This window comes from Thermoactinospora rubra, from assembly GCF_002093975.1.
In the GTDB taxonomy this organism is placed as follows: domain Bacteria; phylum Actinomycetota; class Actinomycetes; order Streptosporangiales; family Streptosporangiaceae; genus Nonomuraea; species Nonomuraea rubra_A.
The window spans coordinates 55541-112237 of the sequence record NZ_KZ084325.1 but is presented as its reverse complement, the minus strand read 5'-3'; the positions used below and the strand labels follow the sequence as shown (position 1 = coordinate 112237).

The following is a 56697-nucleotide window of genomic DNA, read 5'->3' as shown; positions in this document are numbered from 1 at the left end:
TCCTCGCACGCCTGCAGCATGCTGCGCCGTACCGCGTCGAAGAACTCGGCGGCCAGCGCCAGCCGCCGCCCCGCGGACGTGCCGGAGCCCACGACCTCCACGCCCTCCTGGCACAGACCCACCCACAGGCCGACCGCCTCGGCCCGCGCCCGCCACATGCGCGCCCACATGTCCTCGTCGATGACGTACCGCTCGCGCCGCTCCCCGGGCAGGCGCTCGCGCCGCAGCATGCCCAGCTGCTCCAGGTAGCGCACCATCTTCGACACCGACGCCGGGCTCACGCCCAACCTTCCGACCAGGTCGGCGGCGGTCAGCCCACGCGCCTCGCTCAACAGGAGCGACACCAGGACCCGCGCCATCATCGACGTCGCACCCGTCTCGATCATCATCTCGGCGAACCGCCGCTCGAAATCCCGCACCGCCTCGTCCCTGCCGGGGCCGCCCCCGGGAGACCGCCGGGACGCCACCGGCCCGGCCCGCCGGGCACGCTCCCGGGAGGCGCGCTGCGCCTGCTCCGGCCGGTACGCCGACCGCCCGCCGTTGCGCCCCACCTCCCGGCTGACGGTCGACGTCGGCCGTTGCAACCGCCGGGCGATCTCGGCATAGCCCAGCCCCTCACGCAACCCCTCGGCGATCAACCCGCGCTCCTCGAAGGTGAGCCGCCCTCCCGGCATGCCACCGCTCCTTCCGCCCCGTCACCAGTGTGCGTCCACCGTCAGCTCATTGCAACACCCCGCGATGCATTCACCGTCAAAGCTGTTGCAACTACGTTTTCCATACGCCGTGATCTATTGCCGACCCACGAAACGCAACGTAGCTTTCTTGACGAAGAAACTCACGGCCCGCCGCGGGCAACCCCGCCCCGCGGCTGAAGGAGCATGCGACATGAGCGAAGCCATCCGCGCTGACGCTCTCACCAAAGCCTTCGGGCGCACCCAGGCGCTCAACGGGCTCGACCTCACCGTCCACACCGGCGAGGTCCACGGCTTTCTCGGCCCCAACGGCGCCGGCAAGACCACCACGATCCGGATCCTCCTCGGCCTGCTCAAGGCCGACTCCGGCACCGCACGCCTGCTCGGCGGCGACCCCTGGCGCGACGCCACCGACCTGCACCGCCGCCTCGCCTACGTCCCCGGCGACGTCACCCTGTGGCCCAACCTGTCCGGCGGAGAGGTCATCGACCTGCTCGGCCGCCTGCGCGGCGGCCTCGACCCCCGCCGCCGCGACGACCTGCTCACCCGCTTCGACCTCGACCCCCGCAAGAAAGGCCGCACCTACTCCAAAGGCAACCGGCAGAAAGTCGCCCTCGTCGCAGCCCTCGCCTCCGACGTCGACCTGCTGATCCTCGACGAACCCACCTCCGGCCTCGACCCCCTCATGGAAGAGGTCTTCCGCCAGGTCATCCAGGAAGAACGCGACCGCGGCCGCACCGTCCTGCTGTCCAGCCACATCCTGTCGGAAGTCGAAGCCCTCTGCGACAGGGTCACGATCATCCGCGCCGGCCGCACCGTCGAGACCGGCACCCTCACCGAACTGCGACACCTGTCCAGAACCAGCATCGAAGCCGAGCTCACCGGCCCCATCGACGGCCTGGCCACCCTCAAAGGCGTCCACGACCTGCACGCCCACAACGGCAAAGTCCGCTTCGACGTCGACGCCGACCAGCTCGCCCCCGTCCTGCGCCACCTCGGCGAAGCGGGCGTGCGCAACCTCATCAGCCAGCCACCCACCCTCGAACAGCTGTTCCTGCGCCACTACGAGGCCACCCGATGACCGGCGCCCTCAAACTCCTGCTCCTCATCCTGCGCAGAGACCGCCTCCTCGCACCCCTGTGGATCATCCCCCTCGCCCTGCTGCCCGCCGGATACGCCGCCTCCATCAACGAGCTCTACCCCACCGCCGCGGCCCGCCAGTCCTACGCCGACGCCAGCGCCGCCATGGGCGGCCTGACCGCCCTCTACGGCCCCGTCTACGGCTCCGGCCTGGGCGAACTGACCGCCTGGCGCGCCGGATTCATCCCCGTCATCATCGCCCTCCTCACCATCCTCACCGTCATCCGCCACACCAGAACCGAAGAGGAAGCAGGCAGACGCGAGCTCATCGGCGCCACCGTCGTCGGCCGGCACGCCGGACTGGCCGCCGCCCTGCTCGCCGCCATCACCACCACCACCGCCTGCGGCGCGCTCACCACCCTCGTCATGATCGGCCAGAACCTGCCCGCCACCGGCTCCCTCGCCCTCGGCGCCCAGTTCGCGGCCACCGGATGGATCTTCGCCGCCGTCGGCGGCGTCGCCGCACAACTCACCCAAAGCGCCGGCACCGCCAGAGGCATCGCCATCGCCGCCCTCGGCGCCGCCTACCTGCTACGAGTCGCCGGCGAACTCGGCACCGAAGCCCTGACCTGGGCCTCACCCCTCGGCTGGATCACCATGACCCGCCCCTACGCCGACAACCGATGGTGGACCATCACCCTGGCCGCCGCCCTCACCGCAGCCCTCACCGCCCTCGCCGTCCACCTGTCCGCACGGCGCGACGTCGGCGCCGGCCTGCTACCCGACCGCCTCGGCCCCGCCACCGCCGCCCCCACCCTGCGCAGCCCCCTGGCCCTCGCCTGGCGGCTGCACCGAGCCCTCCTCACCGCCTGGATCGCCGGCTTCGCCGCGATCGGCGCCGTCCTCGGCGGCATCGCCGACGGCATGAGCCGGCTCACCGGCGACAACCAGCAACTCCACGACATGATGGCCCGCATCGGCGGCACCGACGCCATCGCCGACGCCTACTTCGCCAGCATGGCCACCCTCCTCGGCCTGGCCGCCGCCGGCTACGCCGTCCAGGCCACCCTCCGCCTACGCGCCGAGGAAACCGGCCTGCGAGCCGAACCCGTCCTCACCGCCTCCGTCAGCCGCACCCGCTGGGCCGCCGGCCACCTGGCCTTCTCCCTCCTCGGCACCGCCGCCGTCCTCACCACCGGCGGCGCGGCCACAGGACTGGCCCACGGGCTCACCACCGGCGACCTCGCCCACCAACTCGGCCGCGTCACCGGCGCCGCACTGGTCCAGCTACCCGCCGCCTGGGTACTGGCCGCCGTCACCGTCGCCCTGACCGGCCTGCTACCCCGGCTGGCCGCCGCGGCCTGGGGCGTACTCGCCCTGTGCCTGGTGATCAACCTGGTCGGCGCCCTCGCCCAGCTGGACGAGCGCGTCATGGACATCTCCCCGTTCACCCACCTGCCCAAGGTGCCCGCCGCACCCGTCACCACCGCCCCGCTGCTGTGGCTCACGGCCCTCGCCGCCGTCCTGACCGCCACCGGCCTGTACGGCCTGCGCCGCCGCGACATCCCCGTCACCTGACGACCAGGCTCCTGCGGCGGCTCCTGCGGCGTGGACCTCCCGCGCTGCAGGAGCAGCCACCCGGCCCCGCCGTCTCGGCCCGCCGTCTCGGACCGCCGCCCAGCCCCAGCACTCCGCCGCGCATCCCACTCATGCGTAACCGGTCAGTACTTCGGGCCGACGTGGGCGTCAAGCGCCTCCACGGCCGAACGCTTGGCAATCGAGATGGTGTTGTGGCGGGAGTAGCGCCAGGCGACGCCGAGCATGTCGAGCGCCTCACCGCAGAGCTGGAGGATGTCGGCGGACTCGTTCTTGAAGAGATAGCGGGGGTACTCGTACCAGCGGTCCTCCCCGTTGACCCGATGACGGATCCGGTTCATGCCACGGTAGCCGTCGGAGTGCATCAGTCCTCGGACGAGCGCTCCTGGATGCGCCTTGACGAGGCTACGCTGCCAAGGCTCCAGGACGATCTTCCGCTCGTGCTTCTTGTGAGGCCCGTGCTGGGGGAACAGATGCGGCCAGTGTTTCGAGAAGGAGTTGACCTCGCTGTAGCCCTGTCGCTGCAGGACGCGGACCTTGTTGGTGGGCCTGATGGCTTGCATGGCGGCGACGCACTCCGCCCGGATCCCAGGCCAGGCGTCGGCACACGCGATGCGGAGCGACCAGACGTCCTTGCGAGGATCGCCGACCCGGCTGATGCAGCCGTCACCGAGATACAGCCCGAGCAGGTACGTGTAGGTGTGCCCCGGGGACGGCAGCGAGGGCGACAGACAGCACCGAGGGCAGACTCCTGTCATGGGGGAGTCGCGGTCCTCATGGTCACGCCAATCGCGGACCGTCGAGCGGTTTACGCCGAGCTGGCGGCTGACCTCGGTGATGCTCAAGCCGGAGCGGAGGAGGCGGAGGGCGTGCTGACGATACGTGAAGTCATACACGCGGAGAGTGTCGCACGCGGCTCCGACAAAACGAGACCGCTCAAGTGCCCCGAGTGGGATTCGAACCCACACTACATGCATTTTGAGTGCATCGACTCTGCCGGTTGGTCTATCGGGGCTTTTGTCCGATAAATCTTAGCCGTGCCCGTGCTACGCAGGATCGGCTTGGGGGCTCCGGCCTCGCTCTAATGTAGCGGACCTCGGTACCCTTCTGCTCGTGAGTACGCAGCGGCGAGTGGTGATCGCGGAAGACGAGGCGCTGATTCGTCTCGATCTCAAGGAGATGCTTCAGGAGGACGGTTACGTCGTGGTCGGTGAGGCGGCCGATGGCGAGACCGCTGTCAAGCTTGCCACTGAGCTGCGGCCTGATCTGGTCATCTTGGATGTGAAGATGCCGATTTTGGATGGTATCTCGGCGGCGGAGCGCATCGTGGCGGATCGGGTCGCGCCGTGTCTGATTCTGACCGCGTTCTCTCAGCGTGATCTTGTGGAGCGGGCGCGGGATGCGGGGGCGATGGCGTATTTGGTGAAGCCGTTCACGAAGGCGGATCTGGTGCCGGCGATCGAGATGGCGGTGAGCCGGCATGAGGAGATGGTGGCGCTGGCCAGGGAGGTGTCGAGTCTTTCTGGGCAGTTGGAGACGAGGAAGCTGGTGGAGCGGGCCAAGGGTTTGTTGATGTCCAGGCATGGGTGGTCGGAGCCGCAGGCGTTTCGGTGGATTCAGAAGGCGTCGATGGATCGGCGGTTGAGCATGCGTGAGGTGGCGCAGTTGGTGATCGATGACGCGCAGCGGCAGCACGGTTAGGTTACGGATCGGGCTCTGGGGTGTAACGGGGGTTGGGGCGGGGTGTTGGGGGCGGCTGGGCCGTATCGGAGCTGAAGTTGTGATGGCGCTGGTGGGGCGGCCTGGGGGTGGTGTGGGCGGCGTCACGAGTGCGTATCCGATTTTCGCATGATCTTGGTTGTCGGTGGGTGCGGGTCATGCTGGCGGGTGGATGTCTCGAGGGATGGAGGCGACACCTTATGACCCGATTGACCCGATCGACTCGAACGACCCGATCGACTCGTCTGCTGGCGGTGGCGGTGGCCGCGGGTCTTGCCGCGGTGGCGTGCGGCGGTGGGGGCGGCGGTGGGGGCGGCGGTGGGGGCGGCGCTGGGGAGGGTGCCGGTGGCCGGGGTGCGGCCACGCAGGGTCCGTCCGGGCCGGCCTCGTCGGCGGCGGTCGCCGTGAAGGGGGACGGCACGCTGACGATCGGCTCGTTGCTGCCGCAGTCGGGGAGTCTGGCGTTTTTGGGGCCGCCGATGTTCGCGGCCGTCGATCTGGCGGTCGGGGAGATCAACGCGGCGGGGGGCGTGCTGGGCAAGCCGGTGGGGAAGATCCACACGGATTCCGGTGACACGACGACGAACATCGCCTCGCAGGCGGTGGACAAGTTGCTGGCGCAGAGGGCCGATGTGGTCGTCGGTGCGGCGTCCTCGTCGGTGTCGGAGTCGGTGCTGGACAAGATCACGGGGGCGGGGGTGTTGCATTTCTCGCCGGCCAACACCTCCGACAAGTTCAGCACGATCAAGGACAACGGGTTGTATTTCCGTACGTCGCCGCCGGATCGGTTGCAGGGGCGGGTGCTGGGTGATGTGGTGTTGTCGGACGGCAACGAGACCGTGGCGATCATGGCGATGCAGGATTCGTACGGCACGGGCCTGGCCGACAACGTGGGTAAGACGGTGCAGGCCGGCGGCGGCGAGGTGGTCGTGCGGGTGGACTACGACCCGAAGGCGGCGGACTTCTCGGCGGATGTGGCCGAGGTGAAGGCGGCCGGCCCGCAGGCGATCGTGCTGATCGGGTTCGAGGAGACGGCGAAGGTGATCCAGGAGCTGGTCAAGCAGGGGCTGACCAGCGACCGGCACAAGTGGTACATGGTGGATGGGAATCTGTCCAACACGAACTACGTGAGGATGCCGAAGGGCACGCTGAAGGGCGTCAAGGGCACGTTGCCGGGGGCGGCCTCGCCGGAGGCCTTCCGCGGGAAGCTGCTGAAGGTGAACGCGGGGTTGAAGGACTTCAACTACGCGCCTGAGTCCTATGACGCGGTGAACCTGATCGCGCTGGCCGCCGAGGCCGCCGAGTCCGATGCGGGTCCCGATATCGCGGCCAAGCTGGTTGAGGTGAGCAAGGGTGGCGAGAAGTGCACGGACTTCAAGAGCTGCGTGGAGCTGCTGAGGGCGGGCAAGGACGTCGACTACGAGGGTGTCAGCGGGCAGGTCGACTTCGACGAGGTGGGCGATCCGACGGTGGCGACGATCGGGATCTACCAGTACGGCGAGGACAACACCTACGGCAGCCGGGCGATCGAGTATCGCAGGGGCACGATCTCAGGCTAGGCCGCAGGTGCGGCGGGCGTAGTCGACCATGAGCCGCTGGGCCTGCTGGTCGGGCGAGACGATGACGACCCGTTCCTGGTCTTGGCCGAGTGAGGCGCGGACCGGGAACAGGTGGGCTTTCTTGGCTTCGGCGAAGGCGTGGGGGTCGCAGCGGCCGGGGGTGACGACGACGGGGATCTCCAGTGATTTGGCGGTGCCGTCGAGGGTGGCCATGGGGCGGCGCCGTCCGGAGGCGGGGTTGATGATGTAGTGGGTGGTGCCGTCGATGGACTGCAGGGTGAGTGGGGTGGTGCCGGAGCGGCGGGTGACGGTGAGCGTGCCGTGCAGTTGTTTGCCTTGTTCGCGCCATTGGGGGGCGAAGGCGATGTCGGCGGCCTGCTTGATGAGGAAGGCGGAGCATTCGTCGCGCAGCAGGCGGGTCAGCAGCGGGTCGGGGTGGGGGAGGGGGAAGGCGACCTGGCGCAGGGGTTCGTCGCCGACGCGCAGGTGGGCGACGACGGTGGCGGGTTTGAGGGGTGGCACGCCGGCCGGGTCGCAGTTGGCTTGGCCGTATGGGATGGGCAGGTCGGTGCGGTTGGTGCGGGGAATGACGGCTTCGGTCTTTTGTGGCGGGAGGGTGGTGAATGATTCGGTGACGAGCTGGAGGTCGGAAAAGTAGACGGGGGTGTCGCCGGTATTGCGGACGGCGACCTGGAGGCGGTGGGCGGGTTCGTCGGAGCGCCATTGGGCGAGGGAGACCGACACGCCTGGTGGGGGTGGCGCGGCGGGCTCGGCGGGGGAGTTCTCGCGGGAGCAGGAGGTCAGCGCGAGTGCGATGGCCGGTGGCAGGAGGAGGTGGAGAACCCGCTTCACGTTAGGCACATTAGGGGCCGGGGGTCGGCGGGTAAGTTGAGGAGTGATTACGACTCGGCATCCAAGTGCCGACAGTTCTTTCAAGCATCTGGTTCGGCTCACCAGGAGTTTTGTACGTTTCCGTCATTCGATCGGGACGCGTCGGCGGTGCTGACCGAATCCCGGGCCTGGATGGATGGAGACACTTCATGATCCGCATTGCCCCTCTCGGGCGCGCGTTGGCCGTCGCGGCTGCGACGAGCCTCGCTCTCACGGCGTGTGGTGGTGGCGGCGACACCGCCAATCCGCCTGCGGCCACCAACACCGCCGCGCCCGCCACGTCGGCGGCTCCCGCCGCGAAGGGCGACGGGACGCTGACCATTGGCACTCTGCTTCCGCAGACGGGCTCGCTCGCCTTCCTTGGCCCGCCTGAGTTCGCCGGTGTGGACCTCGCGGTCAAGGAGATCAACGAGGCGGGCGGCGTGCTCGGCAAGCCGGTGGGGAAGATCCACACCGACTCGGGTGACACGACGACGAACATCGCCTCGCAGTCGGTGGACAAGCTGCTGGCGCAGAAGGCCGACGTGATCGTCGGCGCGGCGTCCTCGTCGGTGTCGGAGTCGGTGCTGGACAAGATCACGGGCGCCGGTGTGGTGCACTTCTCGCCGGCCAACACCTCCGACAAGTTCAGCACGATCAAGGACAACGGGCTGTACTTCCGCACCTCTCCGCCGGACGTGCTGCAGGGCCGGGTGCTGGGTGACCTGGTTCTGGCCGACGGCAACGAGCAGGTGGCCATCATGGCCATGCAGGACTCCTACGGCACGGGCCTGGCCGACCAGGTCCAGAAGACCGTCGAGGCCGGCGGCGGCCAGGTGGTCGCGCGGGTGGACTACGACCCGAAGGCCGCGGACTTCTCGGCGGATGTGGCCAAGGTGAAGGCCGCCAACCCGCAGGCCGTGGTGCAGATCGGGTTCGAGGAGACCGCGAAGGTCATCCAGGAGCTGGTCAAGCAGGGTCTGACCGCCGACAAGGTGAAGTGGTACCACGTCGACGGCAACCTGTCGAACACCAACTACGCCAAGATGCCCAAGGGCACGCTGAAGGGCGTCAAGGGCACGCTGCCGGGTGCGGCCTCGCCGGAGGCGTTCCAGAAGAAGCTGCTGGAGATCAACCCGGATCTGAAGGACTTCAGCTACGCGCCTGAGTCCTACGACGCCGCCAACCTGGTGGCGCTGGCCGCCGAGGCCGCCAAGTCCGACGCGGGCACCGACATCGCGGCCAAGCTGATCGAGGTCAGCAAGGACGGCGAGAAGTGCACGGACTTCAAGAGCTGCGTGGAGCTGCTGAAGGCCGGCAAGGACATCAACTACGAGGGTGTCAGCGGCCCGGTGGAGTTCAACGAGGTGGGTGACCCGTCGGTGGCGACGATCGGCATCTACGAGTACAACGAGAACAACACCTACGGTCCCAAGGCGCTGGAGTACCGCACCGGCAACATCGCCGGCTGAGGTTTCCCCGGCCTGACGATACGGTAAGGGCCCGGTCCGTTCGTGGACCGGGCCCTTCGCCGTGTTCGCGGGGTTCGCGGGGGTTGGTCAGGTGCAGGCCTGTTGCAGTCGGCCGGTGGCGGCGCGGTACTGCTTGAGCAGCCGGACCTGCCGGTCGTGCGGCACGTCGCCTTTGGACAGGGCGGACGCGGCCTGCCTGACCTGGGTGGCGGGTTCGCGAGCCTGGGCGGGCAGGCGGTCGGCGAACTCGGCGGTGATGCCGTTGACCTCGGCGATGCGGCTGATGACGGCGTCTTCGAAGTTCTGGCGTTCTTCCTGGCCGGGTGGGACCAGCATGAGTTCGGCGTAGCCGATGGCGGATGCGACGCGCGCGCAGGGGGAGTCGGAGGTGTTGCCGCCGGTGCTGTATTTGGGCTGGTCCTTGGGCTGGTCTGCCTGGCAGCCCGTCAGGGCGAGGGGGACGGCGAGTGCTAAGGCCGCAAGAGTTCTCACAGATGCCAATGAAAGGGGGTGTACGGCCTGGCCGTACACCCCCTTTGCCGAAAATATGTCAGGCTCGGGCGAGCGTGCCGAGGTAGAGCTCGATGACCTTGGGGTCGTTGGCGAGCTGGCGGCCGGTGCCGGAGTAGGCGTTGCGGCCCTGGTCGAGCACGTAGCCGCGGTGGCAGATCTGCAGGCAGCGCCTGGCGTTCTGCTCCACCATGATGACGGTGACGCCGGCCTGGTTGATCTGCTGGGCCTGGATGAAGACCAGGTCCTGCAGCTTGGGTGACAGGCCGGCCGAGGGCTCGTCCAGCAGCAGCACCGTCGGTTCGGTCATCAGCGCCCTGGCCATGGCGACCATCTGGCGTTCGCCGCCCGACAGGGAGCCGGCGCGCTGCTTGCGCCGTTCCTTGAGGGCGGGGAACAGTTCGGCGACGAACTCGAAGCGTTCCTTGAACTTGCCGGGCACCTGGTAGGCGCCCATCTCGAGGTTCTCCTCGATGGTCAGGCTGGGGAAGACGTTGTTGGTCTGCGGCACGTAGCCGACGCCGCGGGAGACCAGCTCGTGCGCCTTCATGTTGGTGATGTCCTCGCCCTTGAGGGTGACCTTGCCGCTGCGCACGGTCACCAGGCCGAACATGGCCTTCAGCAGGGTGGACTTGCCGGCGCCGTTGGGGCCGATGATGCCGATCAGCTCGCCCTCGCGGGCGTACAGGTCGGAGCCGTTGAGGATGTTGACGCCGGGGACGTAGCCGGCGATGAGCTCGTCGCAGCGCAGGATGGCGTCCTTGGCGCCCTCCAGGTGGGCCGAGCGGTCGACGACGGCGGCCTTGGACTCGGGGGCGATGCTCATTTGGCGGTCTCCTCCTCGGCCTCGGCTTCCAGGGCGGCCTCCGCCTCGTGGAGCTGTGCCTGCAGTTCCTCCTCCGACAGGGGCGCGTCGTGGTGGGCGCCGAGGTAGGCGTCGATGACGCGCTCGTCGGACATGATGGCGTCGGGCGGCCCCTCGGCGATGATCGCGCCCTGGGCCATGACGATCACCCAGTCGCTGATGTCGCGGACCATGTCCATGTCGTGCTCGACGAACAGCACGGTCATGCCCTGCTCGCGCAGGTCTTTGACGTGGCCCAGCAGGGACTGGGTGAGGGCGGGGTTGACGCCAGCCATCGGCTCGTCGAGCATGACCAGCTCGGGCTTGACCATGAGGGCCCGGGCCATCTCCAGGAGCTTGCGCTGGCCGCCGGACAGCGAGCCGGCGAAGTCCTCGCGCTTGGCGTCGAGCTTGAAGCGCTCCAGCAGTTCCTCGGCGCGGGCGGTGATCTCGTCCTCCTGGCCGCGCCACAGGTTGGGCACCAGGGCGCGGAAGAAGCTCTCGCCCTTCTGCCCCTGGGCGCCCAGGCGCATGTTCTCCATCACCGTGAGCTTGGACAGCGCCTTGGTGAGCTGGAAGGTGCGGACCATGCCGGCGCGTGCCACCTTGTGGGCGGGCAGGCCGTTCATCTTGCGGCCGTTGAAGGTCCACTCGCCGGAGTCGGCGTGGTCGAAGCCGGTGAGCTGGTTGAAGAAGGTGGTCTTGCCGGCGCCGTTGGGGCCGATGAGCGCGGTGATGGAGCCGCGCTGGATCTCCACGTGCTCGACGTTGACGGCGGTCAGGCCGCCGAAGCGGCGCACGACGTTGTCGGCGATGAGGATCGGGTCGGGTTTGGGCACGCCGGGCTCGCGCGGCAGGTCCTTGAAAGCGGCCAGCGCGGCGGCCTTCTTCGGGCTGGTGGTCATCGTGTCATCGCGCATCGATGGCGATCTCCCTCTTGTCACCGAAGATGCCCTGCGGCCGGTAGACCAGCAACAGGATGAAGCCTAGACCAACCAGGGCGTAGCGGATGGGGCCCACCTGGATGCTGGTCATGAAGGGGATGTACCCGTTGGCGACGAGTTCGGCCAGCAGGTTGCCGATGAAGACGAACAGCACCCAGAAGATCATCGCGCCGACGACGGGGCCGAACACGCGGGCGGCGCCGCCGAGGATGACGATGGTGTAGGCGAAGAAGGTCATCTCGGTGCCGAAGACGTCGGGCTGGACCGAGCCGTTGTACAGGCCGTAGAAGAAGCCGCCGAAGCAGCCGATGACGCCGCCCAGGACCAGGGACTGCATCTTGTAGGCGAAGACGTTCTTGCCGAGGCTGCGCACGGCGTCCTCGTCCTCGCGGATCGCCTTGAGCACGCGGCCCCAGGGGCTCTTCATGAGCAGGTAGACCACCAGGCAGCTGAGCAGGACGACGCTCCAGCCGACGGTCAGCAGCCACATGGTGCGCTCGTTGAAGCCGAACGGGCCGATGCCGTAGTGCCCCGGCGGGTAGGGGTTCATGGCGTAGAAGTCGGCGTTGAAGCCGCGCCGGCCGTCGGAGCCGCCGAAGATGTCCTTGAAGTACACCGAGCGGAAGATGAGCCGGATGATCTCGGCGGCGGCGATGGTCACGATGGCCAGGTAGTCGGCGCGCAGCCGCAGCGTGGGGGCGCCGAGGACGAGCGCGAGCAGTACGGCTCCCGCCAGGCCGACGGCGATGCCGACCCAGAACGGCGCGTTGAACACGGTGATCATGACGGCCAGGCCGTAGCCGGCGACGGCCATGAAGGCCGCCTGGCCGAAGTTGAGCAGGCCCGTGTAGCCGAAGTGGATGTTGACGCCGATGGCGGCCAGGCCGTACACGACGGCTTCCCAGCCGATGGCGGCGTGGACGGTGGTGGTGAGAATGGTCAGCCAGTCCATGAGTTACCCCCGTCAGCCGATCCGCTCGCGGCGGCCGAGGATGCCCTGCGGCCGGAAGAGAAGCACGATGATGAGGACGGCCAGCGCGCCGACCGACTTCAGCTCCGGCGGCACCCACAGCGTGGACACCTGGATGAACACGCCCACCACCAGGGAGCCGACCAGGGCGCCGAAGGCGGTGCCCAGGCCGCCGAGCGTGACGCCGGCGAAGACCAGCAGCAGGATGTCCTGGCCCATGGTGAACTTCAGGAACTGCGACAGGCCGAGCATGACGCCGGCGAGCGCGGCGATGGCGCCGCCGACGGTCCAGATGATGCGGATGACCCGGTCGACGTTGATGCCGGAGGAGGCGGCCAGCGCCGGGTTGTCGGCCACGGCGCGGGCGGCCTTGCCGGTGCGGGTCTTCAGCAGCGCGAGGCCGACGATGATCAGGACGGCCAGCTCGATGCCCATGGCCCAGAAGTTCTTCGGGGCGGCGGTGATCGGGCCGACGGTGATGCCCGCCTGGGCGTTGTACTCGGTGAAGGACTCGGTCTGCGGGCCGAAGAAGAACTGGATGAGGTTGCGCAGCAGGATGGCGACACCGATCGAGATGATCATCATGGCGATGACGCCGGTGCCCCGCTTGCGCAGCTTGCCCCAGAACAGCCGGTCCTGGAGGTAGCCGAACGCGCCGCAGACGATGACCGCCAGGATGGCGGCCGGGATGAGCGGCATGCCGGCCAGGCCGAAGATGCCGGTGTTGAAGAACCAGGCCACGACGGCGCCGAGGGTGACCAGCTCGCCGTGGGCGAAGTTGGTCAGGCCGGTGGTGCCGTAGATCAGCGACAGGCCGAGGGCCGCGAGCGCGATGATGAGGCCCAGGTTGAAGCCCTCGAAGGTGAGCTGGGCCGCTCTGCGCCAGAACTGCCCGCCGTCGGAGGAGTCGGCGGGCTGCTGGCCGGCTGCCGCCTTGGGTTCGAGCGCGAACAGCACGGTCGACACGTTGCCTTCGTAGACCGTCGGGGTGCGGACGGGGTTGCCGCCGCGGATCTGGGCGTTGGGGGGAAGCGTCTTGACGTCCAGCGTGACCTTGTATTTTCCGGCCTTGGGGACGGGAACCTCCCATTGGCCCTTGGCATCTGTGGTGACCTCTTTGACGGGTTGTCCGTCCTCGGTGGTCACGACGATCTTCACGCCGTTCACTGGCTGGCCTTGGAGTCGGAGTGTGCCTCTGAGTCCTTCGCCGTCGGCCGCGGCGCCGGCCGGACTGGCGAGGAGGAAGATGAGGCCACCCAGGAAGGCCGTGAACGCGATCACGGCTCTGCGCAATGGTGCTCCCTTGTAGGTCATAGGAGGGAGTGGGCCCTCCGTCTCGACACGCAGGCATCGCAGGCACGACTGGGATGCTGTGGCGGGAGCCTATTCCGGCCGCGCCCGTTTCCGAACCGTTCGTCACCAATTAGTGATGGTGGTGTAGCGCTGATGTGAGCAAAAAGTTTGCTGGTCAGGGGCTAAATGGGGGTTCGCGCGTGGCGTTGACGGGCCGATGCCGGGGCGAAAGGGGCTGGATGCGCCGGTTGTGGTAAGGGGGCTCGAATACGCAGGTCAGTCCGCCGACGAGCCCGGGGAGGGGCCTTTGGGACCGTGTACGGCTTCCCCGGCCCTACACGTTATCTACTCGGCCTCCCCCGCGGGCTCTGCTTCGATCCACCGTAGCGACCTACGGGGGTGATGTGCAAAGGGTGACCGAAACTCGCCGGAGGTTCATCTGTCGCGCAACATGCAGGTGATACGCGAGGTGCAGACCTTTCTTCCCTGTTCGTCGGATATCTCGACCTGGTAGGTCGCCAGCGTGCGCCCGCCGTGCAGCCGGGTGCCCACGCCCGTCACGTAGCCGGAGGTGGCCGAGCGGTGGTGGGTGGCGTTGATCTCGATGCCGACGGCGATGCGGCCGGGCCCGGCGTGGATGGCCGCCCCGATCGAGCCGATCGTCTCGGCCAGCACCGCCGAGGCGCCGCCGTGCAGCAGGCCGTACGGCTGGGTGTTGCCTTCGACCGGCATGCGGGCGACCACGCGCTCGGCACTGGCCTCCAGGAACTCGATGCCCATGCGCGCGGCGAGCGTGCCCTCGCTCATCGCGTTGACCATGGCGGCGTCCATCAGCGTCAAGGGGAGCCCTCCACTCTCTCGAGCTCAGGTTTTCTGTCGCAGTTGGAGACTAGGCTGCGGGTGTGCCGAAGAGTGAAGCGACCCCCAATCGGCCCTGTCTGCTGTTGCTGGACGGGCATTCCCTGGCGTATCGGGCGTTCTATGCGCTGAAGGAAGCCAACCTGATGACGACCGACGGGCAGCCGACGGCCGCCGTCTACGGCTTCACCTCGATGCTGACCAACATGCTGCGCGATGAGCAGCCGACCCACGTGGCGGTCTGCTTCGACCGGTCCGAGCCCACGTTCCGGCACGAGACCTACGGCGACTACAAGGCCAACAGGTCCTCGGCGCCCGACGAGTTCCGCGACCAGATGCGCCTGATCTTCGAGCTGCTCGACGCCATGAAGATCCCGTATCTGTCGGTGCCCGGGTATGAGGCCGACGACATCATCGCCACGCTCGCCACCCGCGCGGCGGCGCAGGACATGAACGTGCTCATCGTGACCGGCGACCGCGACGTGCTCCAGCTGGTCGACGAGCGGGTGACGGTGCTGATGACCCGCCGCGGCATCAGCGAGATGACCCGTTTCACGCCCGAGGCCGTCTATGAGAAGTACGAGCTGACCCCGCAGCAGTATCCCGACTTCGCCGCGCTGCGCGGAGACCCCAGCGACAACCTCCTGAGCATCCCGGGCGTGGGCGAGAAGACCGCCGCCAAGTGGATACGCGACTTCGGCACCCTGGAGGAGCTGGTCAACCGGGTCGACGAGGTCAAGGGCAAGGTCGGCGACAAGCTGCGCGAGCACCTGGACCAGGTGCTGATGAACCGCCGCCTCACCCAGCTGCTGCGCGACGTGCCGATCGACGTCCGCGTCGAGGACCTCACGCAGGGCCGGTGGGAGCGCGAGGAGATCGACAAGCTCTTCGACACCCTCCAGATCCGCGGCGAGCTGCGCGAGCGCGTCTTCAAGGTGCTCGGCTCGGGGGAGGCCGGCCCCGACCACGGTTTCGAGGTCCAGACCGTGCTGCTGGGCCCCGACGAGGTGGCCGGCTGGCTGTCGGCGCTGCCCGGGGGCCGCGCCGGGCTGGCCTTCCGCGGCGCGTACGGCAGCGGCACCGGCCGCATCGACGCCATCGCGATCGCCTCGCCCGACGGCACGGCCGCCCACATCGACCCGACCAGGCTCACCGAGGCCGACTTCGCGGCCCTGTCGGCCTGGCTGGCCTCCGAGGCCCCCAAGGCCGTGCACGACGCCAAGGGGCCGCTGCTGGCCCTGTGGGCGATGGGCATGGACCTGCGGGGCCTGTCGTGCGACACGGCGCTGGCGGCCTACCTGGCCATGCCCGGCCAGCGCACCTTCGAGCTGGAGGAGCTGGCCCGCCGCTACGTCAACCGCGACCTGCGCGCCGAGCAGGCCGAGACCGCCCAGCCCGCGCTGTTCGGCGACGACGAGGACGCCCCGGCCAAGGACCTGGCCCTGCGCGCGGCCGCGGTGCGCGAGCTGGCCGACGCCCTGGAGGGGTTCCTGGCCAAGCGGGGCGGCGCCCAGCTGCTGGAGGAGGTCGAGCTGCCGCTGCTGCGGGTGCTGGCGGAGATGGAGCGGGCCGGCATCGCGGTCGACCGCGAGCACCTGTCGGCCATGGAGGCGCAGTTCGCCGCCGGGGTCAAGCAGGCCGTGGAGGAGGCCCACCGCGTCGTCGGCGAGCAGTTCAACCTGGGCTCCCCCAAGCAGCTGCAGGAGATCCTGTTCAACAAGCTCAACCTGCCCAAGACCAAGCGCACCAAGACCGGCTACAGCACCGACGCCGAGCAGCTGGCGTGGCTGGCCACCCAGACCGACCACGAGCTGCCCGTCATCATGCTGCGCCACCGCGACCAGCAAAAGCTCATGGTCACCGTCACCGGGCTGCTGGCCGAGGTGGCCCCCGACGGCCGCATCCACACCACCTTCAACCAGATCATCGCCGCCACCGGCCGGCTGTCGTCGGAGAAGCCCAACCTGCAGAACATCCCCATCCGCACCGCCGAGGGCCGCCGCATCCGGCAGGGCTTCGTGGTCGGCGAGGGCTACGAGACGCTGCTGACGGCCGACTACAGCCAGATCGAGCTGCGCATCATGGCCCACCTGTCGGGCGACGAGTCGCTCATCGCCGCCTTCGAGTCCGGCCACGACTTCCACGCCGCCACCGCCTCGCGCGTGTTCGACCTGCCGCCCGAGCAGGTCGACGGGGAGCTGCGGGCGCGCATCAAGGCGATGAACTACGGCCTGGCCTACGGGCTGTCGGACTTCGGGCTGTCCAGCCAGCTCAACATCCCGGTGGCGGAGGCGCGGGCGCTGAAGGAGGAGTACTTCCAGGAGTTCGGCGGCGTGCGCGACTTCCTCCACGCGATCGTCGCCCAGGCCCGCGCCGACGGCTACACCGAGACCATCATGGGCCGCCGCCGCTACCTGCCCGACCTGACCAGCGACAACCGGCAGCGGCGCGAGATGGCCGAGCGCATGGCGCTCAACGCGCCCATCCAGGGCTCGGCGGCCGACATCATCAAGGTGGCCATGCTGAACGTGCGGCAGGCGCTGCGCGAGGAGGGGCTGCGCTCGCGCATGCTGCTCCAGGTGCACGACGAGCTGGTCTTCGAGGTGGCGCCGGGCGAGCTGGAGACGCTGCGGCAGCTCGTGTGCGACCAGATGGCCGCCGCCTACCCGCTGCGGGTGCCGCTGGAGGTGTCGGTGGGCGTGGGCCGCACCTGGGAGGACGCCGGGCACTGACGGCCGGTCCGGCATAAGGGGTACGGCGGGCGCCGTACCCCTTTCGCACGCGCCGTCCGGTGCGGCGCGGGCCAGCGATCCGGACAGGTAACGAAATATTTGGACAAACACGGCGAAATCTGCACTTGACGTGCTGTGCCGCCATCGCGTGTCTGGTCGGGCTTCGCCGGGGCATTCCACTACGCTGAAGATTTGCTGATAATTGTCCTCGGGCTGGGAGTTCTGTGCGCAGTACGGCGTCGCTCGTCCGCTTGATCGGCATCGCCAACGCGATCGTGGTCGTCCTGGCTCTGGGAATCCTGCAGCTCATGCCGTCCGCTGACGCGCAGGCCCCGGCGCGCCACAGGGCCGCCCGGCCCTCGCCCGTCCAGCCGAGCGCCCAGCCCTCGACCGTCTCCCGGCCGCCGCCCGGCGTGGTGGCCACGCCCGAGTTCGCCAGGCAGGTCAAGGCCAACGAGGCGGGCCTGGTGCCGGTGCTGATGTACCACCGGATCGTCAAGAGGCGCTGGGCGTCGATCGACCGCACACCCGACCAGGTCCGCAGGGAGCTGGAGTGGCTGGCCCGCCGGGGATACGTGCCGATCACCGCCCGCGAGTTCGCCACCGGCGACATCCGCGTGCCGGCCGGCAAGTTCCCGGTGGTGCTCACCTTCGACGACGGCCACGAGTCGCACTTCGCGCTGGACGCCGCCGGCCGGCCGGTCAAGGACACCGCGGTGGAGATCATCCTGAGCGTGGCGGCCAAGTACCCCTCCTTCCGGCCGGTGGCCACGTTCTGGATCAACAAGCGGCCCTTCGGCCTGGACGACCCCGCCCAGCAGGCCAGGGCGGTGCAGTGGCTGGTCCAGCACGGCTTCGAGGTGGCCAACCACACCTGGGGCCACCCCAACCTGCGGGCCTTGCCGGTCAAGCGGGTGCGCGAGCAGATCGCCAGGCTGGAGCGGCTGCTGGCCGAGCTGGGCGCGCCGCCGTCGAAGACGATGGCCCTGCCGTTCGGGATGATGCCGCACAAGAAGAAGGCCGCGGGCAAGGGCTCCTGGGGCGGCACGTCCTACGACTTCGCCGGGGTCTTCCTCGCCGGGGCCGAGCCGTCGGTTTCGCCCTTCGCGAAGTCCTTCGACCCCGGAGCGATCCAGCGGATCCAAAGCAACGGCAAGAAGGGCGAGTGCCGCCGGTGGTGCTCGCAGTACTGGCTCGAATGGCTCGACAAACACCCAGGCCAGCGCTATGTCTCCGACGGAGACCCGGAACGGATCTCCCTGCCGCGCGGACTTCGGGGTAGTATTCAGCCCAGCCACGGGCCCCGGATCGTCGCCTACTGAGGGGTCCCGCCGGGCGTGCCGAAGGGGCCCGGCCGGGCACTTGGATTGACCCCGTGCCCCAGGTCTCATATGCTGATCGCTGCGCTGTGGGCTCGCGCGCGCCTCAGACGGAGCGGGCTCGCGCTCGATCTGGTCGAATCGGCTTCATCGACAAAGGGCCTGCAACGCGTCCGCCACATCGACATCTGTCCGCGTTCGGAGCAATTCCACACATGACGAGCAGCACCGAGGCCACCTCGACCACCCCGCAGGTAGCGGTCAACGACATCGGTTCCGAGGAGGCCTTCCTCGCCGCGATCGACGAGACCATCAAGTACTTCAACGACGGCGACATCGTCGAGGGCACCGTCGTCAAGGTCGATCGAGACGAGGTCTTGCTCGACATCGGCTACAAGACCGAGGGCGTCATCCCCTCCCGTGAGCTGTCCATCAAGCACGACGTCGACCCGGCCGAGGTCGTCGAGGTCGGCGAGCACGTCGAGGCTCTGGTCCTCCAGAAGGAGGACAAGGAAGGCCGGCTGATCCTGTCCAAGAAGCGCGCGCAGTACGAGCGCGCCTGGGGCACGATCGAGAAGATCAAGGACGAAGACGGCATCGTCACCGGCACCGTCATCGAGGTCGTCAAGGGTGGTCTCATCCTCGACATCGGCCTGCGGGGCTTCCTGCCGGCGTCCCTGGTCGAGATGCGCCGCGTCCGCGACCTGCAGCCGTATGTCGGCCGGGAGCTCGAGGCCAAGATCATCGAGCTCGACAAGAACCGCAACAACGTGGTCTTGTCCCGCCGCGCCTGGCTCGAGCAGACCCAGTCCGAAGTCCGTCAGACCTTCCTCAACACCCTGCAGAAGGGTCAGGTCCGCAAGGGCGTCGTCTCCTCGATCGTCAACTTCGGCGCCTTCGTCGACCTCGGCGGCGTCGACGGCCTGGTCCACGTCTCGGAGCTGTCCTGGAAGCACATCGACCACCCCTCCGAGGTCGTCGAGGTCGGCCAGGAGGTCACCGTCGAGGTCCTCGACGTCGACATGGAGCGCGAGCGCGTCTCCCTGTCGCTCAAGGCCACCCAGGAAGACCCGTGGCAGCAGTTCGCCCGCACCCACCAGATCGGCCAGGTCGTGCCGGGCCGCGTCACCAAGCTGGTGCCGTTCGGCGCGTTCGTCCGGGTCGAGGAGGGCATCGAGGGCCTGGTCCACATCTCCGAGCTGGCCGAGCGCCACGTCGAGATCCCCGAGCAGGTCGTCCAGGTCGGCGACGAGATCTTCGTGAAGATCATCGACATCGACCTCGACCGCCGTCGCATCAGCCTGTCGCTCAAGCAGGCCAACGAGGGCGCGGGCGCCGAGGTCGAGTTCGACCCGACCCTGTACGGCATGGCCGCGACCTACGACGAGCACGGCAACTACATCTACCCCGAGGGCTTCGACCCGGAGACCGGGGAGTGGCTGGAGGGCTTCGAGAAGCAGCGCGAGGAGTGGGAGCGGCAGTACGCCGAGGCCCAGCAGCGCTTCGAGGCCCACAAGCGGCAGATCGAGGAGGCCCGCAAGGCCGAGGCCGAGGCCGGGGAGGCGCCGTCGTCCTACAGCGGCGAGACGCAGCAGCCCGCCCAGACCGGCACCGGCGGCGCGCTGGCCTCCGACGAGGCCCTCGCCGCCCTGCGCGAGAAGCTCGCCGGCGGCCAGAGCTGACCTGCCGGTAAGCCGAGCCGCCCGGCTCGCGCCGGCCGCAGGCCGGTCACGCGGCATCGAGGCCCCGCACCCGCACAGGTGCGGGGCCTCGTCGCGTCACCGCACGGCGCGGGATTGAGTACCCCCTTACTCATGCGCTGTCTCCTCGCCACCCCTAGCGTCAGGCGCGGGTGGAGAGGAGACAGCGCATGCGGCTTGCGTCAGCGCCCCGGATCCCGGCGGCCGTGACAGCGCTCAAGCCAGCGCTCAAGACGGTGCTCATAACAGCGCTCATCGCGGTGCCCGGCCTCGCCGGGCCGGTCGCCGCGCAGGCCGACCCGCCGCCGGCGCTGACGATCACCCCCGACAGCGGCCCGGCGGGCACCGAGGTCACCTTGACGTCGGCGCTGACCTGCCCGGCCGACGACGGGCCCGGAGCGTCCCCGTCCGGCGGGCCGTACGGGATCGCCTGGCTCGGCGGGCCCATCGACGACACCGCGCGGAAGACGGCGGACGACGGCCTGTCCACCACCGCCGTGATCCCGCAGGCGACGCCGGGCGAGTACGAGATCTGGGCCCAGTGCCTCTACTCCGGCGCGCGAACCGCCACCGCGACCTACACCGTCGAAGAACCGCAGGCGCCGTCGATCCTGCAGGCCTCCCTCCAGCCCGCCTCGGCCCGCCCGGGACGCACCGTCGCCCTCACCGTCACCGGCCTGTTCTGCGAAGGCGCCCCCGGCGGTGCCTACCAGCTGTCCTGGGGCGACGCCCACGAGTCCGAGCCGCTCAACGCCTCGCAAAGCGACTTCACCGCCGACGTCACCGTGCCCGACGACCTCCCCCTGGGCCCGCTGACGGTCACGCTGAGCTGCTACGAGGACGTCACCGTCAACGACGACATGCCGTTCGAGGTGCTCCCGGCAGCCACGGCGGGCCCGAGGCGGCCGCCCCGGAGGACGACGCCCCCGCCGTCGGCGCCCGCCGAGACTCCGACCGGCGACACCGGCGACACCGCCGCCCTCGTGGACCCGGGGGACTCCGCAGGCTCCGAGGAGGGCCTGACGGTGACGCTCACCGGCCTCACGCCGCTGCTCGGCCTGGCGGCGCTCGGGGCCCTGGCCGTCCTGCTGGCCAAAAGACGCTCCCCGTCCCGGCAGCGCCCCTCGGGCGGCCTGCGGTACGTGCTCCACCCCGATCCAGGCCGGCAGACCGTCCGAGAGAGGCGCCGATGAGCCAGACCCTCGCCACCAGCCCGGCCACCGCCGCCGACCTGCTGCTGTACGGCGGAGCGGCGACGGCGGCCGCCCACCTCCAGCAGGCCCTCCTGGACGGCGGCGTGCTGGCCGGGGCCGTCCCGCAGAGCATGACCGGCGACGGCTTCGCCGGCCAGATAGCGCAGGCCGCCATGGACCTGCTCGGCACGGTCAGCCTCGGCGACGTCCTCGTGGGCGCGTGGCACTCTCATCGCGAGCTCCGCGAGGCCGGGCAGCGCACGCACCCCACCGGCCGGGAGATCGTCACCCTCCTCCCGCACGACGTCGCCTCCGAGCACGCCCCCTCGGTGGAGGCGCTGCTGAACGGCCGCCGCTTCCTGCGGGTGGAGTGCGCCGTGAAGCTGTTCGTCGGCGTCGGCACGGTGCAGGCCGAGGTGGCCGACGGCCGGCTCGTCAGCGTGGGCGCCGGGCAGGGCCTGGCCGGGGTGACCTACGGCCTGCGCTCGATCGAGATCAACGGGACGGTGACGCGGCTCCACCACGTGGAGGTGACCAGCCAGTACCAGACGGACGTGCACTGGCCCATGCGGACCTTCGACCCGGGCTTCGTCCTCCACCGCGAGGCCGCCGGCGAGTCGGCGAGGGGCGCGGCCAGCTAGGGTTGCCGCGTGCCGCACATCGAACGCGCCCGCCCCGGTGACGCCGGGGAGATCCTCACGCTGACCCGCGCCGCCTACGTCACCGAGGCCCAGCTGTACGGCGACCCGTTCATCCCGCCCCTGGTGGAGTCGGTCGACCAGGTCCGCGCCGCCATCGAGACGGGCACCGTGCTCAAGGCGGTCGAGGGGCACCGGATCGTGGGCGCGGTGCGCGGCAAGCTGTCGGGCACCACCTGCCTGGTGGGCCGGCTCGTCGTCGCGCCCGACGTCCAGGGACGCGGCGTCGGCACGGCCCTGCTCGCCGCCCTCCACGAGAGCCTGCCGCAGGCCGAGGCGTTCGACCTGTTCACCGGCCACCTGTCGGAGGGCAACCTGCGGCTGTACCGCAGGCTCGGCTACGTGGAGACCCACCGCGAACGCATGGACGACCACCTGACCATGATCCACATGAGGCGTCAGAACGGCGCCTCCAGCGGCACCTGACGCACCGCCGGCAGGTAGGGGTCCAGCTCGCCCACCTCGAAGCGGCACATGCCCACGGCGTGCCAGAACTGCCCGGCGACCTCGCCCTCGTGCTTGTAGCGGCCGTCGGGGGCCAGCGCCGCCCACCCCTCCGGCAGGCCGAGCAGCGTGCACCGGACGGCGGGCGTCCCGCCCACGGTCCACAGCATGACCGTGCCGTCGTCGGCCGAGGTCGCCAGCAGGTCGCCGGAGGGGGAGAAGGCGACCGAGGAGACCCGGCGGGAGTGGCCGGCGAGGGTGTGCAGCAGCCTGCCGCTGGACAGGTCCCACAGGCGCACGTCCAGGTCGTCGCCGCCGGTGGCCAGCACCGTGCCGGACGGGTCGAACGCGGCCGTCCACAGCCTCCCGGGGTGGCGCAAGACGTGCACGGGCTCGCCGTCCCGCCACACGATGGCCAGGCCGTCGTTGCCGGCGCTGGCCAGCAGCTCGCCGGAGAGGTCGAACAGCACCGCGTAGACGCGGTCGGTGTGCCGGTCCAGCGTCCGCAGCAGCTCGCCGGAGTCGACGTCCCAGATCCGCACGCGCCGGTCGTCGCAGCCGGTGGCGATGGCCGAGCCGTCCGGGCTGAACGCGATCGAGCGGACCCGGCCCCGGTGGTCGGCCAGGTTGGCGACCACGCCGCCGGTCGAGCGGTACCAGACCCGGACGCTGTCGTCGTCGTTGGCGGTGGCCAGGCGCCGGCCGTCGGGGCTGAACGCCTCGGCCCACACGTGCTCGGTCTCGGCGTTCAGCTCGCGCTCGTAGTCGCCGGTGGCGCCGTTCCACAGGTGCACGCCGCCGTCGTTGCTGGAGGTGGCCAGGGTGGTGCCGACGGGGGAGAAGACGGCTGAGATCAGCCGGTCGGCCAGGCCGTGGAACTCGCGCAGCCGCCGCCCGGTGACCGGGTCCCAGATGCGGACCACGCCGTCGTTGCCGCTGGTGGCCAGCATCGTGCCGTCGGCGCTGAAGCGGGCGGAGGTGATGCGGCGGCCGTGGCCGCGCAGCACCCGCTGGCAGCGGCCGGTGGCCGGGTCCCACAGCCGGGTGGTGCCGTCGTTGCTGCTGGTGGCCAGCTGGCCGCCGTCGGGCCGGAACGCGAACGGCCACACCGCGCCCCGGTGGCCGGCCAGGTCCCGCCGCTCGCCGCCGGTGTGCAGCTGGATGGCGCCCTCGGAGTCGCCGGAGGCCAGGCTCGTGCCCGAGGGGCTGAAGGCCACCTGGTAGACGGCGCCGCGGTGGGTGGCGGCCACGCCCAGCGCCTCGCCGGTGGCCGGGACCCACAGCCGTACCGCGCCGTCGGTGTCGCCGGTGGCCAGCAGGCTGCCGTCGGGGGAGAAGGTCAGGCAGTAGACGCGGCCGGTGTGGCCGGCCATGGTGTGCAGCAGCTCGCCGGTGGCGCGGTGCCAGATCCTGACGACGCCGTCGCGGTCGCCGGCGGCCAGCAGGTCGCCGTGGACGGCCACCCGGTAGACGGCGCCGCCGTGGTCGTCGATGACGCGCCGGCATTCGCCGCTGCCCAGGTCCCACAGGCGGATGCGGGCGGCGCCGTCGCCGGTGACGAGCAGCCCGCCGGAGAACGTCGCGGTGTAGACGGGCGCCTGGTGCCCGCCCAGCTCGCGCAGCACCGATCCGGAGCGGGTGTCCCAGACGCGCACGATCCCGTCGGCGCCGCCGGCCGCGACCATCGTGCCGTCGGGGCTGAACAGCACCGGCCACACCCCGTCGGGATGGCCCTGGAGCACGTGGCGGAGCTCGCCGCAGGCCGGGTCCCACAGCCGGACCGTGCCGTCGCCGCCGCCGGTGGCCAGCAGCCCGTCGCAGAACGCGACCGCGTAGACGCGGCCGCGGTGACCCTGCAGCGTGCGGATGGGCAGGCCGCTGTCGCCGTCGCACAGCACCACGCCGCCGTCCTCGCCGCCGATGGCCAGCAGCGCCCCGTCGCGGCTGTAGGCGACCGGCTGGGGCAGGCGGGCGGTCTGGAAGTGGTAGCCGTACGGCACGCCCAGCGCGGCGGGCGCGAGCTGGGTCTCGATCGGCTGGCCGGGCACCACCGCGGCGCCGCGCAGCGGCGGCAGCGTGCCGCGCACGTCGATCAGCGCGGCCCGGTTCCACGTGCTGCCCTCGAAGACCGCGTCGGACAGGTCGGCGCGGGCCAGCCGCGCCTTGGAGAAGTCCGCGCCGCGCAGGTCGGCGCCCGCCAGCCTGGCCTCGTCCAGCCGGGCGTCGACGAGCCTGGCGTCGCGCAGGATCGCCCGGGACAGGTCGGCGCCCACGAGCGTGGCGCCCGTCAGGTTCACGCCGGTGAGGTCGGCGTCCGACAGGTCGCGCCCCGACAGGTCCTCCCCGCGCAGGTCGGCGCCGCGCAGGTCGGCCTGGGCCGGGATGCGCAGCCGGGCGCTGATCTTGACGGCGTTCGCCCGGGCGACGGCGTCGGCCGAGGGGTCGCCCAGCACCGCGGCGACCCACGCGCGGACGGCCTGGGCGTCGGCCAGGTCGCACAGGAACTCCACGGTCAGCGGCGAGAGCGGGCGGCGGGCCAGGGCGGAGAGGTTGCCGCGGGCGATGTGCCGGGCGACCAGCCACTCCATCACCGACAGGTGGATGAAGCCGAACATGCCCTCCTCGGTGCGCACCAGCAGGCTGCCCGAGCCCACCGCGTAGGCGGCGTGGCCGCCGGTGAGCTGCCCGTCGGCCAGGTCGGTGAGGGTCTCGGCGATCTCGGTGAGCTCCTCCAGGCTGAGCAGCGACTCGCCGGTGTCCCACAGCCGCACGGCCAGGGCGGTCACGGCCCGCCACAGCTCCTCCAGGTCCAGCGCGCGGGCGGCGCCCGGCACGCGCGCCCGCTGCGCCTCGAAGGCCAGCCAGGAGCCGAGGATCTCCTCATACAGCAGCGCCGGGCTGATGGTGTGGCGGGTGGCGGCGACGGCGCGGAGCCGGTCGACGTCGAGGTCGGCGATGAAGCTGAGCATGCGCGGGTTCTGCGCCAGGTCCAGCAGGTCCTTGATGCCCTCCAGCAGCGCCATGCGCGCCCCGGCTTCTTGCTCGTCGCCGAAGCGGTTGCCGAGGTAGGCGCGGATCTGCCCGGGCGAGAAGTCCTCCAGGCCGAAGACGCGCCGCTGCGGCAGCACGCCGACCATCTCGCCGAGGGAGGTCAGCACCTGGCTGTGGGACTTGAAGTGCTGCGTACGGCTGGCCACGACGATCTTCGCCTTGTCCTGCGCGGCGGCCAGCAGCGTGGCCAGGTGGTCGGCGGCCCGGTCGTAGGTGACGCGGGTGACCAGCTCGTCGAAGCCGTCGAACAGCAGCACGATGCGGCCCTGCCGGAGCAGGTAGTGGAAGGCCTTGAGGTCGATGACCTCCTCGCCGTGGTTGGCCAGGTGGGCGGCCACCAGCCCGTCGACCGAGTGCGCCTTGTCCAGGGCGCGCAGCTCGATGAGGATCGGGATCAGGTGGGGCAGCTCGGCCGGGATGCGCCTGGCCAGCTCCCGCAGGGCGAAGGTCTTGCCCCGGCCGAAGTCGCCCAGCAGCAGCAGGAACCGGCCGTGGTCGGCGGCCAGCAGCCGCATCAGCTCGTCGGTCAGGCCCTCCTTGACCTCGTGGCCGGACCGGTCCAGCTCCCGGTAGCGCTGCGGCACGTACAGGCCGGGCGGGTAGCGGCGGTCGGAGTTGAGCCGCGCGGTCTGCTCGGCGACGTAGCCGGACAGGTCCAGCAGGCCCTGGAACTCGGTGAAGCTGCGCAGCCGCACCCCTCGGCGCATGAGGTCCTCGCGCAGCGACCGGGCCGGTGGCGGACCCTGGTAGACCAGCTCGGCGGGGATGTCGGCGGCACGGGCCTGCCGCAGGAAGGGGGTGACGCTCTCGGCCGTGGGCTCGCCCGCGAGCGCGCCGACCATGAGCTGCCGGACGAAGCCGTCCTCCGGATAGGTGATCACCAGGTGCGTGCCGTACCGCCTGATCTTGGCGCGTTCGTGCCTGGCCTCGCACACCTCGGTGATGCGGTCCAGCAGCAGTTCGGCGGGGGTCGGCTCGGGGCCGGGCAGCGGGGCCCGCGGCGCGGGCTCGGCGGGCTCGGGCGGCTGGGCCGCGAAGGTGGCGTCGGCGGCCCGCAGCCGGTGGGCGACGCGCCTGGGCTCGCCGTGGGGCGGCCAGACGGTCAGGCCGCGCGGCGTGATCTCCACGAGCTGGGCGCTTCCGGCGCGCGGGGCGGCCACCGCGCCCGGGCCCGCCTCGCCCTGCCCGTGCAGCAGGAGGTTCAGGCGGCGGCTCAGCAGCCGGTGGAAGGCCGCCGAGTCCTCCAGCGCGGCCGGCGGGTGGCCGGCGACGCCGATCCTGAGCCAGCCGCGCTCCTCGTAGGCGCGCAGCCGCTCGGCGAACCAGGACGACTGCCGGTCGCCGAGCAGCGCGTAGTCGTGCTTGTCCAGGTGGCTCATCGCCATCGTGGAGTTGAGCCCGGCGACCACGACCCGCAGGTCGGGCAGCTCGAACAGGGTCCACGGCTGCCCGCCGTCGAACACCCGGTCGTCCAGCCCCTGGTAAAGCTCGGCGAACATGCCCGCGAAGTGCTGCCATTTGGGCCAGTAGGGCGGCTCGGGCTGCTCGTCGGCCGCCTCGCAGGTCAGGAAGTAGGCGCTGGCCATGGCCTTGGTGACGTCGCGCGGGCCCGGCACGACGACCACGCGCTGCGGCTCCAGCCCCACCAGCAGCCGCAGGTCGGTCAGCAGCCGCAGGGCCTTGCCGAACTGCCCCAGGCTGCCGGACTCGGTGAGGTCGCCGCTGACCACCAGCAGGTCGGGACGGCGCGCTCCCGCGTCGTACATGACCGACAGGTCGGCGGCGATCGCGGCGTGCACGTCCTCGGGCGTGAACGGCTCGCCGGCCTCCGGCAGCGCCCGCCCGAAGCGCGGCCCGCCGACGTGCAGGATCGACAGCGCCTCCCGGCGCCGGCCGTCGGCGGCCAGCGGGAAGCGCGGCCGGGTCAGGGGCGCGCGGCGGTGCCGGGCGGCCGGCGCCGGGAGGGCGACCGGGGCGGCGGGCGGCGGCACGGCCGAGCCGCCCGGGAAGGCGGGCGGCTCGTGCGGCTTGGCCCGTCCGGCCATCGCCTCCCGGACGCGGGCCAGGACTAACGAGCGGATCTCCGCCTCGTCGGTGAGGCCCACCAGGTCCACCCAGGTGATCGTGGACAGCAGCCGGCCCTCCAGCGGCACGTCCTCCAGCCGGATCGGGACCAGCTTGCCCATCGGGTTGCGGGGGTCGGCCCGCAGCGCGGTCTGCCACTCCATCTTGCCGTAGGTGGAGTCGAGGTACCGGGCCGACAGCACCGCCACGACCAGCTTCGCCTCGCGCACGCCCTGGTCCATGAAGTCGATGAAGTTCGTGCCGGGCACGAAGTCCCACGCCTGGATCATCGTGCGGTAGCCGGCCTCCTCCAGCTGCCAGGCCAGCCAGGTGGCCCATGCCGTGTCGGCGGGGGAGTAGCTGACGAAGATGTCGACAGGCCTGCCGTCACGCGCCATTGGCCCAGTATCCCAGTGGTGCCGAAGATCGGCCAGGTGTGAGACCATGCGTGCTGTGCTGGGGCGGCTGGGCGTGCTCGACTGGATCAGGATCGGGCTGCTCGCCCTCGGCGTGGTCTTCGTCGCCACGGGGCTGCTGCCGCTGGAGGAGGCGGCGGCGAGCCTGCGGGCGATCGGGCCGCTGCTGGTGTTCCTGGCCGGGGTGATCGTCCTGGCCGAGCTCACCAAGGAGGCGCAGGTCTTCGACGCCATCGCGGTGCGCATGGCGGTGGCGGCCCGCGGCGACTACGTGGCGCTGTTCTTCTTCTGCACGGCTTTCGCGTCGATCGTCACGATCTTCCTCAACCTCGACACCACGGCGGTGCTGCTCACGCCGGTCATGCTGGCCCTGGCCGGCCGCGCCGGCATCGCCGCCCTGCCGCTGGCCATGACGACCATCTGGCTGGCCAACACCGCGAGCCTGCTGCTGCCGGTGTCGAACCTGACCAACCTGCTGGGCATGCAGAAGATCGGGCTGGGCAACCTGGAGTTCGCCGGGCGGATGTGGCTGCCGCAGCTGGCCTCGATCGCGGTGACGCTCGCCCTGCTGTGGGTCTTCTACTGGCGGCGGCGCCACCGGGGCGCCCCGCGGTACGAGCCGCCCGTGCCCGGCCCGATCGCCGACCGGGCGCTGTTCGGCGCCGCCTCGGCCGCGTGCGCGCTGTTCATCGCCGCCCTGCTGGCCGACGTGCCCGTCGGGGTCGCGGCGCCGGCCGCGGCGGCCATCGTGGTGGCCGCCTTCTTCCTGCGCGACCGCAAGCGGCTGAGCTGGAGCCTGATCCCCTGGCAACTGCTGATCTTCGTGACCGGCCTGTTCCTGGTCGTCCCCACGGTCTCCCGGTACGGCCTGGCGGACCTGATGAGGTGGATGCTCGGCACGGACGGCGACCCCTACCGCACGGCGGCCATGGGCGCGGCCCTGTCCAACACGATCAACAACCTGCCCGCCTACAAGGCGCTAGAGCAGGTCGTCCCCGGCAGCGCCCAGAACCAGCTGCTCGCCTTACTCATCGGCACCAACGTGGGACCGGTCGTCACGCCGTGGGCGTCGCTGGCGACGCTGCTGTGGTTCGAGTCCTGCCGCCGCCACGACGTGAAGGTGCCGATGCGCCGCTTCCTGGCCACCGGCGCGGTCCTGGCCGTGGCCGGGACGCTGGCCGCGGTCTGGGCGCTCACGCTCGGCTGAGCTCCAGCAGCGCCCCGATGACGTCGGGGTGGCCGGCCACGAAGCTGCGGTCCTCCGGCCCGCCGTCGATGTGCTCCTCGAACGGCCCGCCGTCCAGCGCCCTGACCTCCAGACCGGCCTCCTGGGCGATGAGCGCCCCGGCGGGCAGGTCGACCGCCTCGGCCCGGTAGCCGATGAACCCGTCGATGTCGCCCCTGGCCAGCATCACCCACGACAGCAGCGGCGCCCACAGCTGCAGCACCCGCCGGGCCGCGACCTCCAGCGTGCCCTTGAGCGCCCGCACGACCGGGTCGTCCCGGGCCACGGCGTGGCCCTGCGTCCAGGCCAGCAGCGGGCCGTGCGGCCAGGGCCTGGCCGGAGGCGACAGCCGTACTCCGGTGGAGCAGTAGGCGCCGCGGCCCCGCAGGGCCGACCAGGTGCGGGCGGTGACCGGGTCGTGCACCACGCCCAGCACCGGGCGGCCCCGGCGGCACAGCGCCAGGCCCACCACGTAGGCGGGCAGCCCGATGGCCACGTTGTTGGTGCCGTCGAGCGGGTCCACCAGCCAGGTCCACTCGGCCGAGGCCGACTCGCCCAGCAGCCCCGACTCCTCGGCGATCACCGCGTGCTCCGGGAAGGCGCCGGTGAGGCGTTCCAGGATCAGCTTCTCGGCGGCCAGGTCCAGGTCGGTCACCACGTCGCCGGAGCCGCCCTTGGCCCGCACGCCGAGCGGACCCCGCGTCCCGGCGCGCAGCAGCGCCCCGGCCGCCTCGGCGGCCTCCACCGCCACCCGCCGCGCCCGCTCCAGCTCCATGGCGCACCTCTCAGCTCAGCCGCGCTTCGATCAGGCTCACCGCCAGCGCGGTCTCCTCGGCGGTCAGCGGCTGCCGCGCCACGCGGTGCCGGCCGACCTCCAGCGGACCCAGCGACAGGTCACGCCCGCCGGGCGTGCCGCTGCCGTAGGCGACCGTGGCCGCCTCGCCGTCCTCGGCGACCACGCTGCTGTGGAAGCGCCCGGCGGCCAGCGTGTAGGTGTCGCCGGGGCCGAAGACCTCCACCAGGCCGGTGCGGTGCCGCACGGTGCGGGGCGTCGGCTCGATGAGGTCCCCGTCGGGGCCGCTGACCACCTCGAACACGCGGTGCGTGGCGTCGGCCCCGGCGTCCTCCACGGTGACGTGGACGTTGCGCATCTGCCCGTACAGGACGTGGCTGACCAGGTCCCAGCTGTGGCAGTGGATCTGGGAGGTGGTGGCGGAGGCGGCGGCCAGCGCCCCCGACCACAGGTGCAGGCAGACGCCCCGGCCGCCGTCGCGCGCCAGCGGGAAGCAGACGAAGCCGAGCGGGTGGCGCACCGCCCGCACCTGCCGCAGCCGCTTCAGGTCAACCGATGTCATAGGGGTCCTTGGCGCGCAGGGCCTTGCGGGCGATGGCCACCACGTCGCGCTCGTCGTAGGACTTGGGCAGCGGCACGCCGATGCGCTCGAACAGCTCCTGCACCTCCTCCACGGTCGGCTCGTCGCTGAGCCAGGCCGTCTTGTAGGCCTCCAGCGGCACCGGCCGCGCCTGCTCCAGGCTCAGGCGAAGCTCGGTCTTGGCGCTCTCGTAGAAGAAGGTGCCCGACAGCGCGGTCATCGCCCGGTTGGGGTCCTCGACGGTCATGACCATGCGGCTGTCGGACAGGTCCCAGCGGAAGGTCGTCATGGCGGCCGACAGGCCGACGCGGATGTCGAGCAGGCTGTAGCGCTGGCGGTACCAGAAGGCGGCCAGGATCGTGGCGTAGGACTCCTTGCGCGCCCGGTCGGCCGACCAGCGTTCCCCGGTGCCGTCGGGCTGGTCCGACAGCGAGCGGCGGTAGTGCGCGTAGGCCTCGCACACCTCCGGGTTCGCCGGGTCGATGATCTCGATGCGGAAGGTCAGGTCCCGCTTGTCGCGGCGCGCCGCCGCCACGCACTGGGGCAGCGTGACGGCCCGGATGTAGGTGCCGGTGCCGCCCTTGAAGCTCCACGTGGAGGTCTCCCGGCGGGCCTCGGCGAGGGCCTGGGCGATCTCCCTGGAGCTGGCCAGGATGCGCACCAGCTGGAGCTGGTCCAGCGCCCTGCGGGTGCCGTCGACCAGCGACTCGATCTCCTCCAGCCGCGCCAGCCGTACCGGGAGCTGGGATAACGCCCCGGACGTGATGGTCTCCTCCACCGGCGCCTGGCGCACGCGGTCGCGCAGCAGCGCCGTCGCCACCAGCGCCAGGATCACCAGGGTGGCCGCGCTGACCAGCTGGTTCTGCACCTGTGCGCCGTTGCGGCCGAACAGCTCGTCCGGCAGGATGCCCAGCACGCCGACGAGGACCGCCAGGCCCAGGGCGATGGCGCCGTCGGCGTTCTGCGCCGCCCACGGGGCGGCCCGCTTCACCGCCGCGATGAATCGCCTCATCTCGCTCCCCATCGTAACGATCGGGTCATGACCCTGTCAGGAGCCGTATGCTGGCGACCGTGCTGAAGGTGGGGCTGACCGGCGGGATCGGGTCGGGCAAGAGCGAGGTGTCCAGGCGGCTGGACGAGCTGGGCGCGGTCGTGATCGACGCCGACAAGATCGCCCGCGAGGTGGTGGAGCCCGGCACCGAGGGGCTGGCCAGGGTCGTGGCGGCCTTCGGCGAGGGGGTGCTGCGCGAGGACGGCACGCTGAACCGGGAGAAGCTCGGCTCGATCGTGTTCAACGACCCCGACAAGCTCGCCACGCTCAACGGCATCGTCCACCCGCTGGTCGGCGAGCGCGTGGCCGAGCTGCAGAGCCAGGCGGCCGGCGACGCGATCGTGGTCTACGACGTGCCGCTGCTGGCCGAGAACAAGCTGGCGCCCATGTACGACGTGGTGATCGTCGTGGACGCCGGCGACGAGACGCGGATCCGGCGGCTGCGCGAGCACCGGGGCATGGCGGAGGCCGAGGCGCGCTCGCGCATGGCCGCCCAGGCCTCGCGCGAGGAACGGCTGGCGGTCGCCGACATCGTGATCGTCAACGAGGACACGCTGGAGGAGCTGGACGCCCGCGTCCGCGAGGTGTGGGAGGAGCTGACGGCCCGCGTCCCCGGATGATCGCCGCGAACCTCGTCGTCCCGGCGCCCTCCCCGCTCATCGGGATGGCGCCGGGACGACGCCTGCCGTACCGGCCGGCTAGAACCAGCCGCGGTGGCGCGCCATGGCCTCCAGGCCGCGCTGCAGCGCCTGGTCGGCCGAGCCGGGCGGATCGGTGTAGCGGACCGTGAAGCGGTTGTAGGCGTCCTGGCCGGAGGTCAGGAAGCCGCCGCGCTTGTCGGCCTCCAGGATGACGTCCATCTGCGAGGGACCGGCGATGAAGGTCAGCTCCAGCTCGTTGAAGTAGCGGCGCCACTGGCCGCCCGCGTAGTACTCGATCTCCTGGAAGAACGGCATCGTCGAGCCGTACAGCGTGCCGCGCTCCAGGTCGGCCTTCTTGAACTGGAAGCCCATGCGGTCCAGCGCGGCGATGATGTACTCCTGCGCGGGCAGCGGGTTGACGAACAGCGGGTCCAGGTCGCCCTTGTCCAGCGCCCCGGCCAGGGCCAGCTCGGTCTGCACGCCGAGCTTCATGCCGTGCAGCGGGTGGCCGCCGATGGCGCTGATCGGCGTCTCCCACGGGATCGGGATCTCGAACGGCTGGCTGTGCGCGGCGCCCGCGGCCAGCTGGAACGCCCCGGCCACCTGCTGGTGCAGGAAGCTGTAGGTGCTGCGGTACTCGTTGTCGCCGCTTTCGACCTCCACCACGGCCGTCAGGTCGATGAAGATGCCCTCGACCTTGTAGTCCGAGCCGCCGCCGCGGAAGTTGACGGTGCCGCGCAGCAGCTCGCCGGGCCGGACGCTGGTGGAGTGCAGGACGGTGTCGACCTCGACGCCCGCGCCGAACGCGGCCATCAGCTTGCGAAAGACCATGGGTTTCTCCTAGGTGGCTTGGTTCCCGTTGGCGGACAGCCTCGGGAGCAGCTGCGCGAGCAGCAGGGTGGACAGGGCCGAGTCCTCCGAGCCGCCGCGCGTGCGGACGACGAGGGGCTGCGGGGCATTCTCCGCCAGCTTGGCGCCCACGTCGAGCCTGCGGCGGGCCAGCTCGTACTGCAGGACCGCGCGGTTGTCGCGGTAGGACTCCGCCAGCCGGCGCAGCGCCTTGGCCTCGTTCTCGGCGGCGGTCAGCTCGGCGCGGCCGCGCGCCTCGATCTCCCAGCGCACCCGCTGGGCCTCGGTCTCCTGCTCCTCCAGCATGCGGGCGACGTCCTTGCGCGCCTTGTTGAGCGCGGCCTTGACCTCGACGATGCGCGCGTCCCTGGTCTTCTTGGCCCGCTCGATCTCCATCTTGAGCGTGTCGATGCGGCGCTTGCGGGTCAGCTCCCACTCGCGCTCGTAGGCCGACAGCTCCTTGGCGACCTTCTCCCGGGTGGCCAGGTGCTGCTGGTATTGGTCGGGCAGTTGCACGTCGGGGATGTTGGCCCCGGTGATGCGCACGCCGTACCGGCCCAGCTGCCGGTTCAGCGCCTCCTGCATGTCGCCCACGTCCGAGCCGCGCAGGTCGTAGGCGCGCTCGGTGTGCACCCGGCGGCCGCGCTGGCGGATGGCGTCCTGCACGGCGCTGGACAGCACCAGGTCGAAGTTGCCCGCCCCGATCGTGCGGACGAACGCCACCGGGTCGACGATGCGGAACTTCAGGAAGAACTCGATCGACTTCAGCGGCACGTTCTCGGCCGTGGGGCAGGCCACGATCGGCGCGGAGTAGGGGATCTCGGTGGAGGTGTCGACCACCGCGTCCACCCGGTCCCACGGCAGCCACAGGTAGTGGCGTCCCGGCGGCAGCGTGCCGACGATGGCGCCCCACCGGCTGCGCACGCCGGTGGTGCCCTCCTCGATCTCGATGATCGCCCGGCGCCACATCCACACGAGCGCGACCGCCAGCAGCGCCACTCCGGCGACGATGCCGTACAGGGTGAGCGACCCGGCGGCGTACAGCGCCAGGAACACCAGCGCGATCCAGGCGAAGCCGCGCCGGTCCTTGGGGATGACGACCGGGACCAGCTGGCCCTGCTCGCCGCCCCGCAGCAGCTGCCGGATCTCCGACCAGGAGGCGAGAGATTCCTTGATCTTGGAGAACTCGCGGCTCATCGGGCCTCACTTCCCGGCAGCTGGTGGACGATGGTGGCCTCGGGGTCCGGCGGTTCGGCGCCGGTCTCCTCGGCCGTACGGCTGAGCAACGAAGCGATCTCGGGCGTGCGTTCCGACACGCGCCTGGCGATCTCGTCCAGCCGCCCCCGGATGGCGGCCATGTCCTCGGGGGAGAACAGGGCGGCGCCCCTGCCGCCCACGAGCTGCTGGGCCAGCGCCAGGAAGTCGATGTCGGCCTCGTCGCCGACCTGCACCACCTGAGGCAGGCGGGCGGCGACGGACTCCAGCTTGTCCAGCAGGTCCTGCTGGAAGCGGTAGTCGAGGATCTCCGGCGCCTCGGCCGCGCTCAGCGCCCGGATGTCCAGCGCCTGGGCCTCCAGGAGGGCGGCGTTGGCCTTGGCGGTGGACTCGGCCTCCACCAGGCGCTGCCGGGCCAGGGCCGTGGCCTGGTGGGTCTGGCGTTCCAGTGCGGTGTCCATGCGGGCCTGGTAGGCGGCGATCTCGGCCTGGATGGCGCTGAGCTCCTCCTGCAGCCCGGCGAGCTCCTTGACCAGGTCGCCCTCGTTCTGCTCCTTGCGCAGCTGCAGCTCGTACTCGTAGGTGTAGGCCTCCTTGGCCACGCGCACCATCTCGGGCGCGGCCAGGTCCATGCGGTACTCCTGGCTGGAGGGCTCGGCGTGGGTGATGTTGACGTCGGTGAGCCGTACGGCGGGCAGGAACTGCTGGTTGAGCGACTCCAGCATGCCCTGGGTGCTCTCGCCGACCAGGTCGTAGATCTCCTCGGCGCGCTGGGCGTAGATGAGGCTGCGCGTCACCTCGCTGATGGCGTTCTGCAGCTTGGAGGAAAAGCCGCTGACCGAGCCGAGCACGAAGATGAACTCGGCGGGGTTCTCGATGCGGAACTGCAGGAACAGGTCGACGCTGGCCTTGACGCCCTGCTGGGTGGGCGCCTCGCGGATGGGCGCGTTGAAGGGGTACTCGCGCGTGGTGTTGACGATGTAGCTGACGCGCTTCCAGGGGTTGAACAGCGTCACCCGGCCCGGCTCGGCGATCTGGACGAGCTTGCCGAACTTGGTGATCAGCGCCTTGCAGCCGTCGGGCACCATGACCACGCTGCGCCGCCACCACAAGAACGCCGCCGCCAGCACCAGCACCGCCCAGTAGTGCGGGCCGAACAGCACGTCGACGTACGGCAGGACGCCGCCGAGCGCCCCGACCAGGCCGAGCGCGACGAGCACGACGAGCGGGACGAGCACCTTGGCGGTGCTGCCCTTGGGGATCACCACGGGCGAGATGACGTGCATGCCGTCCTTGGCGAAGCTGCGGCTGAGCACCTCGCCCGCCTCGCTGAGCGAGACGGTCCGAGCCTCGATGAGGGTGCCGACGGACAGGCCGGAATCGCGGGCGGCGGCGAAGTCGTGGGGGTTGAGCGCGAAGCCGGGCCCGGCCTGCTGCAGGGCGCCGACCTCGTTCATCACCTGGCCCATGGCCTGTCCGACGGCCTGCCGCACGTCGCCGCCCTGGGCGACGGCCTGGACTATGCCCTGGCCGGCTTGGGCCAGTCGCTGTTTCGGTTGTGACATCGCGCCTCTCTTTGGGGGGCTGAATCGCCGTCAGGGCGATTCCGACCGTATCTATCCAGACTTGCTGATCGCTTGCAAGAAGATTCACGGGGCATCACAGACCTTCTGCGATATGTAGTAGATGTGCTATAAATAGAGCATGAGTGCTACATCGCTGGACACGGCGGTGATCGAGGTCCGTGATCTTCGGATGACGTACGGCCAGACCAACGTGCTCAAGGGCGTGGACTTCACCGTACGGCGGGGCGAGGTCATCGTGCTGCTCGGGCCCAACGGCGCGGGCAAGACCACCACCATCGAGATCCTCGAGGGCTTCCGCATGCGCTCCGGCGGCGAGGTCAGCGTGCTCGGGGTCGACCCCGCCCGCGGCGACGAGGCCTGGCGCGCCCGCGTGGGCGTGGTCCTGCAGTCCTGGCGGGACCACGGCAAGTGGAAGGTCCGCGACCTGCTCCACCACATGGGCCGCTACTACGAGCCCTACCGCCGGCCCCTCGACACCGACGAGCTCGTGGCCGCCGTCGGCCTGGGCGAGCACGCCGACCAGCGGATCTCCAGGCTGTCGGGCGGCCAGCGCCGCCGCCTGGACGTGGCGATCGGCATCGTGGGCCGCCCCGAGCTGCTGTTCCTGGACGAGCCCACCGCCGGGTTCGACCCGCACGCCCGGCGCGACTTCCACGACCTGATGCACCGGCTGTCGGACCTGGAGGAGACCACGATCCTGCTGACCACGCACGACCTGGACGAGGCCGAGAAGCTGGCCGACCGGATCCTCATCCTCAACCAGGGCGCGATCGTCGCCGACGGCAGCGCCGACCAGCTGGCCCGCCAGGTCGCCCGCGAGGCGCAGGTGCGCTGGAGCGTCGGCGGGGAGCACTTCGTGCACGCCACCGACGACGCCACCGGTTTCGTGCGCGGCCTGTTCGCCCAGTACGGCGAGGCCGTCCAGGACCTGGAGGTACGGCGGGCGACCCTGGAGGACACCTACATGGCCATGGTGATGAAGGAGGAGCGGTGACCAACCCCACGGCGCACGCGGCCCGGCTGGGGCTGTCCCGGGCCTGGATCGAGTTCCGGCACAGCCTGCGCGACCCCCAGGAGATGGGCTTCAACGCCTTCTTCACCGTGGCGGTGGTGGTCGTGCTGTTCTTCCAGCGCGACGGCACGGTCGAGGGCACCTCGCTGCCGCTGGCCGCCTTCACCCTGCCGAGCGTGATCGGCATGATGGCCGGATTCAACGGGCTGATCTCCACCGTCGGCACCCTGGCCGTCGAGCGGGAGGACGGCACGCTGCTGCGCTGCAAGGCGTTGCCGCACGGGATGGCCGGCTACCTGGTCGGGCGGGCGGTGGGGCTGTCGCTGAGCGGCCTGCTGAGCCTGGCGCTCATCGTGGCGGCCGGGCTGATCCTCGTGCCCTCGCTGACGGGGGCGGGCCTGGGCGGGTGGCTGTCCGTGCTGGGCTTCGTGCTGCTGGGCATGGCCGCCACCCAGCCGTGGGGCGCCATCGTCGGCTCCCTCGCCAGGAGCCCGCAGGGCGCCGCGGGGCTGACCATGCTGACCGGCGGCGTGCTCACCGCGATCTCCGGGATCTTCTACCCCATCACCGCGCTGGCCGGCTGGATGCAGGCGGTCGCGCAGGTCTTCCCGCTGTACTGGCTCGGGGCGGGCGTCCGCTCCGGCCTGCTGCCCGACTCGGCCGCCGCGGCGGAGATCGGCGGCTCGTGGCGTCCCGGCACGGCCGTGGCGGTGCTGGCGGCCTGGGCCGTCGCCGGGTTCCTGCTCGCGCCGCCCATCCTGCGGCGGATGGCGCGCCGGGAGTCCGGCTCGGCCATGCAGGCGCGGCGGGAGCGGGCGATGCAGCGCATCGGCTGAGAAGATGGGGCCTGTCATGAGCGAGACCCTGTCATGAGCGAAACGTCATGAGCGAGACCGTCTACAACCGCATCGCCCTGCTCCGCGCGGAGCGGGGCGTCACGCGCCGGCAGCTGGCCGAAGCGCTGGGCGTCCACTACCAGACGGTGGGATACCTGGAGCGCGGCGAGTACAGCCCGTCGCTGTACCTGGCGTTGCGCATCGCCGAGTACTTCGAGGTGCCGGTGGAGGTGGTCTTCTCGCTCACGCCGTTCCCGCGCATCGGGGAGCGGTCCGCCTAGCGCCGTACGGCCGGCCCGCGGAATTGTCGCCGCCAGCACCTACAGTGGGCTCTATGCGACCGGTGACAGACTTGCAGCGAAAGGTGGCGCCGTTCAAGGTCGTCACCGAGATGACGCCATCCGGCGACCAGCCCGCGGCCATCGCGGAGCTGGAGCGCCGCATCAAGGCGGGCGAGAAGGACGTCGTGCTGCTCGGCGCCACCGGCACCGGCAAGACCGCCACGATCGCCTGGCTCATCGAGCGCCTCCAGCGGCCCACGCTGGTCATGCAGCCCAACAAGACCCTGGCCGCGCAGTTCGCCAACGAGCTGCGGGAGATGATGCCGGGCAACGCGGTGGAGTATTTCGTCTCCTACTACGACTACTACCAGCCCGAGGCGTACGTCCCGCAGAGCGACACCTACATCGAGAAGGACTCCTCGATCAACGAGGAGGTCGAGCGCCTGCGCCACTCGGCGACCAACTCGCTGCTCACCCGGCGCGACACGGTCGTGGTCGCCTCGGTGTCGTGCATCTACGGCCTGGGCACCCCGCAGGAGTACGTCGACCGCATGCTCCGCCTGCGCGTGGGCGCCGAGGTCGAGCGCGACCAGCTGCTGCGCCGCCTGGTCGACATGCAGTACACCCGCAACGACCTGGCCTTCACGCGCGGCACCTTCCGCGTGCGCGGCGACACGATCGAGGTCATCCCGCAGTATGAGGAGCTCGCCGTGCGCATCGAGATGTTCGGCGACGAGATCGAGAAGCTCGCCACCCTGCACCCGCTGACCGGCGAGGTCATCACCGAGGACGAGGAGCTCTACATCTTCCCGGCCTCCCACTACGTCGCCGGCCCCGAGCGCATGGAGCGGGCCATCGCCGGCATCGAGGCCGAGCTGGCCGAACGGCTGGCCGAGCTGGAGCGGCAGGGCAAGCTGCTGGAGGCGCAGCGGCTGCGCATGCGCACCACCTACGACATCGAGATGATGCGCCAGATCGGCACCTGCTCCGGCATCGAGAACTACTCGCGCCACATCGACGGCCGCGAGCCCGGCAGCGCGCCCAACACGCTGCTCGACTACTTCCCCGAAGACTTCCTGCTGGTGCTGGACGAGTCCCACCAGACCGTGCCGCAGATCGGCGCGATGTACGAAGGCGACGCCTCCCGCAAGCGCACCCTGGTCGAGCACGGCTTCCGCCTGCCCTCGGCGATGGACAACCGGCCGCTGAAGTGGGAGGAGTTCCTGGAGCGCATCGACCAGACGGTCTACCTGTCGGCCACGCCGGGGCCGTACGAGCTCGGCCGGGTCAAGGGCGACGTCGTCGAGCAGGTCATCCGCCCCACCGGCCTGGTCGACCCCGAGGTCGTCGTCAAGCCCACCAAGGGCCAGATCGACGACCTGGTCCACGAGATCCGGGTCCGCGCCGACCGCGACGAGCGGGCCCTGGTCACCACGCTGACCAAGAAGATGGCAGAGGACCTCACCGACTACCTGCTCGACCTCGGCATCCGGGTGCGGTATCTGCACAGCGAGGTCGACACGCTGCGGCGCATCGAGCTGCTGCGGGAGCTGCGCAGCGGCGAGTTCGACGTGCTGGTCGGCATCAACCTGCTCCGGGAGGGCCTCGACCTGCCCGAGGTGTCGCTGGTGGCCATCCTCGACGCCGACAAGGAGGGCTTCCTGCGCTCGGAGACCTCGCTCATCCAGACCATCGGCCGTGCCGCGCGTCACGTCTCCGGCCAGGTGCACATGTACGCCGACACGATCACCCCGTCGATGGAGCGGGCGATCGACGAGACCAACCGGCGCCGGGCCAAGCAGATCGCCTACAACGAGGCCAACGGCATCGACCCCAAGCCGCTGCGCAAGCGCATCGCGGACATCCTCGACTCGCTGGCCCGCGAGGACGCCGACACCGACCAGCTCATGGGCAGCGGCCGCCAGCAGTCGCGCGGCAAGGCCCCGGTGCCGGGCTTCGTCGCCAAGCAGTCCGGCCAGCACGCCAAGGCGATCGCGGGCGAGCTGCCCCGGGCGCAGATGGAGTCCCTGATCGAGTCGCTGACCGAGCAGATGCACCAGGCGGCGGCGGACCTGCAGTTCGAGGTGGCGGCCCGGCTGCGTGACGAGATCAAGGAGCTCAAGCGGGAGCTGCGTGACATGCGGGAGGCGGGCGTCAAGTAACGCCGGGCAGGCCGTCTTCGCCGCGACAGCACGTCTCGATCACGCGCACCCGCTGACAGCGCGGACGCCGGCCTGGACGAAAGCCCCTGGACGGACAGGGTCCTGGCCGCCGGAAGCCGGCGGCCAGGACCCGGCGAGGACTCGGCCAGGACCCCGGCCAGGACTGCCTGGGCGATCGGCACGTGTCCCAGCGAGCTGGCCGCGGCGTGCCGCGCGAGCCAGGGCTCCCTGGGCGATCGGCACGTGTCCCCAAGGCGGGCAAGCCCTACGTCTGGATGACCGACAGGATGTTGCCCGCCGGGTCGGCGAACCAGGCGATGGGCGGCCCGGCGCCCCGCATGATGCCCTTGTCGTCCTGCTGGAAGCCCTCGTAGCGCTCGAAGCGCACCCCGCGCGCCACGAGCTCGTCCACGGCCGCGTCGATGTCGTCGACCGGGAAGTTGAGGATCGTGAACGTGGCCGGGACATGGTTGGCCTTGGGATAGACGAGGATGTCGCGATCGCCCGCGATGTGCAGGGTCAGCATCCCGTTCTCCTCCGACACGTCGATCCCGAGCGTCTGGCCGTAGAAGGCCCGCGCCGCCTCGATGTCGTCGACGGAGAAGCCGCTGAAGGCCTTGGTGGTGCGGAACATGTCAGCCTCCCATCGCCGCCCTCGCCTCTTCGCTCAGCTGGATGAGCTGCACGTAGTTGCCGTCCGGGTCGATGGCCGTGGCGAACAGGCTGCCGTCGCGGTCCTCCAGCTCGGCCAGCCACGGCGTGCCCAGGCCGTTCAGCCGCTCCACGGCCGCGCGGGCGTCCTCGACGTCGAAGTTGAAGATGACGCGGCCCGGCTCGGGATTCTTGTCGCCGATGTCGGAGCGGCTGTCGATCACGAGCGAGAAGTCGCCGTAGGTCAGGATCCGGTAGCCCTGGACCTCGGCGTGGCTGTCGGGCTCGAAGGCCGCCCGGTACCAGGCGTCCAGGCGCCCGGGGTCGGTGCTGGCGAGCAGGACGCCGGCCAGGTTGTGCTTCTTCATGAGGATTCCTCCTTGGACTGTCACACAGGACAGACCATCCGGCGGGGCGAAACTCATCGGCCGCGCCGGTCACCCGACCCGCGCCTCGCGGCGCAGCAGCGCGGCCAGCGCCTCCGGATCCGCGCCCGGCACCCCCTTGGCGGCGAACCACGTGGCCACGTTGCGCGCGTCCCGGTCGAGGAACTCCGGCCCGGCCGGGTGCGCGATGACGTCGACGATCTGCGGCAGGTCGATGACGACGAGCCGGCCATCGTGCACCAGGAGGTTGTAGGCCGACAGGTCGCCGTGCGCCAGGCCCTCCTGCGCCAGCCGTACCATGACCTCCACCAGCTGCTCCCACAGCGCGTCCAGGCCCTCGGAGACGGCGGCCAGGCGAGGGGCGGCCTGCCCGTCGGCGGTGCCGACGAACTCCTGCAGCACCTCGGTGCCCAGGATCTGCACCGGGTACGGCACGGGCAGCCCCAGCTCGAACAGCCGGCACAGCGCCTCGAACTCCGCACGGGCCCACTGCCCGGCGATCAGCTCCCTGCCGAAGGCCGTGCGCTTGGCCATGGCGCGGTTCATGCGGCTCTCGCGGACCCGGCGGCCCTCCAGGTAGCCGGTGTCGCGGTGGAACATCCGGTTCTCGGCCGAGCGGTACCGCTTGGCGGCCAGCAGGCACGTCCGGTCGGTGCCGGGCACGCCGCGGGAGATCAGGTGGACGTCGGCCTCCTTGCCGGTCTTGAGCACGCCCAGCTCGGTGTCGACGGCGGCCAGCTCGGTCACCAGCCATCCGGGATGGGGCCGGGGGCCGCGCTCGGTCGGGGTGCTCTGGTCCCAGGTGGACCAGCGGTCGCCGGCGGGCGGGCCGTCGTCGGGGAAGTCGGCGGCGGTGAACCGGGGTGTGCGCTCGAGCCATTCGAGGTCGTCGGCGTCGAGGCGGCGCCTGCCACGGGACCTGCCAGAGGAGTGATCGCGCTTGGGCACGGTGATGGGTCTCCCTCAAGGGTGGCCCCACCGGCCGGCGACGGTCAGGGCGGCCAGGTCGGCGGCCGGCCGGCGGGGAAGGAATCAGGACGCGGTGAAGGCACGCGGACAGTCGTCGTCACGGTCTCATCCTCCTTCCCGGGTCGCGCTACACGATCAGCTCAGGCGAGTGTGCCGGGCGAAATGCGGTGGCGCAACCGGTTTCGCGCGGCTACGGTGCGCCTCGTGCGCAGGTGCGGAGATTGCGGCTACTTCGAGCCGGCGGGCGCGCCGGCGTGCGCCAGGTGCGCGGCGCTGGTGGACGAGATCGTCGAGACCGGCTGGCGCGCCTTCGTCGAGCGCGACTTCCCCGGCTTCGACGAGCGCGAGCTGGCGGAGATGGTGGCCGAGGAGCCCGACCGCCACGAGTGGCGTGTCGTCGACGCCGCCTACGACCGGCTCACCTGCCGGGAGTGCGGCGAGCGCCTCAGCAGGGGCCCCGTGGGCTGTACGGCGTGCGACCTGGCCAACGGCTTCCGCTTCTCGGCGATCGAGGTCGACCGGCCGGGGGTGCCGCCGGGCAACGAGCACGCGCTGCGCGTCAACGTCGCGGTGGTGCGCCGCCCGCACTGGGAATCGCCCGCCGAGCTGATCGCCCGCCGCCTGGCGCTGCCGATCCTGCTGGAGGGCCACCTGCCGACCACGAGGCAGGCGCAGGCCGCCAGGGCGCTGCTGCGCGACGGCGGCACCGAGGAGGACTACGCCGCCTACATCTACCGTGAGTGGGTCAACCGATAACCTCCGCGACATCGAGGTCGACGTCGACGTCGAAGCCGATGTTCGTGCGCAGGCGACCTCGATGGACGCCGGTCGGGACGTAGACCTTCATGACGGGCTCGAGCTCGAAGGTGTATGCGACCGGTGAGCCGTTCTCCTCCTCGATACGCCAGAAGTGCTTGATGGCGGCATTCGCGTATTTGATGGGCTTTGTCACCTGGTCCAGGTCTCGCGATTCATCGGAGACCACTTCGACGACGAGGTGCACGTCCTCTGGCCGGAATGACGTGATCCTCATGCTGTGCACCGCTGATCGGTTGACGACCATGACGTCCGGCTCCGGCCGCTGGCGGCGGCCGAGCGTCACTGTCATCTCGCGCACGACGAAGAGCTCAGGCGGGGGCCGGAGCCCCCATTGCCCGTCGGTGAGGCGGTTGACGACAAGCATGTGAAAAGCCGTCTGCGGCGCCCTCATGATCAGTGACCCGTCGATCAGCTCGACGTGCTTCGGCGCGTCATGGGGAAGGTGATCGAGCATGTCGGCGGTCCAGCCACCGGGAGGGCCGGGGTAGAACCACTCAGGCAACGCAGTGGTCATCATGACCTCCTCGCATGTCACGCGGCGGATTCATGATGCCACTATGCGTGACTAGCGTGGCGGGTCCTGGCGTTCCTGCATGGCACGCCGGTACAGCTCGTCGATCTCGTCCAGCGGGTCGGGCGCGCGGTGGCGGGCCTCGATCTCCAGGTCGGCGCGGGAGCGGATCTCCTCGATGCCCTCCCCGGCGTGGTGCACCTGGGCGCGGAGCAGGTCGGCGCGGATGCGGGCGCAGGTGGCGGTGAGCTTGGCCTGGTGCTCGCGGAGCCGGTCGAGCGTGGCGTGGTCGGCGAAGGCGGACACCCGGCGCTGCTGCGCGTACATGCCCAGCTGCGCGTCGTGGATGTCGGCCTGCCGTACCAGCTCGGTCAGCAGGTGCGGCAGCTCGCCCAGCCCCCAGCCGCGGCGCTGGGCCTCCTCCACGGCCTGCCGGGTCAGCCCGACCTCGCGGCGCAGCTCCAGCCGCAGGCGCTCGACCTCGGCGGCCTCCCCGGTGCCCATGGCGTTGACGTGCGTGGTCAGCCGCACGGCGGCCTCACGCCCCTTGAGCGCCGCCTTCCTGCCCAGCTTCACCAGGAAGAAGACTCCCACGCCCAGCATGAGCAGGAAGACCAGGAAGATGATCAGCAGGAACGTCAGGATGTCGATCGGGCCCACCGTCCTTCAGTGGTCATGGTGCGAGCATAGGTCGGCGCCCGGACAAACGAGCGGCGGTGGCCGGGTGGTTCCGCCACGCGCGGATCAGGCCGTGGAGACCCGCCGGGCGCGTCGTCGTCGCCGTATTCGCCGGACGGCCCACCACGCGAACAGGGCCAGCACCACCAGCCCGACGAGCACCAGCACCGGGGCGAAGATCGCCACGAGGCTCATGCCGAGCGAGCCCGCGTCCTCGGCGGCCGACACCACGGGCGCGCCCACGCCAGCCGTGCCGGCGTTGACGACCGGACGGGTGCCCGCCTTCAGGGCGTGGACGGCCAGCGCCACGACGATCCCGGCCAGCCAGCCCACCCACGGGTGCTCGGCCATCCAGGTGGACCGGTCAAGCTCGGCGGCGGCCGCCGTGGCGCTGAAGACCACGCCGCCCGCGGCGGGGCGGACCGCGGTCTGGATCATGTCGTTGACGCTGTCCACGGCCGGGATCTTGTCCAGCACCATCTCCGCGATCAGCAGCACCGCGATGACGGCCAGCACGCCCCAGTTGGACAGCCAGCCGTACTCGCCGGGCAGCCGCACGGCGTCGGTGACGTTGGCCAGGACGCCGACGACCAGCAGCGGGATGTAGGCGTTGAGCCCCGCTGCGGTCGACAGGCCCAGCCCGGTGAGTGCGGCGAGCATGCCCCCAGACTGGCACACGAGACCGGCGATTGGGTCTGTCACAAACGGTCTAGACCATTTATGGTGGCCCCTGTGACGGATTCGGCCAGAATTGTGATCATCGGCGGCGGGGTGGGCGGGGCCTCCATCGCCTACCACCTGACCCGGCTCGGCGAGCGCGACGTCGTGCTCCTCGAACGCGGCGAGCTGACCAGCGGCTCGACCTTCCACTCGGCGGGGCTGGTGGGCCAGCTGCGCGCCGACCCCACGCTGACGCGCATGAACCAGTACTCCGTCGAGCTGTACCGCACGCTGCCCGGCTGGGTGGAGTGCGGCGGCATCAAGCTCGCCTCCACCCCCGAGCGGATGGAGGAGATCCGGCGGCAGATCGGCTGGGCGCGCACGTTCGGCCTGCCGCTGGAGGAGATCTCCGTGGCCGAGGCGGTCGAGTTGTTCCCGCTCATGGACCCGGCGGGCGTCGTGGGCGCCTGCTACCTGCCGACGGACGGCCAGATCGACCCCTCGCAGCTGTGCTACGCGCTGGCCGCCAAGGCGCGCGAGGGCGGGGCGCGCATCCGCACCCGCACCCGGGTGCTCGGCATCGACGTCGAGCGCGGCCGGGTCCGGCGGGTGCGCACCGACCAGGGGGACATCGACTGCGAGATCGTCGTCAACTGCGGCGGCATGTTCGCCCCCGAGATCGGCCGCATGGCCGGGGTGCGCGTCCCCATCGTGCCGATGTCGCACCAGTACGTGGTCACCGAGGCCTTCCACGACCTGTCCGGCCTGCCCACGCTGCGCGACCCCGACCTGCTGGTCTACTACCGCCAGGACGTGCGGGGCCTGGTCATGGGCGGCTACGAGCGCACCTCCAGCCCATGGGTGGACCCGGTGCCCGCCGACTTCAACGGCAAGCTGCTGGCCCCCGACTGGGACCGGTTCGCCGAGATCTCCGAGAACTCCGCCAAGAGGGTGCCGGTGATGGCCGACGTCGGCATCCGCAGCTTCGTCAACGGTCCCGAGGCGTTCACCCCCGACAACGAGTTCTGCCTCGGCGAGACCGAGGTGGGCGGCCTGTTCGTGGCCGCCGGGTTCTGCGCCCACGGCATCGCGGGGGCGGGCGGCGTCGGCCTGGTCATGGCCGAGTGGATCGTCCAGGGCGAGCCCACCTGGGACCTGTGGCACATGGACATCCGCCGGTTCGGCCCGCAGTACCGCTCGCCCTCCTACACCCGCAAGCGCGTGGTGGAGAACTACGAGACCTACTACGACATCCGCTACCCCGGCCACGAGCGGCAGGCCGGACGCCCGCTGCGGGTCTCCCCGGTGTACGGCTGGCACCGCGAGCACGGCGCGGTGTTCGGCGAGAAGGCCGGATGGGAGCGCGTGAACTACTACGCCGCCAACGAGACCGAGGAAGGGCGGCGCCCGGACGGCTGGGCCGGACGCCACTGGTCGCCCGCGATCGGCGTGGAGCACCGGGCCACCAGGACCACGGCCGGGCTGTTCGACGAGACCTCCTTCGCCAAGATCGAGGTCACCGGGCCCGACGCCGCCGAGCTGCTGGAATGGGTCTGCGACAACCGGGTGGCCCGCGAGGTGGGCGCGGTCACCTACACCCAGGCGCTCAACCGGCGCGGCGGCATCGAGTGCGACTTCACCGTCACCCGGCGCGGCGAGGACGACTTCCTCGTCGTCACCGGCACCGCGTTCGGCTCCCACGACCTGGGCTGGCTGCGTAAGCAGGCCCGCGCCCGCGGCGCCGCCGTCCGCATCGCCGACGTCACCAGCCGTCACGCCTGCTTCGCCCTGTGGGGCCCGAAGGCGCGCGACATCCTGTCCCAGCTCACCGACGACCCGCTGACTTTCCCGTTCATGACCGCCCGCGAGCTGACCGTGGGCGACGTGCCGGTGCTGGCGCTGCGGGTGACGTTCGCAGGCGAGCTCGGCTGGGAGCTGTACTGCCCGATGGAGTACGGCATGGCGCTGTGGCGCGAGCTGTGGGCGGCGGGCCGGCCGTACGGCATGGTCGCCGGGGGCTACCGCGCGATCGACACGCTGCGCCTGGAGAAGGGCTACCGGGTCTGGGGCGCGGACATCGGCCCGGAGACCACGCCGCATGAGGCGGGGCTGGGGTTCTGCGTCAGGATGGACAAGGACTTCCTCGGCAGGGACGCGCTCGATCCGGACCCCGAGCGCAGGCTGCGGTGCATCACGCTGGCCGATCCGCGCATGGTCGCGCTCGGCAACGAGCCGGTCCGGGTCGGCGGCGAGGTGGCCGGGCGGGTCACCTCGGGCGGTTTCGGGCACACGGTGGGCGCGTCCATCGCGTACGCCTACCTGCCGGTCGGGCCGGGGACGGAGGTGACGGTCGAGCTGTTCGGCGTTGAGGTGGACGGGGTGGTGGCGCGCGAGCCGCTGTTCGACCCGGAAGGGGAGCGCGTGCGGGCCTAGGAGACCGGGAAGACCATGATCAGCATGTGCGGCGGGTCGCCGGTGGCGTGGCGGGGCTCGCGGTGGTGGACCCGGACGCGGTAGTCGCCCTTGCCGTGGAAGGCCAGGTTGGGCAGCGGTTCGCGGCCTGCGGGCCGCGGCTCGATGAGGCCCGTCGGGCTGTGGTAGTCCAGCTCCACGACCCGGTCCCAGCCTTTGGTCTCCAGGGGCGGGCGGCGCCGGTAGGCCTCGGCGGTCAGGCAGACCTCGCCCGGCAGGTATATCGCGAGGTGTCCGGGGATGGCGGCGACCAGGCCGTGGGCCGTCAACCGCTCGTGGACACCGTCCTCGTAGAGGTCGGGCTGGTCCGGGCCGTCCTCCCAGACCTCGATGATGTCGGCCTCGGACCACACCCGGTCGCGGTACGCGCGCACCGGCTTGATCAGCGGGCGGTGCCGCCGGGCGTCGCAGGCCCGCTGCACCGCCGCGTCCATGGCCGCGATCTCGGCCTCCTCCCGGGCGATCTCCCGCTCGATGTCGGCCGCGGCCGGTGGGCAGATCGGGGCGATCAGGAACGCCTCGTCGCGGGTCGCCGGGTAGGCGGCGCACCTCGCCCTGCCGTACGCCAGGGCGAGGTGTCGGCGACCTCGGTGAAGCGTCCCTCCGCGCGGGCCTGGCACAGGTAGGCGCGTTCGCCCGTGGTGTCCGAGCAGGGGCCGTCGGTGATGGGGCCGATGCTCATGTCCGCCACCGGGAGCCAGGCCAGGACGGAAAGCGCCGCCACCGCGGGAGCCGCCCTGCGGACCCGGGCCCGGCGCTTCGGGACGCGGACGGCGGCCAGCATGCACAGGGCGGCGAGCGTCGGGGCGAGGTAGACCTCCAGGTAGAACCGCACCCCCACCCAACGACCCCACGTGTCGAAGCAGCTCCTGTCCATCCCGACGTCCAGCAGGATGCCGAACGGCACGAGGCCGTAGGCCAGCAGCAGGCACGCCGCCAGGACCCGGGTGGCGATCCGCCCCGGGCGAGGCGGCCACCACTGCGTCAGCAGGCCGAGGAGTACGGCGGGCGCCCCGCCGTACCAGAACACCCGCCGGAGGAGCCACGCCACGTCGCCCAGGGCGTAGGACGCCTCGTGTCCCCAGCAGAAGCCGTAGGTGAACATGAACAGCTCACGCGGCTGGAGGGACAGCGCCAGCCCGGCCGCGGACGAGAGGACGGCGGCGGCCCACCACAAGCGCGATCTCCACAAGATCATTGGCTGACGCTGCTGCGCACCGAGATGCGGACCCGGTCGGGGCGGAACAGGTCGCGGGCGAACTCCACCGGGACGCCCGAGGCGGCGAAGGCCGTGCGCTCAATCAGCATGAGCGGCGAGCCCGGCTCGATCTCCAGCTCGGCCGCCTCCGCCGGGCCGGCGACGACCGGCTCCAGGTGCTCGTGCGCGGTGCGGGGCGGCATGCCGTACCGGATCTCCAGCAGGGCGTAGAGCGAGCCGAGCAGGTCCTGCTCCAGCAGGTCGGGGAAGCGGGAGGCGGGGAAGAACGAGCGCTCGAGCGCCACCGGCCCGGCCCCGGCGGAGCGGACCCGGACGATCTCGTGGACCTGCGAGCGCGGCTCCAGGCCCAGCGCGCGGGCCACCGGGGCGGGCGCGGGCATGGTCGCGGCGGTCACCACCCTGGCCTCGGCCTTGCGGTGCGCCCGGCGCATCTGCTCGGTGAACCCCGCCAGGCCCGTCAGGTCGCACTCCACCCGCGGCTCGGCCACGAACGCCCCGCCCGCCCTGCCCGGCAGCCGCACCAGCACCCCGCGGCGTTCGAGGGAGTCCAGTGCCTGCCGCAGCGTCATCCGGCTCACGCCCAGCCGCGCGGCCAGCTCCCGCTCGCCCGGCAGCCGGTCGCCCGGCGCCATCTCCCCGGCCGCGATGGAGTCCAGCAGCCATCGCTCGATCTGCGCGTGGGCCGGAACCCCCGCGCCGCGATCGAGCTCGATGGGCTCCACCGGGTCACTCCGAGGACAGCCGGGCCAGCCGGTCCACCGTGTCGGCGAGCCCGCTCATCATCTCGTACACCACCTCGCGGGCGGGCCTGACCTGGCGCAGCTGGCCCACCACCTGGCCGACGTAGTAGGTGGCCAGCTCCAGCGCGCCCGCCTCGCCGCGGTCGGCCGCCGCGTCGACGCCGGGCATCACGCCCTCGGCCAGGAGCAGCTGCAGCGGCATGCCGAGCGGGCCGGGGCTCTCGGGGGCGTCGTCCCACTCCTCGGTCCAGGCGGACCTGAGCTGGCGGGCGGGCTTGCCGGTGCGCGAACGCGAGCGCACGGTGTCGAGGGAGGAGGCGGCGAGCATCTTGCGCTTGACCGCCTGCGGGGTCTCGGCCTCCTCGGTGGTCAGCCACACCGACCCGCACCACACGCCCTCCGCGCCCAGGGCCAGGGCGGCGGCCACCTGGCGGCCGTCGGCGATGCCGCCCGCCGCCAGCACGGGGACGGGCGCCACGGCATCGACGACCTGCGGCACCAGCACCATCGTGGACACCTCGCCGGTGTGCCCGCCCGCCTCGGTGCCCTGGGCGACGACGAGGTCCACCCCGGCCTCGACCTGCCGCCTGGCGTGCTCGACCGAGCCGACCAGCGCGGCCACCGGCACCCCGGCCTCGCGCGCCAGCCTCACCATCTCGGGCGGCGGCGGGCCCAGCGCGCTGGCGATGAGCCGGATCGGATGCCCCAGCGCCACCTCGATCAGGCCCGTCGCGCCGGGTCCGGTGACCCGCCGGGCGACCTCGTCGGCCGCGCCAGCCAGAGGCCTTGCGGGGGCGGCCACGCCGTACTTGGCCAGCAGGTGGGCGACGAAGTCGCGGTGCCGTTCGGGGATCAGATCGGCCACGCCGCGTGCCGCCCCGGCGTCGAGCTTGCCGGGGACGAGCACGTCCACGCCGTACGGCCGGCCGCCGACCTGGGCGTCGATCCAGGACAGCTCGGCGTCGAGCCGCTCGGGGGAGTAGGCGACGGCTCCCAGGACGCCGAACCCGCCCGCGTTCGTGACGGCGGCGACCACGTCCCGGCAGTGGCTGAAGGCGAACAGGGGGAAGTCGATGCCGAAGCGTTCGGTGACGGCGGTCCGCATGGCGTGACGTTAACCCCCCGGGGCGGGGCGCGTCATCAGGTAGGGATCAGGCGGGGCGTTCCAGGGCGGCGACGCCGGGGGCGCGCCAGCCGTCCTGCGGCGAGTACGTCCGCACGACCCTGGCCGGAACCCCCGCGATGACGCTGTGGTCGGGGAACTCCCCGCGCACCACCGCGCCGCCGGCCACCACGCACTGGCGCCCGATCCGCGACCCGGGCAGGATGATCGCCCCCGTGCCCAGCCACGAGCCGCTGCCGATCGACACCGGGTTGTTGCGCGGCCACTGCCGGCCGATGGGGATCTCCGGGTCGTCGTAGACGTGGTTCTGGTCGGTGATGTACACGTACGGCCCGGTGAACACGTCGTCCCCGATGTCGATCGACTGGTGCCCCACGATGTGCGTGCCCCTGCCGATCGAGCAGCCCGAGCCGATGCGCACGATCGGGTCCGGGCCCAGGTCCGGCCCCGGCACCATGCCGCAGGAGATCGAGACGCGCTCGCCGATCAGCGTGTGGTCGCCGATCTCGATCCACTGCTCGCCGAAGATCGCACCGGGCGGGAAGGCGATGCTGGCTCCCTGGCCGAGGCGGCGGAAGCGGTAGCCGGCCGGGCTGGCCGGGGTGATCGTCCCGGCTTTCCGGATCCATGCGTATGCGCGGTGAATGAGCGCGCCGACTACTGACATAAGGCACAAAGTTACCGCTTGGTTCAGGTGTTCACGCATGTGGAGGACACCCTTTGATATCCTGAGAGCCCGTGGAAACTTCGGCCACACCTCGAGCCACGGGAGCCCCTTTGCGCAGCGCATCGCAAACCAAGCATCTGTTCGTCACCGGCGGTGTCGCCTCCAGTCTCGGCAAGGGGCTCACAGCGTCCAGCCTCGGCAGGCTGCTCAAGGCTCGGGGTCTCCGGGTCACGATGCAGAAGCTCGACCCCTACCTCAACGTCGACCCGGGCACGATGAACCCCTTCCAGCACGGCGAGGTGTTCGTCACCGACGACGGCGCCGAGACCGACCTGGACGTCGGCCACTACGAGCGCTTCCTCGACACCGACCTGCACGGCAGCGCCAACGTCACCACAGGGCAGATCTACGCAGGCGTCATCGCCAAGGAGCGGCGCGGCGAGTACCTGGGCGACACCGTCCAGGTCATCCCGCACATCACCAACGAGATCAAGGACCGCATCCGCGGCATGGCCGGCCCCGACGTCGACGTGGTCATCACCGAGGTGGGCGGCACCGTGGGCGACATCGAGTCGCTGCCGTTCCTGGAGGCCGTGCGCCAGATCCGCCACGAGGTCGGCCGCGACAACGTCTTCTTCCTGCACGTGTCGCTCCTGCCGTACATCGGGCCGAGCGGGGAGCTGAAGACCAAGCCGACCCAGCACAGCGTGGCCGCGCTGCGCAGCATCGGCATCCAGCCCGACGCGATCGTGTGCCGCAGCGACCGGCCCATCACCACCAGCCTCAAGCGCAAGATCTCGCTCATGTGCGACGTGGACGAGGACGCCGTGGTCAGCGCCGTCGACGCCGCCTCCATCTACGACATCCCCAAGGTCCTGCACGCCGAGGGCCTGGACGCCTACGTCGTGCGGCGCCTGGGCCTGCCGTTCCGCGACGTGGACTGGAAGGAGTGGGACCAGCTCCTGCGCCGCGTCCACCGGCCCGGCAAGGAAGTGACCATCGCGCTGGTCGGCAAGTACATCGACCTGCCCGACGCCTACCTGAGCGTCACCGAGGCCCTGCGCGCCGGCGGCTTCGCCAACGACGCCCGCGTCAACATCCGCTGGGTCAAGTCCGACGACTGCGAGACCCCCGAGGGCGCCGAGCGCGAGCTGGAGGGCGTCGACGGCGTGCTGGTGCCCGGCGGCTTCGGCGTGCGCGGCATCGAGGGCAAGGTGGGCGCGATCCGCCACGCCCGCGAGAACAGGATCCCGCTGCTGGGCATCTGCCTGGGCATGCAGTGCATGGTCATCGAGGCGGCCCGCCACCTGGCCGGGCTCGACGGCGCCAACAGCGCCGAGTTCGACCCCGACACCAAGCACCCGGTCATCTCCACCATGGCCGACCAGGAGGACGTCGTCGCCGGCGAGCGCGACATGGGCGGCACCATGCGCCTGGGCCTGTACACCGCCAACCTGGGCGAGGGCACCCTGGCCCGGCAGCTGTACGGCAGGGCCAGGGCCGACGAGCGCCACCGCCACCGCTACGAGGTCAACAACTCCTACCGCGAGCAGCTGGAGAAGGTCGGCCTGGTGTTCTCCGGCCTGTCGCCCGACGGCCGCCTGGTGGAGTACACCGAGCTGCCGCCCGAGATGCACCCGTTCTTCATCGGCACCCAGGCCCACCCGGAGTTCCGCTCCCGCCCCACCCGCGCGCACCCGCTGTTCAAGGGCCTGGTCGCGGCGGCGCTGGCGGGTCAGAAGTGATCATCGAGGACCAGCCCGAGGAGTGGCCGGTCGCCGCCACCAAGGAGCACTTCCGGGGATACGTGATCGGCGTGCGCACCGACAGCGTCCGCATGCCGCGCGATGAGGTCGCCGACCGCGACTACGTCGAGCACCCCGGCGCGGTGGCGGTCCTGGCGCTGGACGACCGGCGGCGCGTGCTGCTGATCAGGCAGTACCGCCACCCGGTGCGCCACCTGCTGTGGGAGCTGCCGGCCGGCATCCGCGACGTCGAGGGCGAGCCGCTGGCCGAGACCGCCGCGCGGGAGCTGGCCGAGGAGGCCGGCTACCGCGCCGCCACCTGGCACACGCTGCTGGACCTGATGACCTCCCCCGGCATGACCGACGAGCGCATCAGGATCTTCCTGGCCAGAGACCTGGAGCCGTTCGACAGCGGCTACGAACACCGGCACGAGGAGGTCGACATGCCGGTGGAGTGGGTTCCACTGGATGAGGCCGTGCAGAAGGTACTCTCGGGAAAGATCCACAATTCTCCGGCCGTGGCCGGTATCCTCGCCGCATACGCGGCCGAGGCGGACGGGTTCGCCGGGCTGCGGCCTGCCGACGCACCGGAGGCGTAGGGGCGGGGCCCGCCCCGGGGGAGGGGAGGAGGACCTCGTGGAGGCGGTGCTCTCCAGCTATCTCGCCCACCTGGCGGTGGAGCGGGGCCTGGCCGCGAACACGCTCGCCTCCTACCGCCGGGACCTGCAGCGCTACGTCGAGCACCTGCGCGGCCTGGGCCGCAAGGAGCTGGACGAGGTCGGCGAGGCCGACGTGCAGGCGTTCCTGTCGGCGCTGCGCGAGGGCGACGGCCGCCACCCCGCGCTGGTGGCCAGCTCCGCCGCCCGCGCCGTCTCCGCCGTACGCGGCCTGCACCGCTTCGCGCTGCGCGAGGGGGTGGCCGCGCACGACCCGGCCCACGAGGTGCGCCCGCCGCGCCAGCTGCGCCGCCTGCCCAAGGCCATCTCGGTGGCCGAGGTCGAACGGCTCATCGCCGCCTCCGGACCCGAGGGGGCGCCGCTCACCCTGCGCAACCGCGCCCTGCTGGAGACCCTGTACGGCACCGGCGCCCGCATCTCCGAGGCCGTCGGCCTGGCCGTGGACGACCTGGAGCAGGATCAGGTACGGCTGCGCGGCAAGGGCGGCCGCACCCGGGTGGTGCCGATCGGCCGCTACGCCCGCGAGGCGCTCGACGCCTACCTGGTGCGCGCCCGGCCCGCCCTGGCCCCCCGCTCTCCCGCGCTGTTCCTCAACGCCCGCGGCGGGCGGCTCACCCGGCAGGGCGCCTGGGAGGTGCTGCAGGCCGCGGCGGAACGAGCCGGGCTTGCCGGCATCTCTCCCCACGTCCTGCGGCATTCGTTCGCAACTCACCTCATCGACGGCGGCGCCGACGTTAGGGTGGTTCAGGAACTGCTCGGCCACGCCTCGGTGACGACCACCCAGGTCTACACCCTGGTGACGGTCGACAGGCTCCGCGAGGTCTATGCCGCGGCGCACCCCCGCGCCCGGCAGTGATCTATAGTCTTCGACGTGCGGTGATGCGGCGCGCCGTCTTGCCGCATAAGTCTTGACGCCTTAGTGTCCGTCCGGACGGTCCGGTTCGGGATCGTCAGGGAGGTTCGAGCTGGTGACTGTGTCTGGTGCCAACATCAATGGCAACGGTTCGACCCCGGGGACCCCCGAGAATCCCTGGGGTGACACGAAGACCGAAACCGCCGCACGCGGCGCCAATCTCGGGCCTACCGGGCGGCCGCGCCCGGTGTTCCCCGAGCCCGTCCGTCCCGAGACGCACGGGCCCGCCCGCGTCGTGGCGATGGTCAACCAGAAGGGCGGGGTCGGCAAGACCACCACGACCATCAACCTCGGCGCCGCCCTCGTGGAGTACGGGCTGAAGGTCCTGCTGGTCGACTTCGACCCGCAGGGCGCGCTGTCGATCGGGCTGGGCATCAACCCCCTGCAGCTCGACCTGACGGTCTACAACCTGCTCATGGAGCGCGACGTCTCGGCCGAGGACGTGCTGCTGCAGACCGGCGTGGAGGGCCTGGACCTGCTGCCGTGCAACATCGACCTGTCGGCCGCCGAGGTGCAGCTCGTCACCGAGGTCGCCCGCGAGCAGGTGCTGGGGCGCGTGCTCAAGCCGCTGCTGCCCCACTACGACGTCTGCCTGATCGACTGCCAGCCGTCGCTGGGCCTGCTCACCATCAACGCGCTGACCTGCGCCCACGGCGTCATCGTGCCGCTGGAGTGCGAGTTCTTCGCCCTGCGCGGCGTGGCCCTGCTCATGGACACCATCACCAAGGTCCAGGAGCGGCTCAACGACGGCCTGGAGATCGAGGGCCTGCTGGCCACCATGTACGACGCCCGCACCCTGCACGGCCGCGAGGTGCTCGCCCGCGTGGTGGAGGCCTTCGGCGACAAGGTGTTCCACACGGTGATCAACCGGACGGTGCGCTTCCCCGACGCGACCGTGGCCGGGGAGCCCATCACCAGCTTCGACCCCACCTCGCTCGGCGCCAACGCCTACCGGGAGCTGGCCCGCGAGGTGCTCGCGCGCTGGCGCGCGCCTGCGACAATAGCCGGGTGACTCCACCGGCCGAGCAGCAGGGCTTCCAGGTCCACCTGGACGTCTTCGAGGGTCCCTTCGACCTGCTGCTCGGGCTGATCTCCAAGCACAAGCTGGACATCACGGAAGTCTCGCTGTCCCAGGTCACCGACGAGTTCATCGCCTACATCCGCTCGCGGGGGCCCGAGTGGGACCTCGACCAGGCCAGCCACTTCCTGCTGGTGGCCGCCACCCTGCTCGACCTCAAGGCCGCGCGCCTGCTGCCCCAGGGCGAGGTCGAGGACGAGGAGGACCTGGCGCTGCTGGAGGCGCGCGACCTGCTGTTCGCGCGGCTGCTGCAGTACAAGGCCTACAAGGAGGTCGCCAAGATCTTCGCAGGGCGGATGGCGGAGGAGGCGCTGCGCTTCCCCCGCGCCGTGCCGATGGAGCCCGCCTTCGCCGGCCTCCTGCCCGAGCTGGTGCTGGGCATCGGGCCCGAGGAGCTGGCCAGGATCGCCGCCCGCGCCTTCACCCCCAAGGCGCCGCCGACCGTCAACGTCGCGCACATCTACCAGCCGCTGGCCAGCGTCCGCGAGCAGGCCGCCATCCTGGTGGCCCGGCTGCGGCGCGTGCGCACGGCCACCTTCCGCGCGCTGACCGCCGACTGCGCGGGCACCTACGAGATCATCGCCCGCTTCCTGGCGGTGCTGGAGCTGTTCAGGGAGTCGGCGGTGACCTTCGAGCAGCTGGAGCCGCTGGGTGAGCTCCACGTGACCTGGACCGGCAGCGACGACGGCGACGTGGCCGTGGGCGACGACTACGAAGAGGGCCACGAACAGAGCGCGGAGAGGAAAGCCGATGAGTGACAGCCTCGACGACCTGCCCGGCCCCCGGAGCTCCCCCGAGCAGGAACCCGGCGGCTGGGAGGAGCCCGCGGAGCAGGGGCCCGGCCTGCGCGCGGCACTGGAGGCCATCCTCATGGTGGTCGACGAGCCCGTGGCCGAGGTGACGCTGGCCCAGGTGCTGGAGCGGCCCACCCACGAGGTGGCCGAGGCGCTGCGCGGCCTGTCGGAGGAATACACCGCGGCCGGACGGGGTTTCGATCTGAGACAGGTCGCAGGAGGCTGGCGGTTTTATACGCGGGCCGACTGCGCGCCGGTCGTCGAACGGTTCGTCCGCGACGGCCAGCAGACGCGGCTGACCCAGGCCGCGCTGGAGACCCTCGCCGTCGTGGCCTACCGG

General features: G+C 71.1%; 52 protein-coding genes and 1 tRNA gene (2 of these 53 only partly in view). 25 read left to right on the top strand and 28 right to left on the bottom strand.

What is annotated here, in order from left to right:
• Positions 1-674: the 5' portion of a GbsR/MarR family transcriptional regulator gene (locus BSB02_RS03090; protein WP_084956522.1), read on the bottom strand. The gene continues 28 nt to the left of window position 1, outside the view; 674 of the gene's 702 nt are visible here — the first part of the coding sequence; its start codon is at positions 672-674; its stop codon lies beyond the left edge, outside the window.
• A gap of 211 nt (positions 675-885) precedes the next feature.
• On the opposite strand from BSB02_RS03090, the gene BSB02_RS03085 reads away from it, so the two are divergent.
• Positions 886-1773, top strand: coding sequence for an ABC transporter ATP-binding protein (locus tag BSB02_RS03085; protein WP_084956520.1), 888 nt, complete (start codon positions 886-888; stop codon positions 1771-1773).
• Positions 1770-3350, top strand: a complete 1581-nt coding sequence (locus tag BSB02_RS42870; protein WP_084956518.1) for an ABC transporter permease — start codon at positions 1770-1772, stop codon at positions 3348-3350. The genes BSB02_RS03085 and BSB02_RS42870 overlap by 4 nt, the downstream gene beginning before the upstream one ends.
• A 143-nt stretch (positions 3351-3493) precedes the next feature.
• Here the strand turns inward: BSB02_RS42870 and BSB02_RS03075 are convergent, their stop codons facing one another.
• Positions 3494-4264 carry a helix-turn-helix domain-containing protein gene (locus BSB02_RS03075; protein WP_240506141.1) on the bottom strand — a complete coding sequence of 257 codons (771 nt, stop codon included), beginning with the start codon at positions 4262-4264 and terminating at the stop codon, positions 3494-3496.
• Positions 4265-4309: 45 nt separating this feature from the next.
• Positions 4310-4383 (bottom strand) — tRNA-Leu (locus BSB02_RS03070).
• Positions 4384-4481: 98 nt separating this feature from the next.
• Between BSB02_RS03070 and BSB02_RS03065 the strand changes: the two genes are divergently transcribed.
• Together BSB02_RS03065 and BSB02_RS03060 are read left to right on the top strand one after the other, a co-directional pair.
• Positions 4482-5069 carry an ANTAR domain-containing response regulator gene (locus tag BSB02_RS03065; RefSeq protein ID WP_276206307.1) on the top strand — a complete coding sequence of 196 codons (588 nt, stop codon included), beginning with the start codon at positions 4482-4484 and terminating at the stop codon, positions 5067-5069.
• Positions 5070-5287: 218 nt separating this feature from the next.
• Positions 5288-6646: an ABC transporter substrate-binding protein gene (locus BSB02_RS03060; RefSeq protein WP_084956512.1), complete on the top strand. Its 1359-nt coding sequence runs from the start codon at positions 5288-5290 to the stop codon at positions 6644-6646.
• Here BSB02_RS03060 and BSB02_RS03055 read toward each other — a convergent pair.
• A complete protein-coding gene (locus BSB02_RS03055) occupies positions 6638-7498 on the bottom strand; it encodes a hypothetical protein (RefSeq protein WP_143590185.1) in 861 nt (286 codons plus the stop codon). The two genes, BSB02_RS03060 and BSB02_RS03055, sit on opposite strands and share 9 nt — an antisense overlap.
• 188 nt (positions 7499-7686) lie before the next feature.
• Here BSB02_RS03055 and BSB02_RS03050 point away from each other — a divergent pair, with 188 nt between their 5' ends.
• On the top strand, positions 7687-8988 hold the full coding sequence (locus BSB02_RS03050; protein WP_084956508.1) for an ABC transporter substrate-binding protein: 1302 nt from the start codon (positions 7687-7689) through the stop codon (positions 8986-8988).
• Positions 8989-9075: 87 nt separating this feature from the next.
• Here BSB02_RS03050 and BSB02_RS39310 read toward each other — a convergent pair whose 3' ends face one another.
• The 6 genes from BSB02_RS39310 to BSB02_RS03020 all read right to left on the bottom strand — a co-directional run bounded on the left by BSB02_RS39310 (position 9076) and on the right by BSB02_RS03020 (position 14380).
• Positions 9076-9480 (bottom strand): hypothetical protein, encoded by a 405-nt coding sequence (locus BSB02_RS39310; protein WP_143590183.1) that lies wholly within the window; start codon positions 9478-9480, stop codon positions 9076-9078.
• A gap of 58 nt (positions 9481-9538) precedes the next feature.
• A complete protein-coding gene (locus BSB02_RS03040) occupies positions 9539-10324 on the bottom strand; it encodes an ABC transporter ATP-binding protein (RefSeq protein WP_084956504.1) in 786 nt (261 codons plus the stop codon).
• Positions 10321-11262, bottom strand: a complete 942-nt coding sequence (locus BSB02_RS03035; RefSeq protein ID WP_084956502.1) for an ABC transporter ATP-binding protein — start codon at positions 11260-11262, stop codon at positions 10321-10323. Before BSB02_RS03035 ends, BSB02_RS03040 begins: the two co-directional genes overlap by 4 nt.
• Positions 11252-12238, bottom strand: coding sequence for a branched-chain amino acid ABC transporter permease (locus BSB02_RS03030; RefSeq protein ID WP_084956501.1), 987 nt, complete (start codon positions 12236-12238; stop codon positions 11252-11254). The genes BSB02_RS03035 and BSB02_RS03030 overlap by 11 nt, the downstream gene beginning before the upstream one ends.
• Positions 12239-12250: 12 nt before the next feature.
• Complete coding sequence (locus BSB02_RS03025) at positions 12251-13570, bottom strand: ABC transporter permease subunit (RefSeq protein WP_084956499.1); 1320 nt, start codon at positions 13568-13570, stop codon at positions 12251-12253.
• A 414-nt stretch (positions 13571-13984) separates the two neighbouring features.
• The gene (locus tag BSB02_RS03020) at positions 13985-14380 is read right to left on the bottom strand and encodes a hotdog fold thioesterase (RefSeq protein WP_240506166.1); all 396 of its coding nucleotides are present in this window, start codon (positions 14378-14380) and stop codon (positions 13985-13987) included.
• Positions 14381-14451: 71 nt separating this feature from the next.
• Here BSB02_RS03020 and polA point away from each other — a divergent pair, with 71 nt between their 5' ends.
• The 6 genes from polA (at position 14452) to BSB02_RS02990 (ending at position 22475) form a co-directional block, all read left to right on the top strand.
• The gene (gene polA / locus BSB02_RS03015; RefSeq protein WP_084956497.1) at positions 14452-17139 is read left to right on the top strand and encodes a DNA polymerase I; all 2688 of its coding nucleotides are present in this window, start codon (positions 14452-14454) and stop codon (positions 17137-17139) included.
• Positions 17140-17363: 224 nt separating this feature from the next.
• Complete coding sequence (locus BSB02_RS03010) at positions 17364-18461, top strand: polysaccharide deacetylase family protein (protein ID WP_084956495.1); 1098 nt, start codon at positions 17364-17366, stop codon at positions 18459-18461.
• Positions 18462-18673: 212 nt separating this feature from the next.
• Complete coding sequence (gene rpsA / locus BSB02_RS03005; protein ID WP_084956493.1) at positions 18674-20140, top strand: 30S ribosomal protein S1; 1467 nt, start codon at positions 18674-18676, stop codon at positions 20138-20140.
• A 188-nt stretch (positions 20141-20328) separates the two neighbouring features.
• Positions 20329-21351: a hypothetical protein gene (locus BSB02_RS03000; protein WP_084956491.1), complete on the top strand. Its 1023-nt coding sequence runs from the start codon at positions 20329-20331 to the stop codon at positions 21349-21351.
• Positions 21348-21992 carry a hypothetical protein gene (locus BSB02_RS02995; RefSeq protein WP_084956489.1) on the top strand — a complete coding sequence of 215 codons (645 nt, stop codon included), beginning with the start codon at positions 21348-21350 and terminating at the stop codon, positions 21990-21992. Before BSB02_RS03000 ends, BSB02_RS02995 begins: the two co-directional genes overlap by 4 nt.
• Positions 21993-22001: 9 nt before the next feature.
• Complete coding sequence (locus BSB02_RS02990) at positions 22002-22475, top strand: GNAT family N-acetyltransferase (protein ID WP_084956487.1); 474 nt, start codon at positions 22002-22004, stop codon at positions 22473-22475.
• Here the strand turns inward: BSB02_RS02990 and BSB02_RS02985 are convergent.
• Positions 22448-28006 carry a WD40 domain-containing protein gene (locus BSB02_RS02985; protein ID WP_084956485.1) on the bottom strand — a complete coding sequence of 1853 codons (5559 nt, stop codon included), beginning with the start codon at positions 28004-28006 and terminating at the stop codon, positions 22448-22450. The two genes, BSB02_RS02990 and BSB02_RS02985, sit on opposite strands and share 28 nt — an antisense overlap.
• Before the next feature lie 46 nt (positions 28007-28052).
• Between BSB02_RS02985 and BSB02_RS02980 the strand changes: the two genes are divergently transcribed.
• A complete protein-coding gene (locus BSB02_RS02980; RefSeq protein ID WP_084956483.1) occupies positions 28053-29231 on the top strand; it encodes an ArsB/NhaD family transporter in 1179 nt (392 codons plus the stop codon).
• Here BSB02_RS02980 and BSB02_RS02975 read toward each other — a convergent pair.
• The 3 genes from BSB02_RS02975 to BSB02_RS02965 are packed head-to-tail and all read right to left on the bottom strand — an operon-like array spanning position 29218 to position 31634.
• Positions 29218-30024, bottom strand: coding sequence for an inositol monophosphatase family protein (locus BSB02_RS02975; RefSeq protein WP_084956481.1), 807 nt, complete (start codon positions 30022-30024; stop codon positions 29218-29220). The two genes, BSB02_RS02980 and BSB02_RS02975, sit on opposite strands and share 14 nt — an antisense overlap.
• A 10-nt stretch (positions 30025-30034) precedes the next feature.
• Positions 30035-30604, bottom strand: a complete 570-nt coding sequence (locus BSB02_RS02970; protein WP_084956480.1) for a hypothetical protein — start codon at positions 30602-30604, stop codon at positions 30035-30037.
• On the bottom strand, positions 30591-31634 hold the full coding sequence (locus tag BSB02_RS02965) for a hypothetical protein (protein ID WP_240506139.1): 1044 nt from the start codon (positions 31632-31634) through the stop codon (positions 30591-30593). The genes BSB02_RS02970 and BSB02_RS02965 overlap by 14 nt, the downstream gene beginning before the upstream one ends.
• Positions 31635-31681: 47 nt before the next feature.
• Here BSB02_RS02965 and coaE point away from each other — a divergent pair, with 47 nt between their 5' ends.
• Positions 31682-32293 (top strand): dephospho-CoA kinase, encoded by a 612-nt coding sequence (coaE, locus tag BSB02_RS02960; protein WP_240506138.1) that lies wholly within the window; start codon positions 31682-31684, stop codon positions 32291-32293.
• Between the two features lie 78 nt (positions 32294-32371).
• Here coaE and BSB02_RS02955 read toward each other — a convergent pair whose 3' ends face one another.
• The 3 genes from BSB02_RS02955 to BSB02_RS02945 are packed head-to-tail and all read right to left on the bottom strand — an operon-like array spanning position 32372 to position 35943.
• Positions 32372-33145 carry a sporulation protein gene (locus tag BSB02_RS02955; protein ID WP_084956478.1) on the bottom strand — a complete coding sequence of 258 codons (774 nt, stop codon included), beginning with the start codon at positions 33143-33145 and terminating at the stop codon, positions 32372-32374.
• 9 nt (positions 33146-33154) lie between these two features.
• Positions 33155-34360, bottom strand: a complete 1206-nt coding sequence (locus BSB02_RS02950) for an SPFH domain-containing protein (protein WP_084956476.1) — start codon at positions 34358-34360, stop codon at positions 33155-33157.
• Positions 34357-35943 carry an SPFH domain-containing protein gene (locus tag BSB02_RS02945; RefSeq protein ID WP_084956474.1) on the bottom strand — a complete coding sequence of 529 codons (1587 nt, stop codon included), beginning with the start codon at positions 35941-35943 and terminating at the stop codon, positions 34357-34359. The genes BSB02_RS02950 and BSB02_RS02945 overlap by 4 nt, the downstream gene beginning before the upstream one ends.
• A gap of 139 nt (positions 35944-36082) precedes the next feature.
• On the opposite strand from BSB02_RS02945, the gene BSB02_RS02940 reads away from it, so the two are divergent.
• From BSB02_RS02940 to uvrB, 4 genes are read left to right on the top strand one after another with little or no spacing between them, the layout of a single operon-like run.
• Positions 36083-36958 (top strand): ABC transporter ATP-binding protein, encoded by an 876-nt coding sequence (locus tag BSB02_RS02940; protein WP_084956472.1) that lies wholly within the window; start codon positions 36083-36085, stop codon positions 36956-36958.
• Positions 36955-37812: an ABC transporter permease gene (locus tag BSB02_RS02935; protein ID WP_240506137.1), complete on the top strand. Its 858-nt coding sequence runs from the start codon at positions 36955-36957 to the stop codon at positions 37810-37812. The genes BSB02_RS02940 and BSB02_RS02935 overlap by 4 nt, the downstream gene beginning before the upstream one ends.
• A gap of 47 nt (positions 37813-37859) precedes the next feature.
• Positions 37860-38093, top strand: a complete 234-nt coding sequence (locus tag BSB02_RS02930) for a helix-turn-helix transcriptional regulator (RefSeq protein WP_084956469.1) — start codon at positions 37860-37862, stop codon at positions 38091-38093.
• 53 nt (positions 38094-38146) lie between these two features.
• Positions 38147-40255, top strand: coding sequence for an excinuclease ABC subunit UvrB (gene uvrB / locus BSB02_RS02925; protein ID WP_084956467.1), 2109 nt, complete (start codon positions 38147-38149; stop codon positions 40253-40255).
• A 265-nt stretch (positions 40256-40520) separates the two neighbouring features.
• Here the strand turns inward: uvrB and BSB02_RS02920 are convergent, their stop codons facing one another.
• From BSB02_RS02920 to BSB02_RS02910, 3 genes are all read right to left on the bottom strand, one after another.
• Complete coding sequence (locus tag BSB02_RS02920) at positions 40521-40889, bottom strand: VOC family protein (RefSeq protein ID WP_084956465.1); 369 nt, start codon at positions 40887-40889, stop codon at positions 40521-40523.
• A gap of 1 nt (position 40890) precedes the next feature.
• Positions 40891-41274 carry a VOC family protein gene (locus tag BSB02_RS02915; protein WP_084956463.1) on the bottom strand — a complete coding sequence of 128 codons (384 nt, stop codon included), beginning with the start codon at positions 41272-41274 and terminating at the stop codon, positions 40891-40893.
• Between the two features lie 69 nt (positions 41275-41343).
• Entirely contained in the window at positions 41344-42240 is an 897-nt protein-coding gene (locus tag BSB02_RS02910) for a serine protein kinase RIO (protein ID WP_084956461.1), read from the bottom strand.
• 225 nt (positions 42241-42465) lie between these two features.
• Here BSB02_RS02910 and BSB02_RS02905 point away from each other — a divergent pair, with 225 nt between their 5' ends.
• Complete coding sequence (locus BSB02_RS02905; protein ID WP_240506136.1) at positions 42466-43017, top strand: hypothetical protein; 552 nt, start codon at positions 42466-42468, stop codon at positions 43015-43017.
• Here the strand turns inward: BSB02_RS02905 and BSB02_RS02900 are convergent.
• The 3 genes from BSB02_RS02900 to BSB02_RS02890 form a co-directional block, all read right to left on the bottom strand.
• A complete protein-coding gene (locus BSB02_RS02900) occupies positions 43007-43594 on the bottom strand; it encodes a Uma2 family endonuclease (RefSeq protein ID WP_084956948.1) in 588 nt (195 codons plus the stop codon). The two genes, BSB02_RS02905 and BSB02_RS02900, sit on opposite strands and share 11 nt — an antisense overlap.
• A gap of 51 nt (positions 43595-43645) precedes the next feature.
• The gene (locus BSB02_RS02895) at positions 43646-44251 is read right to left on the bottom strand and encodes a hypothetical protein (RefSeq protein WP_240506135.1); all 606 of its coding nucleotides are present in this window, start codon (positions 44249-44251) and stop codon (positions 43646-43648) included.
• A gap of 84 nt (positions 44252-44335) precedes the next feature.
• Positions 44336-44929, bottom strand: a complete 594-nt coding sequence (locus tag BSB02_RS02890; protein ID WP_084956459.1) for a DUF4126 domain-containing protein — start codon at positions 44927-44929, stop codon at positions 44336-44338.
• A 72-nt stretch (positions 44930-45001) separates the two neighbouring features.
• Here BSB02_RS02890 and BSB02_RS02885 point away from each other — a divergent pair, with 72 nt between their 5' ends.
• The gene (locus BSB02_RS02885) at positions 45002-47362 is read left to right on the top strand and encodes a GcvT family protein (protein ID WP_084956943.1); all 2361 of its coding nucleotides are present in this window, start codon (positions 45002-45004) and stop codon (positions 47360-47362) included.
• On the opposite strand, the gene BSB02_RS02880 is transcribed toward BSB02_RS02885, so the two are convergent.
• The 5 genes from BSB02_RS02880 to BSB02_RS02860 all read right to left on the bottom strand — a co-directional run bounded on the left by BSB02_RS02880 (position 47359) and on the right by BSB02_RS02860 (position 51150).
• Positions 47359-47835 carry a hypothetical protein gene (locus BSB02_RS02880; protein WP_084956457.1) on the bottom strand — a complete coding sequence of 159 codons (477 nt, stop codon included), beginning with the start codon at positions 47833-47835 and terminating at the stop codon, positions 47359-47361. The two genes, BSB02_RS02885 and BSB02_RS02880, sit on opposite strands and share 4 nt — an antisense overlap.
• Before the next feature lie 74 nt (positions 47836-47909).
• A complete protein-coding gene (locus BSB02_RS02875) occupies positions 47910-48599 on the bottom strand; it encodes a hypothetical protein (RefSeq protein ID WP_143590181.1) in 690 nt (229 codons plus the stop codon).
• The gene (locus BSB02_RS02870) at positions 48596-49342 is read right to left on the bottom strand and encodes a GntR family transcriptional regulator (protein ID WP_206184484.1); all 747 of its coding nucleotides are present in this window, start codon (positions 49340-49342) and stop codon (positions 48596-48598) included. The genes BSB02_RS02875 and BSB02_RS02870 overlap by 4 nt, the downstream gene beginning before the upstream one ends.
• 4 nt (positions 49343-49346) lie before the next feature.
• Entirely contained in the window at positions 49347-50465 is a 1119-nt protein-coding gene (locus BSB02_RS02865) for a nitronate monooxygenase (protein ID WP_084956453.1), read from the bottom strand.
• Between the two features lie 46 nt (positions 50466-50511).
• On the bottom strand, positions 50512-51150 hold the full coding sequence (locus BSB02_RS02860; protein ID WP_084956451.1) for an acyltransferase: 639 nt from the start codon (positions 51148-51150) through the stop codon (positions 50512-50514).
• A gap of 110 nt (positions 51151-51260) precedes the next feature.
• On the opposite strand from BSB02_RS02860, the gene BSB02_RS02855 reads away from it, so the two are divergent.
• From BSB02_RS02855 to scpB, 6 genes are all read left to right on the top strand, one after another.
• Positions 51261-52895 carry a CTP synthase gene (locus tag BSB02_RS02855; RefSeq protein ID WP_084956449.1) on the top strand — a complete coding sequence of 545 codons (1635 nt, stop codon included), beginning with the start codon at positions 51261-51263 and terminating at the stop codon, positions 52893-52895.
• Positions 52895-53494 carry an NUDIX domain-containing protein gene (locus BSB02_RS02850; RefSeq protein ID WP_084956940.1) on the top strand — a complete coding sequence of 200 codons (600 nt, stop codon included), beginning with the start codon at positions 52895-52897 and terminating at the stop codon, positions 53492-53494. Before BSB02_RS02855 ends, BSB02_RS02850 begins: the two co-directional genes overlap by 1 nt.
• A gap of 37 nt (positions 53495-53531) precedes the next feature.
• Positions 53532-54428, top strand: coding sequence for a site-specific tyrosine recombinase XerD (locus BSB02_RS02845; RefSeq protein ID WP_084956447.1), 897 nt, complete (start codon positions 53532-53534; stop codon positions 54426-54428).
• 109 nt (positions 54429-54537) lie between these two features.
• Positions 54538-55497: a ParA family protein gene (locus tag BSB02_RS02840; protein ID WP_084956444.1), complete on the top strand. Its 960-nt coding sequence runs from the start codon at positions 54538-54540 to the stop codon at positions 55495-55497.
• On the top strand, positions 55494-56321 hold the full coding sequence (locus BSB02_RS02835) for a segregation and condensation protein A (protein ID WP_084956443.1): 828 nt from the start codon (positions 55494-55496) through the stop codon (positions 56319-56321). Before BSB02_RS02840 ends, BSB02_RS02835 begins: the two co-directional genes overlap by 4 nt.
• Positions 56314-56697, top strand: the 5' portion of a protein-coding gene (gene scpB / locus BSB02_RS02830) for an SMC-Scp complex subunit ScpB (RefSeq protein WP_084956441.1). 246 nt of this gene lie beyond the right edge of the window; 384 of the gene's 630 nt are visible here — the first part of the coding sequence; it begins with the start codon at positions 56314-56316; its stop codon lies off the right edge, out of view. Before BSB02_RS02835 ends, scpB begins: the two co-directional genes overlap by 8 nt.

Coding starts and splice junctions, on each gene's coding strand:
- BSB02_RS02930 (WP_084956469.1), top strand. CDS start 37,860: ATGAGCGAGACCGTCTACAACCGCATCGCCCTGCTCCGCGCGGAGCGG.
- uvrB (WP_084956467.1), top strand. CDS start 38,147: ATGCGACCGGTGACAGACTTGCAGCGAAAGGTGGCGCCGTTCAAGGTC.
- BSB02_RS02915 (WP_084956463.1), bottom strand. CDS start 41,274: ATGAAGAAGCACAACCTGGCCGGCGTCCTGCTCGCCAGCACCGACCCC.
- BSB02_RS03020 (WP_240506166.1), bottom strand. CDS start 14,380: ATGGACGCCGCCATGGTCAACGCGATGAGCGAGGGCACGCTCGCCGCG.
- BSB02_RS03060 (WP_084956512.1), top strand. CDS start 5,288: ATGACCCGATTGACCCGATCGACTCGAACGACCCGATCGACTCGTCTG.
- BSB02_RS02995 (WP_084956489.1), top strand. CDS start 21,348: ATGAGCCAGACCCTCGCCACCAGCCCGGCCACCGCCGCCGACCTGCTG.
- BSB02_RS02890 (WP_084956459.1), bottom strand. CDS start 44,929: ATGCTCGCCGCACTCACCGGGCTGGGCCTGTCGACCGCAGCGGGGCTC.
- coaE (WP_240506138.1), top strand. CDS start 31,682: ATGCTGGCGACCGTGCTGAAGGTGGGGCTGACCGGCGGGATCGGGTCG.
- BSB02_RS02880 (WP_084956457.1), bottom strand. CDS start 47,835: ATGGACGCGGCGGTGCAGCGGGCCTGCGACGCCCGGCGGCACCGCCCG.
- BSB02_RS02875 (WP_143590181.1), bottom strand. CDS start 48,599: ATGATCTTGTGGAGATCGCGCTTGTGGTGGGCCGCCGCCGTCCTCTCG.
- BSB02_RS03040 (WP_084956504.1), bottom strand. CDS start 10,324: ATGAGCATCGCCCCCGAGTCCAAGGCCGCCGTCGTCGACCGCTCGGCC.
- BSB02_RS02975 (WP_084956481.1), bottom strand. CDS start 30,024: ATGGAGCTGGAGCGGGCGCGGCGGGTGGCGGTGGAGGCCGCCGAGGCG.
- BSB02_RS02985 (WP_084956485.1), bottom strand. CDS start 28,006: ATGGCGCGTGACGGCAGGCCTGTCGACATCTTCGTCAGCTACTCCCCC.
- BSB02_RS02970 (WP_084956480.1), bottom strand. CDS start 30,604: ATGACATCGGTTGACCTGAAGCGGCTGCGGCAGGTGCGGGCGGTGCGC.
- BSB02_RS02860 (WP_084956451.1), bottom strand. CDS start 51,150: ATGTCAGTAGTCGGCGCGCTCATTCACCGCGCATACGCATGGATCCGG.
- BSB02_RS02965 (WP_240506139.1), bottom strand. CDS start 31,634: ATGAGGCGATTCATCGCGGCGGTGAAGCGGGCCGCCCCGTGGGCGGCG.
- BSB02_RS02865 (WP_084956453.1), bottom strand. CDS start 50,465: ATGCGGACCGCCGTCACCGAACGCTTCGGCATCGACTTCCCCCTGTTC.
- BSB02_RS02980 (WP_084956483.1), top strand. CDS start 28,053: ATGCGTGCTGTGCTGGGGCGGCTGGGCGTGCTCGACTGGATCAGGATC.
- BSB02_RS02920 (WP_084956465.1), bottom strand. CDS start 40,889: ATGTTCCGCACCACCAAGGCCTTCAGCGGCTTCTCCGTCGACGACATC.
- BSB02_RS03000 (WP_084956491.1), top strand. CDS start 20,329: ATGCGGCTTGCGTCAGCGCCCCGGATCCCGGCGGCCGTGACAGCGCTC.
- BSB02_RS02940 (WP_084956472.1), top strand. CDS start 36,083: ATGAGTGCTACATCGCTGGACACGGCGGTGATCGAGGTCCGTGATCTT.
- BSB02_RS02950 (WP_084956476.1), bottom strand. CDS start 34,360: ATGAGCCGCGAGTTCTCCAAGATCAAGGAATCTCTCGCCTCCTGGTCG.
- BSB02_RS03085 (WP_084956520.1), top strand. CDS start 886: ATGAGCGAAGCCATCCGCGCTGACGCTCTCACCAAAGCCTTCGGGCGC.
- BSB02_RS03050 (WP_084956508.1), top strand. CDS start 7,687: ATGATCCGCATTGCCCCTCTCGGGCGCGCGTTGGCCGTCGCGGCTGCG.
- BSB02_RS02900 (WP_084956948.1), bottom strand. CDS start 43,594: ATGACCACTGCGTTGCCTGAGTGGTTCTACCCCGGCCCTCCCGGTGGC.
- BSB02_RS03030 (WP_084956501.1), bottom strand. CDS start 12,238: ATGGACTGGCTGACCATTCTCACCACCACCGTCCACGCCGCCATCGGC.
- BSB02_RS02955 (WP_084956478.1), bottom strand. CDS start 33,145: ATGGTCTTTCGCAAGCTGATGGCCGCGTTCGGCGCGGGCGTCGAGGTC.
- BSB02_RS42870 (WP_084956518.1), top strand. CDS start 1,770: ATGACCGGCGCCCTCAAACTCCTGCTCCTCATCCTGCGCAGAGACCGC.
- rpsA (WP_084956493.1), top strand. CDS start 18,674: ATGACGAGCAGCACCGAGGCCACCTCGACCACCCCGCAGGTAGCGGTC.
- BSB02_RS02945 (WP_084956474.1), bottom strand. CDS start 35,943: ATGTCACAACCGAAACAGCGACTGGCCCAAGCCGGCCAGGGCATAGTC.
- BSB02_RS03025 (WP_084956499.1), bottom strand. CDS start 13,570: ATGACCTACAAGGGAGCACCATTGCGCAGAGCCGTGATCGCGTTCACG.
- BSB02_RS03035 (WP_084956502.1), bottom strand. CDS start 11,262: ATGCGCGATGACACGATGACCACCAGCCCGAAGAAGGCCGCCGCGCTG.